46 protein-coding genes and 5 pseudogenes are annotated in these 57,671 nt (G+C 44.7%); 49 read left to right on the forward strand and 2 right to left on the reverse strand.

The features are described from left to right. Positions 1-115 precede the first annotated feature (115 nt). From DXA20_RS10825 to recR, 18 genes and pseudogenes are all read left to right on the forward strand, one after another. Positions 116-574 (forward strand): MarR family winged helix-turn-helix transcriptional regulator, encoded by a 459-nt coding sequence (locus DXA20_RS10825; protein ID WP_022305256.1) that lies wholly within the window; start codon positions 116-118, stop codon positions 572-574. Between the two features lie 2 nt (positions 575-576). After that, a pseudogene (locus DXA20_RS18700) lies at positions 577-1,314 on the forward strand (efflux RND transporter permease subunit); the annotation flags it as partial. A gap of 879 nt (positions 1,315-2,193) precedes the next feature. Continuing rightward, a pseudogene (locus DXA20_RS18705) lies at positions 2,194-4,649 on the forward strand (efflux RND transporter permease subunit). A gap of 23 nt (positions 4,650-4,672) precedes the next feature. After that, the gene (locus tag DXA20_RS10840) at positions 4,673-6,112 is read left to right on the forward strand and encodes a CCA tRNA nucleotidyltransferase (RefSeq protein ID WP_118560750.1); all 1,440 of its coding nucleotides are present in this window, start codon (positions 4,673-4,675) and stop codon (positions 6,110-6,112) included. Between the two features lie 158 nt (positions 6,113-6,270). Then, complete coding sequence (locus DXA20_RS10845; protein WP_243100622.1) at positions 6,271-8,406, forward strand: glycoside hydrolase family 13 protein; 2,136 nt, start codon at positions 6,271-6,273, stop codon at positions 8,404-8,406. Between the two features lie 71 nt (positions 8,407-8,477). Then, positions 8,478-8,870 carry a hypothetical protein gene (locus DXA20_RS10850; protein ID WP_147403744.1) on the forward strand — a complete coding sequence of 131 codons (393 nt, stop codon included), beginning with the start codon at positions 8,478-8,480 and terminating at the stop codon, positions 8,868-8,870. Between the two features lie 330 nt (positions 8,871-9,200). Then, complete coding sequence (nifS, locus tag DXA20_RS10855) at positions 9,201-10,385, forward strand: cysteine desulfurase NifS (RefSeq protein WP_118560754.1); 1,185 nt, start codon at positions 9,201-9,203, stop codon at positions 10,383-10,385. Positions 10,386-10,431: 46 nt separating this feature from the next. Beyond that, positions 10,432-10,860 (forward strand): Fe-S cluster assembly scaffold protein NifU, encoded by a 429-nt coding sequence (nifU, locus tag DXA20_RS10860; protein WP_022305262.1) that lies wholly within the window; start codon positions 10,432-10,434, stop codon positions 10,858-10,860. A 330-nt stretch (positions 10,861-11,190) separates the two neighbouring features. Continuing rightward, a complete protein-coding gene (gene mnmA / locus DXA20_RS10865) occupies positions 11,191-12,240 on the forward strand; it encodes a tRNA 2-thiouridine(34) synthase MnmA (protein ID WP_243100629.1) in 1,050 nt (349 codons plus the stop codon). Positions 12,241-12,262: 22 nt separating this feature from the next. Continuing rightward, positions 12,263-13,465 carry a hypothetical protein gene (locus tag DXA20_RS10870; protein WP_118560756.1) on the forward strand — a complete coding sequence of 401 codons (1,203 nt, stop codon included), beginning with the start codon at positions 12,263-12,265 and terminating at the stop codon, positions 13,463-13,465. Positions 13,466-13,590: 125 nt separating this feature from the next. Then, positions 13,591-14,301: a zinc metallopeptidase gene (locus DXA20_RS10875; RefSeq protein WP_022305265.1), complete on the forward strand. Its 711-nt coding sequence runs from the start codon at positions 13,591-13,593 to the stop codon at positions 14,299-14,301. A 149-nt stretch (positions 14,302-14,450) separates the two neighbouring features. Next, positions 14,451-16,243: pseudogene (locus DXA20_RS10880) on the forward strand (L-fucose isomerase). A gap of 270 nt (positions 16,244-16,513) precedes the next feature. Further along, positions 16,514-18,754: a glycogen/starch/alpha-glucan phosphorylase gene (locus tag DXA20_RS10885; RefSeq protein WP_118560758.1), complete on the forward strand. Its 2,241-nt coding sequence runs from the start codon at positions 16,514-16,516 to the stop codon at positions 18,752-18,754. 9 nt (positions 18,755-18,763) lie between these two features. Continuing rightward, positions 18,764-18,970 carry a hypothetical protein gene (locus DXA20_RS10890; protein WP_118560760.1) on the forward strand — a complete coding sequence of 69 codons (207 nt, stop codon included), beginning with the start codon at positions 18,764-18,766 and terminating at the stop codon, positions 18,968-18,970. Positions 18,971-19,017: 47 nt separating this feature from the next. Next, a complete protein-coding gene (locus tag DXA20_RS10895) occupies positions 19,018-20,091 on the forward strand; it encodes a 6-phosphofructokinase (RefSeq protein WP_022305269.1) in 1,074 nt (357 codons plus the stop codon). A 64-nt stretch (positions 20,092-20,155) separates the two neighbouring features. After that, a complete protein-coding gene (gene dnaX, locus DXA20_RS10900; RefSeq protein ID WP_118560826.1) occupies positions 20,156-21,727 on the forward strand; it encodes a DNA polymerase III subunit gamma/tau in 1,572 nt (523 codons plus the stop codon). Between the two features lie 18 nt (positions 21,728-21,745). Then, a pseudogene (locus tag DXA20_RS10905) lies at positions 21,746-22,095 on the forward strand (YbaB/EbfC family nucleoid-associated protein). Positions 22,096-22,171: 76 nt separating this feature from the next. Then, positions 22,172-22,768, forward strand: a complete 597-nt coding sequence (recR, locus tag DXA20_RS10910) for a recombination mediator RecR (protein ID WP_022305272.1) — start codon at positions 22,172-22,174, stop codon at positions 22,766-22,768. Here the strand turns inward: recR and yyaC are convergent. Continuing rightward, positions 22,671-23,324, reverse strand: coding sequence for a spore protease YyaC (yyaC, locus tag DXA20_RS10915; protein ID WP_118560764.1), 654 nt, complete (start codon positions 23,322-23,324; stop codon positions 22,671-22,673). The two genes, recR and yyaC, sit on opposite strands and share 98 nt — an antisense overlap. A 231-nt stretch (positions 23,325-23,555) precedes the next feature. Here yyaC and DXA20_RS10920 point away from each other — a divergent pair, with 231 nt between their 5' ends. From DXA20_RS10920 to tuf, 6 genes are all read left to right on the forward strand, one after another. Next, positions 23,556-24,857 carry a LysM peptidoglycan-binding domain-containing protein gene (locus tag DXA20_RS10920; protein ID WP_158577212.1) on the forward strand — a complete coding sequence of 434 codons (1,302 nt, stop codon included), beginning with the start codon at positions 23,556-23,558 and terminating at the stop codon, positions 24,855-24,857. A gap of 112 nt (positions 24,858-24,969) precedes the next feature. Further along, a complete protein-coding gene (locus DXA20_RS10925; protein WP_118560768.1) occupies positions 24,970-26,133 on the forward strand; it encodes a DUF5711 family protein in 1,164 nt (387 codons plus the stop codon). Between the two features lie 182 nt (positions 26,134-26,315). Beyond that, a complete protein-coding gene (gene rpsL / locus DXA20_RS10930; protein ID WP_022305277.1) occupies positions 26,316-26,729 on the forward strand; it encodes a 30S ribosomal protein S12 in 414 nt (137 codons plus the stop codon). A 155-nt stretch (positions 26,730-26,884) separates the two neighbouring features. Next, positions 26,885-27,355, forward strand: a complete 471-nt coding sequence (gene rpsG, locus DXA20_RS10935) for a 30S ribosomal protein S7 (RefSeq protein ID WP_199877072.1) — start codon at positions 26,885-26,887, stop codon at positions 27,353-27,355. A gap of 23 nt (positions 27,356-27,378) precedes the next feature. Continuing rightward, positions 27,379-29,496, forward strand: a complete 2,118-nt coding sequence (gene fusA / locus DXA20_RS10940; RefSeq protein WP_118560772.1) for an elongation factor G — start codon at positions 27,379-27,381, stop codon at positions 29,494-29,496. Positions 29,497-29,645: 149 nt separating this feature from the next. Beyond that, positions 29,646-30,833 (forward strand): elongation factor Tu, encoded by a 1,188-nt coding sequence (tuf, locus tag DXA20_RS10945; RefSeq protein WP_022305280.1) that lies wholly within the window; start codon positions 29,646-29,648, stop codon positions 30,831-30,833. 266 nt (positions 30,834-31,099) lie between these two features. On the opposite strand, the gene DXA20_RS10950 is transcribed toward tuf, so the two are convergent. Then, a complete protein-coding gene (locus DXA20_RS10950; protein ID WP_118560774.1) occupies positions 31,100-31,633 on the reverse strand; it encodes a helix-turn-helix domain-containing protein in 534 nt (177 codons plus the stop codon). 210 nt (positions 31,634-31,843) lie between these two features. Between DXA20_RS10950 and DXA20_RS10955 the strand changes: the two genes are divergently transcribed. The 25 genes and pseudogenes from DXA20_RS10955 to DXA20_RS11075 all read left to right on the forward strand — a co-directional run bounded on the left by DXA20_RS10955 (position 31,844) and on the right by DXA20_RS11075 (position 57,589). After that, the gene (locus DXA20_RS10955) at positions 31,844-32,035 is read left to right on the forward strand and encodes a helix-turn-helix domain-containing protein (RefSeq protein ID WP_009243123.1); all 192 of its coding nucleotides are present in this window, start codon (positions 31,844-31,846) and stop codon (positions 32,033-32,035) included. A 12-nt stretch (positions 32,036-32,047) separates the two neighbouring features. Beyond that, on the forward strand, positions 32,048-33,100 hold the full coding sequence (locus DXA20_RS10960) for a site-specific integrase (RefSeq protein WP_118560776.1): 1,053 nt from the start codon (positions 32,048-32,050) through the stop codon (positions 33,098-33,100). 17 nt (positions 33,101-33,117) lie between these two features. Continuing rightward, positions 33,118-33,288: a hypothetical protein gene (locus tag DXA20_RS16420; protein WP_009243121.1), complete on the forward strand. Its 171-nt coding sequence runs from the start codon at positions 33,118-33,120 to the stop codon at positions 33,286-33,288. A 187-nt stretch (positions 33,289-33,475) separates the two neighbouring features. Continuing rightward, on the forward strand, positions 33,476-33,655 hold the full coding sequence (locus DXA20_RS16815) for a hypothetical protein (RefSeq protein ID WP_243100624.1): 180 nt from the start codon (positions 33,476-33,478) through the stop codon (positions 33,653-33,655). Then, positions 33,637-34,149, forward strand: a complete 513-nt coding sequence (locus tag DXA20_RS10965; RefSeq protein ID WP_243100625.1) for a DNA primase — start codon at positions 33,637-33,639, stop codon at positions 34,147-34,149. The genes DXA20_RS16815 and DXA20_RS10965 overlap by 19 nt, the downstream gene beginning before the upstream one ends. After that, entirely contained in the window at positions 34,094-35,431 is a 1,338-nt protein-coding gene (locus tag DXA20_RS10970; protein ID WP_118560778.1) for a virulence-associated E family protein, read from the forward strand. The genes DXA20_RS10965 and DXA20_RS10970 overlap by 56 nt, the downstream gene beginning before the upstream one ends. A 117-nt stretch (positions 35,432-35,548) precedes the next feature. Then, positions 35,549-35,776 carry a DUF5348 domain-containing protein gene (locus DXA20_RS10975; RefSeq protein ID WP_118560828.1) on the forward strand — a complete coding sequence of 76 codons (228 nt, stop codon included), beginning with the start codon at positions 35,549-35,551 and terminating at the stop codon, positions 35,774-35,776. A gap of 297 nt (positions 35,777-36,073) precedes the next feature. Then, complete coding sequence (locus DXA20_RS10980; RefSeq protein ID WP_279222372.1) at positions 36,074-37,489, forward strand: plasmid recombination protein; 1,416 nt, start codon at positions 36,074-36,076, stop codon at positions 37,487-37,489. Positions 37,490-37,493: 4 nt separating this feature from the next. Continuing rightward, positions 37,494-37,868: a TnpV protein gene (locus DXA20_RS10985; RefSeq protein ID WP_117606415.1), complete on the forward strand. Its 375-nt coding sequence runs from the start codon at positions 37,494-37,496 to the stop codon at positions 37,866-37,868. Positions 37,869-37,956: 88 nt separating this feature from the next. Then, positions 37,957-38,406: a MarR family winged helix-turn-helix transcriptional regulator gene (locus DXA20_RS10990; protein ID WP_117606416.1), complete on the forward strand. Its 450-nt coding sequence runs from the start codon at positions 37,957-37,959 to the stop codon at positions 38,404-38,406. Beyond that, on the forward strand, positions 38,399-39,754 hold the full coding sequence (locus DXA20_RS10995; RefSeq protein WP_330412902.1) for an MATE family efflux transporter: 1,356 nt from the start codon (positions 38,399-38,401) through the stop codon (positions 39,752-39,754). Before DXA20_RS10990 ends, DXA20_RS10995 begins: the two co-directional genes overlap by 8 nt. 128 nt (positions 39,755-39,882) lie before the next feature. Then, positions 39,883-40,011 (forward strand): cysteine-rich KTR domain-containing protein, encoded by a 129-nt coding sequence (locus DXA20_RS11000; RefSeq protein ID WP_080786855.1) that lies wholly within the window; start codon positions 39,883-39,885, stop codon positions 40,009-40,011. Between the two features lie 245 nt (positions 40,012-40,256). Then, positions 40,257-40,565 carry a hypothetical protein gene (locus DXA20_RS11010; RefSeq protein WP_118560830.1) on the forward strand — a complete coding sequence of 103 codons (309 nt, stop codon included), beginning with the start codon at positions 40,257-40,259 and terminating at the stop codon, positions 40,563-40,565. A gap of 454 nt (positions 40,566-41,019) precedes the next feature. Continuing rightward, a complete protein-coding gene (locus tag DXA20_RS11015; RefSeq protein WP_118560782.1) occupies positions 41,020-42,213 on the forward strand; it encodes an AAA family ATPase in 1,194 nt (397 codons plus the stop codon). Continuing rightward, the gene (locus DXA20_RS11020; protein WP_118560784.1) at positions 42,214-42,894 is read left to right on the forward strand and encodes an RloB family protein; all 681 of its coding nucleotides are present in this window, start codon (positions 42,214-42,216) and stop codon (positions 42,892-42,894) included. It begins immediately after the preceding gene. A 434-nt stretch (positions 42,895-43,328) separates the two neighbouring features. Beyond that, positions 43,329-43,724, forward strand: a pseudogene (locus tag DXA20_RS11030) (AAA family ATPase); the annotation flags it as partial. A 116-nt stretch (positions 43,725-43,840) separates the two neighbouring features. Then, complete coding sequence (locus DXA20_RS18440; protein WP_118560786.1) at positions 43,841-44,074, forward strand: complexin-2; 234 nt, start codon at positions 43,841-43,843, stop codon at positions 44,072-44,074. A 353-nt stretch (positions 44,075-44,427) separates the two neighbouring features. Further along, positions 44,428-45,912: a MobA/MobL family protein gene (locus tag DXA20_RS11040; RefSeq protein WP_442969693.1), complete on the forward strand. Its 1,485-nt coding sequence runs from the start codon at positions 44,428-44,430 to the stop codon at positions 45,910-45,912. Between the two features lie 151 nt (positions 45,913-46,063). Next, a complete protein-coding gene (locus DXA20_RS11045; protein ID WP_118560790.1) occupies positions 46,064-46,828 on the forward strand; it encodes a nucleoside phosphorylase in 765 nt (254 codons plus the stop codon). 2 nt (positions 46,829-46,830) lie between these two features. Beyond that, positions 46,831-47,703 carry an aminoglycoside 6-adenylyltransferase gene (locus DXA20_RS11050; protein WP_118560792.1) on the forward strand — a complete coding sequence of 291 codons (873 nt, stop codon included), beginning with the start codon at positions 46,831-46,833 and terminating at the stop codon, positions 47,701-47,703. Between the two features lie 225 nt (positions 47,704-47,928). Then, entirely contained in the window at positions 47,929-48,735 is an 807-nt protein-coding gene (locus DXA20_RS11055) for a hypothetical protein (RefSeq protein ID WP_118560794.1), read from the forward strand. A 333-nt stretch (positions 48,736-49,068) separates the two neighbouring features. Next, the gene (locus tag DXA20_RS11060; protein ID WP_022305281.1) at positions 49,069-50,214 is read left to right on the forward strand and encodes a metallophosphoesterase family protein; all 1,146 of its coding nucleotides are present in this window, start codon (positions 49,069-49,071) and stop codon (positions 50,212-50,214) included. 23 nt (positions 50,215-50,237) lie between these two features. Continuing rightward, positions 50,238-52,808, forward strand: a complete 2,571-nt coding sequence (locus tag DXA20_RS11065) for an AAA family ATPase (protein ID WP_158577213.1) — start codon at positions 50,238-50,240, stop codon at positions 52,806-52,808. 105 nt (positions 52,809-52,913) lie between these two features. Continuing rightward, a complete protein-coding gene (locus DXA20_RS11070; RefSeq protein ID WP_118560798.1) occupies positions 52,914-56,255 on the forward strand; it encodes a leucine-rich repeat domain-containing protein in 3,342 nt (1,113 codons plus the stop codon). Positions 56,256-56,413: 158 nt separating this feature from the next. Next, entirely contained in the window at positions 56,414-57,589 is a 1,176-nt protein-coding gene (locus DXA20_RS11075) for an Ig-like domain-containing protein (protein ID WP_279222374.1), read from the forward strand. Positions 57,590-57,671: the final 82 nt, after the last annotated feature.

Below are 57,671 nucleotides of genomic sequence, written 5' to 3' on the forward strand. Positions count from 1 at the left end.
AATTATTTAATTTGAAGTATATTTTTATGTGTAGGAAAATGTTCGTAACGTAGTGTGATGCCGATGAGAATTGCAGAGTAATTCTTGGAGGCGGAGAAAGGAATGTAGGAATGATATGAAAGACTATCTAAGCAAAGCGGAGGATTTTCAGAGATATCTCGAAAAAGCCAGCGAGGGAGTATGCAAAAAATATGACATTACAATTACAGGACTGCATATCCTCGGCTTTTTAGGAAAATATCCCGACCGGAATACGGCGAAGGATATTTGCAGTTTTCGGTTTATCAAGAACAGCATTGCATCCATGACGATCGATAAGCTGGTCACCAAAGGATATATTGTCCGGGAATGCGATGCGAAGGACAGGCGGGTGCAGCGGTTAAAGCTGACGAAAATGGCGGAACCGGTCATTGCGGACAGCTGTGAGATGCACCGGCAGTTTCAGGAGCTGATCTTTGAAGATTTCAGCGAGGAAGAGATTGAACTGTTTTTGTCGATGTTAGACCGCATTTGCGAATCGGTGCGAAGAAGAGTGGAACGCGATAACGAGCAAAGAGAAGAAAAGGGAGTATAATCATGCCAAAATTTAGTGTAAAAAGACCGTACGTGATCCTGGTGGCAGTTGTGATGGTGCTGGTACTTGGCGGTGTCAGTTTCAGTAAGATGACAACCGATCTGCTGCCGAACATGAATATGCCGTATATGGTAGTGATCACGACATATCCGGGAGCATCCCCGGAGAAGGTGGAATCCGAACTGACGGATGTGATCGAAAGCGGCGTTGGTACGGTCAATGGTGTCAAGGAAGTGACGAGCACCTCAAGCGAGAACTACAGTATGGTAATGCTGCAGTTTGAGGATGATACCAATATGGACAGCGCAATGGTCAAGGTGACCTCGGCGGTCAACCAGCTTGATCTGCCGGAGAACGTGAACAATCCGATGGTCATGGAGATTTCCATGGACATGATGGCAACCAAGATGGTCAGCGTTGATTACAAGGGCAAGGAAGGCTATGAACTGACTCAGTATGTGCAGGATAATATCATTCCTGAGTTAGAACGTCAGGACGGCGTGGCAAGCGTTCAGGCATCCGGACTTGTGGAGAAGTCTGTGGAGGTGAAGCTTAATCAGGATAAGATCGATGATGTTAACGGAAAGATCCTGGAAAAGACAGACAGTACATTAAAGGATGCCAAGGCAAAGATTGATGACGCCCAGAAGAAGTTAGACGATGGCAAGAAAAAGCTGGAGGAGCAGAAGGAAAACTTAAATATCCAGCAGACCGATAAGAGCAACGAGTTAGCCAAATACAGCAAGCTGATGGATCAGGCGATGGCAAATAAGGAAGCGTACACCTCACAGGTGACCAGCCTGAAAGCGAGTCAGACAGCATTGAATACAGAGCTTGCCGCTTACCGCAAAAATAAACTGGAGTCCTCCTACAATCAGATCAACAGTTCCTTTGCGGAGGCAAGAAAATCCCTGGAATCCGGAGACGGTTACAAGGCGATTTACGATCAGGTTTATCAGCAGGTACTGATCGCCGCCGTGCAGAATGCGATGGAGCAGAGCGGCAGTAAGACAACCGTAACGGCAGATAATGTAAATCATCTGCTCAGTCAGATGGGAAGCGCGGCGGATGAGATCAAAAAGGCAGCGACCCAGACGGCAGAGACCACAACAAAGCAGCAGGTTGACAAGCAGCTTGAATCGATTCCGACCGATGTGAAAGATGCGCTGGATCATCCGGATAAGCTCAAAGCAATGCAGGACATGATGAAGCAGCAGGGACAGACCGATGCAGCAAAGAATCTGACCAAAAAGAACCTGCAGACCATGTATGAAATTGTTAATACAAGAATCCCGCAGATCAATACAGAACTTGCCAATTTAAAGATCAAGATCAAAACAGCAGAGGCTGTGCTTGCACAGGTAGAGAAGTCGATCAAAAAGGCAGAGGGGAAATATGAGCAGGTCGAAGCCGGAAAGATCACGGCAGCGGCAGCCTTTGGCGCGGCGAATGCGCAGATCGCATCGGCAGAAACGACCTTAGATAACAGCAGCAAGGAGCTTGACAAGGCAAGAAAGTCCTACGAGAAATCCAGAAAAGAAGCCCTTAAAAAGGCAAATCTGGACCAGCTTCTGACACAGGACCAGCTTGCCAACATCCTTAAGGCAGAGAACTTCTCCATGCCGGCCGGCTACATCAGTGAGGATGGAACGCAGTATCTGATCAAGGTCGGCGATGAGTATAATAACATTAAGGAATTGAAAAATACGTTATTAACCAATATCAAAGACATTGGAAATATCCGTCTGAGCGATGTGGCAGATATCACGGTCATTGATAATGCAGAGGATAATTATGCAAAGGTCAACGGCAATGATGCGATTATTCTGAGTGTTTCCAAGTCAAGTACCGCAGGAACATCCTCCGTATCCAAACGGTGTGACCAGAAGATCAGGGAGCTTACGAAGGAGGATAAAAATCTTCGTATCGTCAGCCTGATGGATCAGGGTGATTACATCAAGATCATCATTAATTCTGTTTTATCCAATCTGATCTTTGGTGCACTTCTGGCAGTGTTGGTACTGATGCTTTTCCTGAAGGATGTGCGTCCAACGGTTGTTGTGGCATTCAGTATTCCGCTCAGTGTGCTGTTTGCGATCGTGCTGATGTACTTTACAAATATTACGATGAATATTATTTCACTGTCAGGACTTGCGCTCGGTGTCGGCATGCTTGTGGATAACTCGATCGTTGTCATAGAGAATATTTACCGTCTGCGCAACAAGGGCGTTCCGGCTGCGAGAGCGGCGGTGATGGGAGCCAATCAGGTAGCGGGAGCGATCTTTTCTTCTACACTGACAACAATCTGTGTTTTCCTTCCGATCATCTTTACGGATGGACTGACCCGTTCCATCATGCAGGATATGTGTCTGACGATCGCATATAGCTTATCTGCCAGCCTGATCGTGGCTCTGACGGTAGTGCCAACTATGAGTGCAACTGTTCTTAAGAAGGAAAATACAAAGAAGCACCGTTTCTTTGATGCAGTGATCAATGCTTACGAGAAGGCAGCGCGCTTCTCACTGGCGCACAAGGCAGTTGTACTGGTTGGAGCACTTGTACTTCTGGTATTCTGTGTGCTTCAGGTATTCCGTATGGGAATCGTTATGATGCCGGATATGGCGAGTCAGCAGATGTCGATCTCCGCGACAATGCCGAAGGAAAACTCCACAAAGGAGGATCATGAGACAGCGGATCAGATTCTTGAGATCGTCAGCGGTATTGAGGGCGTGGATACAGTCGGTGGTGTTATGACCTCCGGTGCATCCGTGATGTCTACCGATGACAAGTCCTATACCTTTGAGATTCTTTTGAAGGAGAAATATGCAAAGAAGAACAAGGAGATCGCGGATACGATCGAGAAGAAGCTCAAAAAGCTTTCTCTGAAGGACTATACCGTTTCTGCTTCCAATATGGATATGTCAAGCATGCTTGGCTCCGGATTAAACATTGAGATTTCCGGAAAAGATAACGACAAGCTGCTTGAGATCAGCGAGGATATCATGAACTCGTTGAGAAGCAGAAGGGCTTTAAGGATGTTACGAATGAGCAGGAGGACGGTGATACCGAGTACGTTGTCACGGTCGATAAGGATAAGGCAATGAAATGCGGTCTTACCGTGGCACAGGTATATCAGGAGCTTGCCTCTGCGCTGACGACAGAGAAGGATTCCACGAAGATCACCGTTGAGGATCAGCAGTATAATGTAAAGATTGTCGATGAGCGTGACGAGCTGGATACCACAAATCTTTCCGACTATGAATTTGAGACAACCTCTATGAACGATCAGGGCAAGGAGGTTACAAAGACCTATAAGTTGAGCAGATTTGCCAAGATTACAAAGGGCAAGAGTGTTGAAAGTCTTAAGAGAAGAAATCTGGTCAATTATGTATCCGTCACGGCGGATGTGGAGGATGGATATAATGTCACATTGTTGAGCCGTAAGCTGCAGAAAGAGATTGACAAATATGATCTTCCGGCAGGCTATACCATCGATATGGGTGGTGAAACGGAAACGACGAAAGAGATGGTCAAGAACATGCTTCTCATGATCACACTGGCGATCGTATTTATCTATCTGATCATGGTAGCGCAGTTCCAGAGTCTTCTGTCGCCGTTTATCGTTATCTTTACGATCCCGCTTGCGTTTACCGGCGGACTTCTGGCACTGCTGATCTCCGGCCAGGAACTGTCCATGATGTCGCTGATGGGATTTCTGGTGCTGTCCGGTGTCGTTGTAAACAACGGTATTGTGTTTGTTGATTATGTCAATCAGCTTCGTCTGGACGGTGTGGATAAGAGAGAGGCACTGATCGAGACCGGAATCACGCGTATGCGTCCGATCCTCATGACGGCATTGACGACCATTCTCGCAATGAGTACAATGGTATTTAGTCACGATACCGGCTCTGACATGAGCCGTGGTATGGCGATCGTTACGATTGGTGGTCTGGCATATGCGACGCTGATGACATTATTTGTTGTACCGGCATTATATGATATTTTCTACCGCAAGAAAGAAATGAAGAGAGTCGATCTTGGAGATGAGGCAACCTTGAGTAACAGTGACGAATAAACTGGAATGAAATGGGGGAGACGATGTCAGAATATAAAATGACAATGCCTCAGGAGGTTGTCAGGATCATAAATACGCTGGAGGAGCATGGATACGAAGCGTACGCAGTCGGTGGCTGCGTGCGGGACGCCATGCTTGGAAGAACGCCGGAGGACTGGGATATCACCACTTCGGCAAAGCCATTGGAGGTCAAAGCGCTGTTTCGCAAAACGATTGATACCGGTCTGCAGCATGGTACGATCACGGTCATGATGAACGGTGAGGGCTATGAGGTCACGACCTACCGGATCGATGGTGAGTACGAGGACGGCAGGCATCCGAAGGAGGTGGCATTTACAACGAACCTGAAGATGGATCTGGAGCGTCGTGATTTTACGATCAATGCGATGGCGTACAATGACCAATCCGGTCTGGTGGATGAGTTTGACGGTGTCGGAGACCTTAAGAAGGGCATCATACGCTGTGTGGGCGATGCCGGACAGAGGTTTGATGAGGATGCCCTCCGGATGCTGCGGGCAGTCCGTTTTTCCGGACAGCTCGGTTTTGTGATCGAACCTGATACACTGCGTGCCATGGAGGCTCGTATTCAGAACCTTGAAAAGATCAGTGCGGAGAGGATCCGTGTTGAAATGACGAAACTTTTAATTTCTCCGAATCCGGGGACGATCCGGGTGGCATACACCGCCGGTATGACGAAGGTATTTCTGCCGGAACTTGACCGCATGATGACCTGCGAACAGCAAAACCACCATCACTGTTATACGGTGGGCGAGCATTCGATCCATGGAATTGAGCGGATACAGAGTCTTATGGCAGGGGAGAAGCAGAATGAGCTTTCCGGCTATGCCAGTGAGAAGCTCCGAAAGCTCTGTGCGAGTCTTGATAAGAAGCAGTACACAATGCTTGTGCTGACTATGCTTTTGCATGATGTGGCAAAGCCTGCGGTGATGACACTTGATGACAACGGTGAGGGGCATTTCTACGGACACCCGGAGAAGAGTGCGGCGATGGCGCGCTCAATCTTAAAGCGGCTGACCTATGACAATGACACCATCGACACCGTAGTTCGTCTGATCCGTTACCATGATTACCGGATGGAGAACACAATGCGTGCGGTGCGACGGGCGGCATCAAAGATCGGCAGGGACATTATGTGGATGGAATTTGCTGTTCAGTATGTCGATGTGCTGGCGCAGAGTCCGGATACCATTTCAGCAAAGACGGCAAAGCTCGATTCGTGCATGAAAAAGTACGAGGAGATCGAAGAGAAAAACCAGCCGCTCTGTGTCAAGGATCTTGCAGTCAATGGCAGGGATCTGATGCAGGAGGGGATCAAACCGGGACCGCAGCTCGGGAAGCTCCTGCAGGGGCTTTTGGAAACAGTGCTGGAGGAACCGGAGAGAAATACGAAAGAGGAGCTTCTTGTGCTTGTAAAGGAGCTTGAAGACAGCCCGAATGACTGAGAACACGGAAGAATAAAGAGATCCCTGAATATGCAGAACTCAGCGGTCATTGAATAAAACTTGTGAAATGTGCGAAAATGATGTAGAATGGCTCTGTAGGCTCAAAATGAGAAAATGAGAAAATATGACAGATAGATTTTAGTTGATGGAGGCGGGTCATGGATTTAAATGTGCAGTTTTACAGGATGTCAAAGCAGATGAAGACACAGCTTTATCTGGATAATCTGACGACAATTTTCAATCCACAGGCACTGTTTGCCGATGGCACCGAGTTTTATCGCTGCCCGGCTGAACCGGATCCTTATGACAGAGTGAGACTGCGTTTGAGATGTGCCAGAGAGAATCTGGACAGTGTAATTCTTGTATTTAATGATGAGCGGATCGAGATGGAGAAGCTCTATAATGACCGGCTTTTTGATTATTATGAGACATTTGTGCAGCTTGGCACGGAGCAGGTGTTCTACTATTTTGAGATTCATTGCGGTCAGATGACATGCTATTACAATAACGTTGGTCTGTGCAATTCGGTGGAGGAGTATTACAATTTTACGATGACACCGGGATTTCATACACCGGACTGGGCGAAGGGTGCCGTTTTTTATCAGATCTATGTGGATCGTTTTTACAACGGCGACCGCAGCAATGATGTGGAGGACGATGAGTATTTCTACATCGGAGAGGGCACCAGCAAGGTGACAGACTGGAATAAGTACCCGGCTGCGATGGGCGTGCGTGAGTTTTACGGCGGAGATATTGCCGGCGTGATGCAGAAGTTAGACTATCTGCAGGAGCTTGGCGTGGAGGTTCTTTACCTGAATCCGATCTTTGTATCGCCGTCCAACCACAAGTATGATATTCAGGATTATGATTATGTAGATCCTCATTTTGGAAGGATCGTGAAGGATGAGGGAGAGGTGCTGCAGAGAGATGAGAATGGCAATCTCAAGGCGGACCCGACCTACCCGAATAAATCAGCCTCCCGTTATATCTGCCGTGTGACAGATAAGGAAAATCTGGAGGCGAGTAATCAGCTTTTCGCTGAGTTTGTGGAGGAAGTACACCGCAGAGGCATGAAGGTCATTCTGGATGGTGTATTTAACCACTGCGGTTCCTTCAATAAGTGGCTGGACCGCGAATGTATTTACGAGAATGCGCCGGGCTATGAGAAGGGTGCTTATGTGGCGGAGGATAGTCCGTACAACACTTTCTTTAAGTTCCGGGAGAGGCAGTGGCCGTACAATCCGCATTATGACGGCTGGTGGGGGCATGATACCCTGCCAAAGCTCAATTACGAGGAGTCACCGTCACTGTTTGACTATATTATGCATGTAGGACGCAAATGGGTGTCGCCGCCGTATAATGTAGACGGCTGGAGGCTTGACGTGGCAGCCGATCTCGGACAGTCCGGCGAGTACAATCATTACTTCTGGAAGGAGTTTCGCCGCAACGTCAAGGAGGCGAACCCGGATGCGCTGGTCCTTGCAGAGCATTACGGAGATCCGACCGAGTGGCTCAAGGGAGACGAGTGGGATACCGTGATGAACTACGATGCATTTATGGAGCCACTCACCTGGTTTCTTACCGGTGTGGAGAAGCACAGTGATGAGTATCGTCAGGATCAGCTTGGCAATCCGGATTCTTTCTTTGGCTCCATGCGTCATTTTATGACAAGATTCCATACGCAGTCGCTTCTGGTAGCGATGAATGAGCTTTCTAACCACGATCATTCCCGTTTCCTGACGAGAACGAACAGGAAGGTTGGACGAACCGCGTATCTCGGACCGGAGGCTGCCGGGGAGGGGATCGATAAGTCGATCATGCGTCTGGCGGTTATGATTCAGATGACATGGCCGGGAGCACCGACGATCTATTACGGAGATGAAGCGGGACTTTGCGGATGGACAGATCCGGATAACCGCCGTGCATATCCATGGGGCAGCGAGGATCAGGAGCTGATCGATTTCCATAAGGAGATTATCCGGATCCATAAGGATTATCAGGCACTGAAGACCGGATCGATCCTGTTTCTGCATGGTCAGTACAGCTTTATCAGCTACGGACGTTTCGATGAGCAGGATAAGTTTGTGATTGCGATCAACAGTGGAGAGCAGCCGGTATCGATCGATCTGCCGGTATGGCGTCTTGGCATGACCGAAGGAAACCGCATGGCGCGCCTGATCAATACAAGCCAGGATGGATTTTCATTGGAGACTGCAATGTACAATATTGAAAACGGCATTCTTCATTTAAATTGTCCGCCGAAATACGGTGTTGTCATTAAGAACTTAGTGTAGACCCGGAACAGACGGTTTCGGATACAGTATTGATATAGAATGGAAGGACGAAAGATGGGCAGAATACGCAATTGGATGCATGGCAAGGGCAGAGGTATTGTCATTGTGGTCATGATCCTGCTGGCATTGTGGATCATTGTGGACTTTTACCGGACAAACCACGAGCAGCCGGAACAGTCGGACAAACCGGTACAGCAGATGGCACCGGTGAAGGATGCTCCTCGGAGGATACACAGGATGCGGATACACGGGAGGATACCGATTCCACTGCGAAACCGGACGATGCAGACAGCACCCCGGATCAGCAGGATGGACAGACGGAGAGCGAGGAGGATGTCGGAAGAAACACGCAGGATCAGGACTCTTCGGATACCGAGACGACCCGGGAGGATACGAAGGATTCCGGGATGACGACCACAGAGGAGGATGTCGGAGCAGGCAGTGAGGCTTGCCGCACTGAGTAGAGCGGCGGACAGGCTGGAAGATTATGGAATAAAACATACCGGCAATGGGGAGAATAGCAGTGGGAACTGCACCGGTGAATAAGGCTTCTTACATTGCAGAAATTGATATAAATGAGAAAATTTGTCAAAAGCGGCATCCGGCTTTTTTGTAAATGCAAAGATTGATGCAAAAGGATCTGCCAGACGGGCGGATCAGCGGAACGCACGGGAAGTTAGCAGTTGACAATAGTAGCGAAATGAGTATAATTACAGACAGCCCATAGAGTTAGTAGGAAATGTCTTCCTGCAGATACTTTAAATATATGACGATAGAGAATGGAGTGTGTTATTATGAGTAAACTTATTTATTTGGATAATGCAGCGACAACATCGGTCAGACCGGAAGTGTTTGAGGCGATGAAACCATATTATCTGGAGAATTACAGTAATCCTTCCAGTGTATACAGCTTTGCCGGAGAGGCAAAAAAGGCAATGGAAGATGCCAGAAAGGTGATTGCGGATTCTCTTGGTGCAGCAGCAACAGAGATTTATTTTACCGGTGGCGGAAGTGAGTCTGATAACTGGGTGCTCAAAGGTGTGGCAGAGGCATACAGCTCCAAGGGAAAGCACATCATCACCTCCAAGATCGAGCATCATGCGATCCTGCATACCTGTGAGTACCTCGAGAAGCATGGCTATGAGGTGACTTATCTTGATGTGGATGAGGAAGGTCTTGTGTCACCGGAAGAGGTCGAGAAGGCGATCCGTCCGGATACGATCCTGATCAGTATTATGTTTGCCAATAATGAGATCGGAACGATCGAGCCGATCAAGGAGATCGGAGAGATTGCACATAAGCATGATATTCTGTTCCATACAGATGCGGTACAGGCATATGCACATGTACCGATCAATGTGCAGGAGATGAACATTGACATGTTAAGTGCCAGTGGTCATAAGTTTCACGGGCCAAAGGGAATCGGCTTCCTTTATATGAGTAATAAGGTCAAGATCGGACCGCTGATCCATGGTGGTTCTCAGGAGAGATCCCGCCGTGCAGGTACCCACAACGTGCCGGGTATCGTAGGTATGGCAAAGGCAGCAGAGCTTGCATTTGCTTCCATGGATGAGACCATGGCAAAGGAGAAGGCACTCAGAGATCATCTGATCGAGAGACTGGAGAAGGAGATTCCTTATTCCCGTCTGAACGGTGACCGTGTAAAGCGTCTGCCAAATAACGTAAACTTCTGTTTCCGTTTTATCGAGGGTGAGTCCCTGCTGATCCTTTTGGATCAGAATGGTATATGTGCATCCAGTGGATCTGCATGTACCTCAGGCTCTCTGGATCCGTCTCATGTGCTTCTGGCAATCGGACTGCCTCATGAGATCGCACATGGTTCGCTGCGCCTGACTCTTTCTGAGGATAACACGATGGAAGAGATGGATTTTGTGGCAGATCAGGCGAAGAAGATCGTAGAGAGACTGCGCAGCATGTCTCCGCTGTACGATGATTTCGTAAAGAAGCAGAATCAGTAATTGTTTTACAACCCTGTAGATCAGACAAAAGAAAGGGAGATTATCAATGAATTATAGCGAAAAAGTAATGGATCACTTTAATAATCCGAGAAACGTAGGCGAGATTGAGAACGCCAGCGGTGTCGGCACGGTCGGTAACGCAAAGTGCGGTGACATCATGCGTATTTATCTGGATATTGATGAAGATACAAAGATCGTAAAGGACTGCAAGTTTAAGACTTTCGGCTGTGGTGCTGCAGTGGCAACCAGCAGTATGGCAACGGAGCTTGTCAAGGGCAAGACGATCTATGAGGCACTCGAGGTAACCAATAAGGCGGTTATGGAGGCTCTTGACGGACTTCCTCCTGTAAAGGTACATTGTTCCCTGCTCGCAGAGGAGGCAATTCATGCCGCTCTCTGGGATTATGCAGAGAAGAATCATATCACGATCGAGGGACTGAAGAAGCCAAAGACAGATATCTCTGACGAGGAGTAATCGACGAGGTGGTTCCGGGGCTGCGGCAATTGCGGCACGGGAGACTGAGACTTCATGCGTGAATGTGATCATATTGTAGAATGACAGACCGGACGGCTGTGTGAGCAGACGTCCGGTTTTGTGTACGTCATTTTCAATCACATAAACGCTATTTGGAACTGGATATACAGGCACAAATTACTGCTTGCCTGACCCCTCGATAGGCATTATACTATAGCTAACAGACCGGTCACCGAGGTGCGTGCGGTGGCTGATCCTGACAGAGATGATTTTGCAGATGAAATGAGGAATAAAGTGGCAGAGAATAACAAAAAGACAGTGGTAGTGGGAATGTCCGGAGGTGTTGATTCCTCTGTGGCAGCTTATTTATTAAAGGAACAGGGATATCATGTGATCGGTGCGACCATGCAGATCTGGCAGCAGGAGGATCGCTGCAGCATCGAAAAGGAAGGCGGGTGTTGCGGCTGGAGCGCTGTGGAGGATGCAGGACGCGTGGCGCATATGCTGGATATTCCGTATTATGTCATGAACTTTCGGGACGAGTTTCAGGAGAAGGTGATTGATTATTTTGTGGAGGAGTACCGCAGGGGCAGAACGCCGAATCCATGTATTGCCTGTAACCGCTATGTGAAGTGGGAATCCCTGCTTCACCGCAGCATGGAGATCGGAGCGGATTATATTGCAACCGGTCATTATGCAAGGATTGTGCAGTGTGCGAATGGACGGTATGCCATCGCACCGTCTGTGACCGCCAGAAAGGATCAAAGCTATGCACTTTACAATCTGACGCAGGAGCAGCTCGCGCACACGCTGATGCCGGTCGGGGATTACACGAAGCCGCAGGTGCGGGAGATCGCTGCGAAGATCGGACTGGAGGTGGCCAACAAACCGGACAGCCAGGAGATCTGCTTTGTGCCGGATCAGGACTATGCAGGCTTTATCGAGCGTGAGACCGGGCAGAAGGAACTTCCGGGCAATTTCGTGACAGAGGATGGCAGGATTTTGGGACAGCATAAGGGAATCTCACATTATACCGTGGGACAGCGCAAGGGCTTAAATCTTGCAATGGGGCATCCGGTCTTTGTAACACAGATCCGTCCGGATACCAGGGAGGTTGTGATCGGGGAGGCACAGGATGTCTTTACGGACCGGCTGACGGCGGACAGGATCAATTATATGGCGGCAGATCATTTTGAGAAGGGACAGATCGTTACAGCCAAGATCCGCTATTCCCATGCTGGGGCAAGGTGTGAGATCGAGGAGTGTACAGGGGATCGTATTACGGTTCATTTTCCGGAACCGGTTCGCGCGGTGACACCGGGGCAGGCGGTTGTCTTTTATGAAGACGGCGTAGTGCTGGGCGGCGCTACGATCTGCTAGAAGCAAACAAAGGGGGCTTACAATGAAAAAGAATCTATGGAATGGAAAAGCAGCCGGTGTGTTGCTGGGAGTGCTTGTGGCAGCACTGGCGTTTGGAATGCCGGGGGCAGACAAAGCGTTTGCCAAAACACAGACACCGCAGGAGGCGGCGGAGAAAGTTACACAGGCATGGCAGACTGCCGGCAGTCAGAAGAAGACGAAGACGGTTCAGGTGACGCTGGCATCTTCAAAGCAAAATCTCTGGAAAACATCATCAGCATTTACAACGGCAGTGAACGCTGCCATATACGACAACGCATATCTGTCCGAAGAATGGGACAGTATGACAACCGAATGGATGAACCTGCGTGTGCGCAAATTAAAGAAAAGCACGAAGGGCTATACCGATGAGGTGACTGGTGTGAAGGTCCGTATGAAGCACAGCAGCGGGAAACTGACATACCGTTTTGTGATCAACGGCAGGAATAAAGACACGAAAGAGATGTACCGGGATATCGAAGCCAACAAATACTGTGCGGCTCAGATTCAGAATGCGACGAAGGATATGGATCAGTATAACAGGGCATGGTATGTTAATGAGTGGGTGCAGGCGCATTCCCATTTCGAGGATGGCTACACACCGGGCTGGGCTGCGTTAAAGAACAGAAAAGCACATGGCGTATGTTATGATCTTGCTTATTTTTATGAGCTGGCAGCCTGCTATGCCGGGGTGGAGCATTTTGGACGCGTCTCCAACAGCGGTCACACCTGGAACGTCGTTAAGATTGACGGGACGCGGTATTATATTGATGTATCCCATTCTGTGGCAGTGGTGCAGAATTATTATGAACTGATGGCAGGTCTCGTCGATTTCCTGAACAATGACACGGCGATGAGCGAGAGAGTATCATTAAGCAAAAATGTAAAGTATGGTGGTCTTCATGGACCGACGGTCAGAGTAAGGGACGGCTATTCCAATGAGCTTTGGAACAAGGTGCAGGTGTGGAAAGCGTCTATGCCGGAAGTAGAATGGAAAGCAAAGATCGATTCGTATTATAATTCTGATTTCTGTGTTCTGAAGGGATATGGTCTCACAAGGGAGCAGATATTCTCTGAACCATGGGAAGTGGGAATTGCCCGGTTCGGCATGCAGACGCTAAAGCAGGCAACAGACCTTACAATGCCGTATTCTTACGGAGAAGCGGATAAACCAAAGACCTGGCTGTACGCATGGGTCCGCAAGTGATCCGCGGTTTATATATTTTTAAGAAAGAATCATAAATAGTTTCTTGTTTTTAAGAGGAAAATATGATAGTCTGTTTGCTAACCTGATCAGGCAGGACACAAGCAAAAGTAAAGGAGGAGTCACATATGCCAATGGGAATGGGTTATGGATATTATTGGGATCCGACATATGTTCTCGTGATCATCGGAGCAGTGATCTGTATGATCGCATCGGCAAATGTCAGTGGCACATACAAGAAATATAACCGGGTACGAAACAGCAGAAATATGACAGGTGCGCAGGTGGCAGCGCAGATTCTGCAGGAGGCGGGACTGAGTCATATCCGGATCGAGCATATCAGCGGAGATCTGACCGATCACTACGATCCGTCTGCAAAGGTACTGCGTCTGTCGGACAGCGTTTATGGTTCGACCTCGATCGCTGCCGCCGGTGTGGCAGCGCATGAGTGCGGTCATGCAATCCAGGATAAGGTCAATTATGTACCGATCCGGCTTCGTAATGCGATCGTTCCGGTCGTCAATCTGGGGTCAAAGCTTTCCTGGCCGGTGATCATCCTTGGTCTGATCCTGGGAAGAGCCGGACTGCTTCAGATCGGTATCTTATTATTTGGACTTACCCTTTTGTTCCAGGTTGTTACACTTCCGGTGGAATTTAACGCCTCCGGTCGTGCACTCAAGATTCTCGATCAGAGAGGTATCCTCGGACATGAGGAGATGCGCGGTGCAAGGAAAGTGCTTGGTGCAGCAGCCATGACATATGTCACGGCAACTATCTCTACGCTTCTTCAATTACTGCGTCTGGTACTCCTTTTCGGAAACCGTTCTAACAGAGACTGATAACGAAGCAGTCATAAATAGTAAAAAAATGCGCAAACTTAAAAAGTTTGTGCATTTTTTTGCGATTTGCGGTACAATAAATCTAGCAGGTTTTATGAGCCGGCAATGAATTTAAGGTAAATATAATGTTTGGAAAGGATGGAGATGGAATGGCAGAAAACAGATTGATTGGGGATTATCCGGTAATTGGTATTCGTCCGACGATTGATGGACGAAGAGGACCGCTCAAGGTTCGTGAGTCACTGGAGGCTCAGACAATGGGAATGGCAAAGAACGCAGCAAAGCTTTTTGAGGAGAATCTGCGTTATTCCAACGGTGAGCCGGTAAAGGTTGTCATCGCGGATACAACGATCGGACGTGTTGCAGAGGCAGCAGCCTGTGCAGATAAATTCCGCAGGGAGGGTGTTGATATTACACTTACCGTAACTCCTTGCTGGTGCTACGGATCAGAAACCATGGATATGGATAAGAACACCATCAAAGCAGTATGGGGCTTTAATGGTACAGAGAGACCCGGTGCGGTTTACCTTGCGGCAGTTCTTGCGGCACATGCACAGAAGGGACTTCCTGCATTCGGTATTTACGGAAGAGACGTTCAGGAGGCAGACGCTGAGGAGATTCCTGAAGATGTAAAGGAGAAGCTGCTTCGTTTTGGACGTGCAGCAATCGCCGCAGCAACCATGAGAGGAAAGTCTTATCTGCAGATCGGTGCGGTGACAATGGGTATTGCAGGATCTATCGTCAACTGCGAGTTTATCGAGGAATATCTTGGCATGCGTGTTGAGTCTGTCGATGAGGTAGAGATCATCCGCCGTATGTCAGAGGGTATTTACGATCATGAAGAGTTTGAGAGAGCCTTGTCGTGGACTGAGTCCCACTGCAAGGAGGGCTGGGATAAGAATCCTGATTTTGTAAAGAGAAACGATGAGCAGAAGCAGCGTGACTGGGAGTTCGTTGTAAAGATGATGTGTATCATCAAGGATCTGATGAATGGTAATAAGAATCTTCCGGAGGGCAGAGAGGAAGAGGCTGTCGGACATAATGCCATCGCAGCAGGCTTCCAGGGTCAGAGACAGTGGACAGACTTCTATCCGAACGGAGATTTCGCGGAGGCACTCTGTAACTCCTCCTTCGACTGGAACGGAGCAAGAGAGCCATACATTCTGGCAACAGAGAACGATACCCTGAACGGACTTGGAATGCTGTTTATGAAGCTGTTGACCGGACGTGCACAGATCTTTGCGGATGTTCGTACATATTGGAGCCCGGATGCCGTTAAGAAAGCAACCGGATATGAATTAGAGGGTATTGCCAAGGAGGCAGGCGGATTCCTTCATCTGATCAACTCCGGAGCAGCTTGTCTGGATGCCTGCGGAGAGGTTAAGGACGAGAACGGCAACGGTGTGATCAAGCCGTTCTGGGAGATGACCGAGGCAGATCAGAAGGCATGTCTGGAGGCAACCGAGTGGTGTGCAGCCGATAACGGATATTTCCGTGGAGGTGGCTTCTCTTCCAGATATCTGACAAGAGCAGAGATGCCTGCAACCATGATCCGTCTGAATCTGGTGAAAGGACTCGGACCGGTTCTGCAGATCTGTGAGGGTTATACGATCAATCTGCCGGATGAGATTTCCGACAAGATCTGGAAGCGTACCGACTACACATGGCCATGTACCTGGTTCGCTCCACGTGTTACCGGAGAGGGTGCATTTAAGACGGCTTACGATGTTATGAATAACTGGGGTGCTAACATGGTGCGATCAGCTATGGTCACATCGGTGCTGATCTGATCACACTGGCATCTATCTTAAGAATCCCGGTATGCATGCACAATGTACCGGAGGAGGATATCTTCCGTCCGTCTGCATGGAACGCATTTGGCATGGACAAAGAGGGTCAGGACTATCGTGCCTGCGCAGCATATGGTCCTCTCTACAAATAGTACATGTGCGGTGCCGGAAGGAATACATTGGAATGTATTCGCCGAAAGCAGTGCATTATGTAAAAACTTTGCGTAAAGAATGAAAAGAAGCTGTGAAGCCTCCGAAATCATTGTGTTTACAGGGGCGCAGCCGACATAGAATGCGGTTGTTTCTTTTTGACCGTGACATGAAAGTATGGTATACTTATCTGTATGTGGGACAATATGAGAGGTACAGGTGAGTATACCATATTGTTTTTAGTTAATAGGAAACTTGTGAGGAGGTTCATTATGTTTGAACAGGAGATTGAGAGTATTGCAGCAGGCGGAAGTAATGAAGAGATTTATTACAATCTGCTGAATTTGACCAAGAAGGCGATTGACCGGAAGGGACGGATTGAAGGAAAGAAAAAGGTATATTACATATCTGCAGAGTTTCTGATCGGAAAGCTTTTGTCCAACAATCTGATCAATCTGGGACTGTATGACACAGTCAATGAAGCACTGAAAAAGCATGGAAAGACAATGGCAGATATTGAGGAGATCGAGCCGGAGCCATCCCTTGGTAACGGAGGTTTGGGACGTCTGGCAGCGTGCTTCCTGGATTCCATTGCAACACTGGGACTGCCGGGAGACGGTGTTGGTCTCAATTACCACCTTGGCTTATTTAAGCAGGTGTTTGAGAAGAACATGCAGAAGGAGACAGCGAATCCATGGATTCAGGATCAGAGCTGGCTTCGCAGAACGAATGTCGGTTATCCGGTTATTTTTAATAACAAGACGGTACAGTCTGAGATGTATGAAATTGACGTAACCGGCTATGATAATAAGGTCAATACTCTGAAGCTGTTTGATCTGGACAGCGTGGATGATTCCATTGTGCAGGATGACAGCATCTGGTTCAACAAAGAGGAGATTGCAAAGAATCTGACGCTGTTTTTGTATCCGGATGACAGCGATGTGCAGGGACAAATGCTTCGTATTTATCAGCAGTATTTCATGGTCAGCAATGCGGCACAGCTGATTCTGGATGAGGCAGTGGCAAAGGGAAGCAACCTGTATGATCTGCCGGATTATGCGGTTGTTCAGATCAATGATACCCATCCGACAATGGTGATCCCTGAGCTGATCCGTCTTCTGGTCAACCGTGGTATCGAGATGAACGATGCAATCGGTATTGTAACCAGAATGTGCGCATATACCAATCACACGATTCTTGCAGAGGCACTCGAGAAGTGGCCGATGTGGTATCTTGAGAAGGTTGTTCCTCAGCTTGTACCGATCATTAAGATGCTTGATGTAAAGGTAAAGGAGAAGTATTCTGATCCGGGAGTTGCGATCATCGACGAGAATAATACCGTGCATATGGCGCATATCGACATTCATTACAGCAGCAGTGTCAACGGTGTGGCATATCTGCATACAGAGATCTTGAAGAACTCTGAGTTAAAGCCGTTCTATGATCTGTATCCGGAGAAGTTCAACAACAAGACGAACGGTATCACATTCCGCCGCTGGCTGCTTCACTGCAACCACCAGCTGACGGATTACATTAGCGGCAAGATCGGTTCGGACTTCAAGAAGGACGCATCCAAGCTGGAGGATCTGTTAAAGTATAAGGACGATCAGAAGGTATTGGATGATATTTATGAGATCAAGACAGAGAAGAAGAAGGAGCTTGCTGCATACCTGAAGGAGAAGGAGAACGTCGAGATTGACGTAAACTCTGTATTCGATGTACAGGTAAAGCGTCTTCATGAATACAAGCGTCAGCAGATGAACGCATTATACGTGATCCACAAGTATATGGATATCAAGGCAGGCAATAAGCCAAAGACACCGGTTACCGTGATCTTTGGAGCCAAGGCAGCACCGGCATACACGATCGCAAAGGATATTATCCATCTGATCCTGTGCCTGTCCGAACTGATCAACAATGATCCGGAGGTAAGCCCGTATCTTAAGGTTGTTATGTTAGAAAACTACAATGTATCTTATGCCGAGAAGGTGATTCCGGCAGCAGATATTTCCGAGCAGATCTCTTTAGCTTCCAAGGAGGCGAGCGGAACCGGTAATATGAAGTTCATGCTCAACGGAGCGGTTACTCTTGGTACAGAGGATGGAGCGAATGTGGAGATCCATCAGTTTGTTGGCGATGACAACATTTATATTTTTGGTAAGTCCAGCGAAGAGGTGATCGAACATTATGCCAAGGCTGACTACAGTGCGGAAGCGATTTATGATGCTGATCCTGAGATTGCAAAGCTTGTGGACTTCATTATCAGCAAGGAGATGTTCGCCGTCGGCAATAAGAAGAGTCTGATCCGTCTGTATATGGAGCTTTTGACCAAGGACTGGTTTATGACGCTGCTTGATGTAAAGGAATATATTCAGGTGAAAGAGAAGATGCTTCAGGACTATGCAGACAAGAAGGCATGGGAGAAGAAGATGCTTGTCAATATTGCAAAGGCAGGATTTTTCTCATCAGATCGTACGATCGCACAGTATAATGAGGACATCTGGCATCTGTAGAGGTGAATTATGAATACGGTGCTTACGGCAATCGTATCTCCGGCAGTGGCAGGTGTTATGCTGGTTGTTATACTGGCAGGCGGTTCACTGATGTATCACATCATCCAGAAGAAATATGGATATACACCGGAGAGACAGAAAGAGCTTGACGAGGTGCAGGAAGGAAAAGCCTCGGAAGATACATCGCACCATTCGTGTGAGAAGAAACGTTACTGAGATAAGAGTATTTGGGGCGCTTTGGGGGCGCAGAATTGGAGGGCAACGTGAAAAGAATCGGTTTTTTGACAAGTGGTGGTGACTGCCAGAGCTTAAATGCAACCATGCGTGGCGTGGCAAAGACATTATATCAGGCGGATCCGGAGGTGGAGATCTATGGTATCCTGGAGGGATACAAGGGACTGATCTACGGCAATCGCCGTAAGCTGGAGCCAAAGGATTTTTCCGGCATTCTGACAGAGGGTGGTACGATCATCGGAACCTCCCGCCAGCCGTTCAAGAAGATGGGCGAGCCGGATGAGAACGGGCTTGATAAAGTAAAAGCTATGTTAGACAATTACAAGAAATGGAAACTGGATTGTCTGGTTATCCTCGGTGGTAACGGTACCCATAAGACAGCGAATCTCCTCAGTGAGAAAGGCTGTAACGTGGTAACGCTTCCAAAGACCATCGACAACGATATCTGGGGAACCGATATCACCTTCGGCTTCCAGAGCGCTGTGAATATCGCCACCAATGCAATCGACTGCATCCATACGACAGCCGCTTCCCACGGACGTGTATTTATCGTTGAGGTTATGGGTCATAAGGTTGGCTGGCTGACTCTTCATGCCGGTATTGCCGGTGGAGCGGATATTATTCTTCTGCCGGAGATTCCATATGACATTGATTCTGTGGTCAGGGCTCTGGAGAAAAGAAGTGCGCAGGGTAAGCGTTTCTCGATCCTTGCGGTAGCTGAGGGCGCGATCTCCAAGGAGGATGCAGCCTTAAGCAAGAAGGAATTAAAGGCAAAACGAAAGAAGATGGCATATCCGTCTATCTCTTATGAGATCGGTGCCAAGATCCAGGAGAAGACCGGTCAGGAGGTGCGTATTACCGTTCCGGGACATATGCAGCGAGGCGGCGAGCCTTGTCCGTATGACCGCGTGCTTTCCACAAGACTGGGCGCGGCGGCAGCACAGCTTATCATCAAGAAGCAGTATGGTTATATGGTTGGTATTGTCAACGGAGAGACTGTGCCGGTTCCACTTTCTGAAGTGGCAGGTAAACTGAAAATGGTTGATCCGAAGTCATCCATTATTCAGGAGATCAAGGATATGGGCATCTGCTTCGGCGATTAACAGCAGGGGGATTTTATACCTTATCTGAAGAGAATTACAAGACTTAATGAAACAGGAGGCGAATATGTCATACACGGCATTATATCGCAAATTTCGACCATCCGGCTTTGATGAGGTTAAAGGACAGGATCAGATCGTGACAACACTCCGCAACCAGATCAAGACAGACCGGATCGGTCATGCCTATCTGTTTTGCGGTACAAGAGGTACCGGTAAGACCTCGGTTGCAAAGATCATGGCAAAGGCAGTCAACTGTGAGTCGCCGGTAGATGGAAGTCCATGCAACCAGTGTGCAATGTGTCAGAAGATCAACAGCCAGACTTCGATGAATGTGATCGAGATTGATGCGGCATCCAACAATGGTGTCGGCAATATCAGGGATATCATTGATGAGGTACAGTATTCGCCGACAGAAGGGCGTTATAAGGTTTATATCATTGACGAGGTGCATATGCTTTCTACAGGAGCATTTAATGCACTCTTAAAGACGCTGGAGGAGCCGCCGGAGTATGTGATCTTTATTCTGGCGACGACAGAGGCACATAAGATTCCGATCACGATCCTTTCCAGGTGCCAGCGGTACAATTTTAAGAGGATCACGATCGATACGATCCAGGCACGTCTGCGGGAGCTGGTCGACAAGGAGCAGCTTGAGGTTGAGGACAAAGCACTGCGCTACATTGCGAAGACAGCGGACGGTTCGCTGCGTGATGCACTCAGTCTGCTGGATCAGTGTATTGCCTTTTATCTGGGGCAGGCACTGACCTATGATAAAGCACTTGAGGTGCTTGGTGCGGTTGATACCGCCGTGTACAGCAGAATGTTCCGGTATGTGGCACAGTACAATGCTGTCGGTTGTCTGGAGCTTGTTGAGGAGATGATGGTCAGCGGACGTGATCTGACGCAGTTTATCAATGAATTTATCTGGTATCTGCGTAATCTGCTGTTGATCGCGAGCTCCGAGCAGGGCAGTGAACTTGTGGATGTATCAAGCGAGCAGCTTGTAAGTCTGAAGGAGGAGAGCCTGATGCTTCCGCAGGAGACGCTGATCCGTTATATCCGGATCTTATCGGAATTATCCAATCAGATCCGGTATGCCGTGCAGAAGCGTATTTTGATCGAGGTCGCACTGATCAAGCTCTGTAAGCCGCAGATGGATGAAAAGCAGGATATGACAACGATACTGCAGCGGCTGGATGCCATGGAAAAGCAGCTGGAAAACGGCGTCGTTCATACACCGGCACAGCAGGCAGCAGCTCCGGTGAAGGCAGAGCCGAAGGAGGATGTTCCTAAGATTTACCCGAAGGCAGTGCCGGAGGATATCAAAGAGTTGTTAAAGCAGTGGCCGCAGGTGATCGCACAGTGTGGTCCCGTAGAGCGGATCGCTCTTGAGAATGCCAAGAGAACCGTTGGAGAGAACGGAGCACTTGTGCTGCAGTTTGCCGATGCGACGGATGGCGGAATTTTCCAGCAGGATGATGGCAAGCGTCTGGAGGAGCTGAACGTGATCGTTCAGGGAATCCTCGGCAAGGAAGTCGAGATCCAGACCCGCATTGTCTCCGAGAAGGTGCAGGAGCAGTATGAGGACATTGGTAATATTATCCATTTTGATGGAATAGAAATCGTAGACGAATAGAAAGGCAGGATTTTAATTATGGCAAAAAGAGGTGGATTTCAGGCGGAATGCCGGGAAATATGAATAATCTGATGAAGCAGGCACAGAGAATGCAGCGTCAGATGGAAGAGAGAACAAAGGAGATGGAAGAGAAGGAGTTCGAGGCATCTGCCGGCGGTGGAGTTGTTACCGTTAAGGTATCCGGCAAAAAGGAAGTGATTTCCGTAAAGCTTTCTGAGGAGGTTGTAGATCCGGACGATATCGAGACACTCGAGGATCTGATCGTGGCAGCAACCAACGAGGCACTTCGTAAGATGGATGAGGAGAATACTCAGATGATGCAGCAGCTCACAGGTGGTCTTGGCGGACTCGGCGGCGGATTGTTTTAATTTGGATTTCAGGACATGTGAATAACATAGGCAGAAGTACATGAAAGCATAGAAAACCGAAGGGAAAGTGACCAAAATGGATGTATACAGCAGTCAGATTACGACTCTTGTAGAACAATTATCGAGACTGCCGGGAATCGGTGCCAAGTCAGCACAACGTCTGGCATTTCATATACTCAATATGCCGGAGGATCAAGTGGCAAGTCTTTCTCAGGCGATGACAAATGCCAAGAAGAATGTACACTACTGTAAGGAGTGCTGTACATATACCGATCAGGAGCTGTGTCCGATCTGTGCCAGCGATCAGCGGAATCATCGTGTGATCATGGTAGTAGAGAATCCCAGAGATCTGGCAGCCTATGAGAAAACCGGCAAGTTTGACGGTGTTTATCATGTGTTGCATGGGGCAATCTCGCCGATGCTTGGAATCGGACCTGCCGATATCCGGCTGCGCGAGCTGATGGTGCGTCTGCAGAAGGACGTCGATGAGGTGATTGTTGCCACCAACAAGAATCTGGAAGGCGATGCCACGGCGACTTACATTAGTAAGCTGGTGAAACCGACCGGGATCAAGGTCAGCCGAATTGCAAGTGGCGTTCCGGTGGGCGGCGATTTAGAGTATATCGATGAGGTGACGCTTCTGCGGGCTCTGGAGGGAAGGACGGACATGTAATGCGTTCAGGATCCCCTGGTGTGATGAAGCCGGCAAGCTCGGCGACCGTCAGAAGCTTTGTTGTCTGCAGCGTCAGATGATTATTGCTTCCTGAGTGATTGACAATACCGGTGATGTGGATGTCGCCGGCGGCGGGAAGACTGCGGCTGACACCGATGCCGGGACGGAGACTGCCGGTACCGAGAGTGACGAAACCGATGTGCTCCGAAACACCAAGCGACGCATCGATCGCAATAATAAAAGGATCTGAATAGCGGTTATATATGGAAGAGAGAGTATCTGACAGATTACCGGCATGCACGGTATGACGCAGACTTCCGTATACAGCCGCTTTTTGTTTTTGGCTGCCGTTTCTGCGGTTTCCTGCTGACAGAACGGAGGAAAGCTGCTCGCCGATGATCGGTCCGAGACAATCTCCGGTCGCACGGTCTGAGCCGATACATAGAAAGACGATCGGGCGGTCATGAACCTGAGCGATCATTTGAGAAAGAGCACTGCAGAATTTGTTCTGGCTCTTTGCGGCAGCAGGTGTAAAATAAAGTGTTGTATTTGTCATAGTAATTGTTTCTCCATATATTTGATTTGCGTTGATTGTTATAAGTATGCCCGGCAGAGGAAAAACTAAACCTCCATTTTTCGAATGGCATGTCGAAATGTTTCCTGTGATATCCGAAAACGGCACATTGCTTCGACAGAAAACATCACCGGCAAAGTGCTATAGTTACAACTGAAAATTCCGTAATCAGAACGGATGAAAATCAGGGAAAACGTAGTGAGGTGTAAGGTGATGGAGGAGACAACAAACGGTGCAAAAGAAGAAAAAAATATTTACGAATACAATAAATACCCGAAAAATGTCCGCCAGATAGGTGTCCCACTTCCGGGACAGAAGATATATCTGGAGGACTATGTGATCACTTATCTGAAGCAATGCTTTGTCCATGCGCAGGAGCCGGTGGTTGTTCTTCTGCTAGGAAAGTATGGGGAACAGGAAGCAAAGGAAGCAGTCTTTCTGTATGGAGCGATGGCTCTTGAAGAGGAGAAAATTCTGGAAAAGGGCGGTATCGAACAAGAAACCTGGGATCAGGTGCACCAGAGCATTGCTGAAAATTTTCCGGAGGCGCAGGTGCTCGGATGGGCGTGCGGAGTTCCGATGTGGAGCAGTAATGTGGACAGTCAGGTGCGCCGTCTCCAGAAAAAGGAATTTGCCAGAGAGAACAGGACTTTATTCTTGTGGGATTTAAGCGAGAAGGAAGAAAAAATCTTTCTGTGGCAGAGGAGCATGCTAAAGGAAATGTCCGGCTATTATGTGTATTTCGAAAAAAATCCGCAGATGCAGAATTTTATGCTTGACAGCACAGAACCGGAGAGTATCGACGGAGACTATAAGGATACCGTAACGGTATCGATGCGTCATGTGATAGAGGAAAAGGAGGAGCACAAGAAGAACATGCAGCTTCTGGCATACTGCGGAGCGGTGGCGGCCGGAATCGCCCTGCTGTTCGGTGTACATACGATGTTGGACAGCACGGCACGGATCCGGAAAATGGAACAGACAGTAGATACGCTGACCGAATACGTCGGAAAGCAGCAGGAGGATGTGGCCGCCATGTCGAGACAGGCGCAGAATACCGAGGACACTGTGAAGGAGATTCCGAGACAGAGTGCTGAATCGGTACAGACGACGGACGCATCATCGCGGAGAAAAACAACGGAGCAGGCTGGTGAAGCTGTACAACAGGGAGACGAGAATGCAGGGACAGCGCAAAGCGGTGCGGACAAGCAGGATAAGGAAGAAATTGATACAAAGACGAGTCCTGAAAATGGGACAGATCAAAAGCCGACCGGAGCAGGAAAAAGTGCGGCAGGGACAGAAAGCAAGCAGTCAGCCGGCAGCCGTGCAAAGAAAACAAGCATCGGAAGCGGGACGCAGAGCTACATTGTGCGAAAGGGCGATACGCTATCGCAGATCGTCTGGCGGCAGTACCATGATCTTTCCTATGAGAAAAAGATCAAAAAGGCAAACGGTCTGAAGGATGCCGATGCAATTTATGAGGGGCAGTGCATCGTTCTTCCGGATTATAAATAAAATGTCCGGGGAGAGTGCAGAAAATAAAACGGGTGTTGTATATTCGACGAAAGTTATGTAAAATAAGTGGTAGTCCAAGTGGCTATCACTTATTTTAGATTGGAGCAAAACTATGTCTGATGAAATGAATCCGGCAGAGGCAAAGGTTTCCCTGTGGCATAACAGAATGTTCATTGTGATCTGTCTTGCCAGCGTTGTTGTGGCAGTGGGAATCTTTATTCTTCTGATCAACGGATATATCAATAAGCAATATACAGAATATGAAGTCCTGAAGGAGACGCAGAGACAGGACGCGGGGACGGAGCGCTATATCAATAATGATGACTCGCTGATCAAGTACAGCAAGGACGGAATCTCAGGTGTGGATATGGAAGGGAAAACACTCTGGACCGGAAGTTACGAAATGAGTAACCCATCAGTTGTGATCAGAGGCGAATATATCCTTGTGGCAGATATTGGTGGCAAGGATGCGGTGATCTACAATGGCAAGCATGAAGCAACAGAGCTGTCGGTAGATTATGAGATCAAGCAGGCGGATGTATCGAAGCAGGGACTCGCAGCACTTTTGTTGGAGGACAGTTCCTCGGATATGATCAATATTTACAATCCCTACGATGTCTCCTCAAAGCTGCTTGTGAAGATTCCGACCAATGTGGATGACGGTTATCCGGTCTGCATGGCGATCTCGCCGGACGGTACGAGCGTGGTTGCTTCCTATATCTGTGTCGTGAACGGGACGGCAGAGAGCCGCGTTGTATTTTATAACTTCTCGGATGTCGGAAAAAATTCCGACTGCATTGTCGGAGCGAAGAATTATCAGAAATCGCTTGTGACGGATGTACATTTTCTGTCGGACGATCAGGTGGTTCTTTTTGCGGACAGCGGCTTTTATATCTGGAAAGGAATGAAGCAGCCCAAGCAGATCGTCCGGAAAAAGGTGCGAAAGAATATCAAGAGTGTTTTCTATAATAAGAGCGCGATCGGGCTGGTGTTGGATACGGGCAGTAAGAAAACTCCGTATCATATGGACATTTACAATACCAAAGGAAATAAGACTTCATCGTTTGATTTCGCAAACGATTATAATGATATTCAGCTTGATGGGAATGAGATCCTGTTTTATTCCGCAAAGGAATGCGGGGTGTTCCGGCTGAATGGTGTGCTGAGATTTCATGCATCGGTGGAAGAAGGCGTTGATTATTTCTTCCGCGGCAATGGCAGGAATCATTATTACCTGTTTAATGACAGCACGATTCAGGAGATCAAGTTGAAATAAATGATCTGATGATACATGCAACAGACTTCTCCGATTTCTATGTTTGTGACTTCTCTCAGAAATTACAAAAATAGCCGGAAAAGTGCTTGACAAACCCTTCCGGTGGGCATATACTGAACAAGTGCGTGTTTTTCGCGTACTTTTTTGCGTATTTTTATTATGATCACAGGAGGTGAAAATTAATGCCAACATTTAACCAGTTAGTAAGAAAGGGAAGAAAGGTTTCTTCAAAGAAGTCTAATTCTCCTGCACTTCAGTACACCTACAACTCTCTGAACAAGAAGACGGTAGCTCAGAGTTCTCCACAGAAGAGAGGTGTTTGTACTGCAGTTCGTACTGCTACACCTAAGAAGCCTAACTCAGCTCTTAGAAAGACCGCCAGAGTTCGTCTCTCAAACGGTATCGAGGTTACAACTTATATTCCGGGTGAGGGTCATAACCTTCAGGAGCATAGTGTCGTACTCATCCGTGGCGGAAGAGTAAAGGATTTGCCAGGTACCAGATATCATATTATCCGTGGTACACTCGATACAGCCGGTGTTGCAAACAGAAAGCAGGGCCGTTCTAAGTATGGAGCAAAGAGACCTAAGAAGTAATCATTCACTAATTTGGGGATGTGCCGGATTAATTTTTACTGATTAACCTGGTGCGGACACAGAAATTCGTGAGTACCGATGAATTAATGATGGCAATACGCTGATGCAGTGTCGGCTGTGTAGTATTGTCAAATAATATTAAGGAGGGAAGTAACGTGCCACGTAAAGGACATATACAGAAAAGAGATGTATTAGCAGATCCTGTCTACAAGAGCAAGGTAGTTACAAAGCTGATCAACAATATCATGTTAGATGGTAAGAAAGGTGTTGCTCAGAAGATCGTTTATGGTGCATTTGAGCAGATCGCTGAGAAGTCCGGTAAGGACGCACTCGAAGTATTCGAGGAGGCAATGAACAATATCATGCCACAGCTTGAGGTTAAGGCAAGACGTATTGGTGGTGCTACTTATCAGGTACCTATCGAGGTTAGACCTGACAGAAGACAGGCACTCGCTCTTCGTTGGCTTACAATGTTCTCACGTAAGAGAGGCGAGAAGACAATGAAAGAGAGACTTGCTAACGAGATTCTTGATGCATCAAACAATACTGGCGCTGCCGTTAAGAGAAAAGAAGATATGCACAAAATGGCAGAGGCAAACAAGGCATTTGCACATTATCGCTGGTAAGATCATAGAGGAGGTAAACGACCTTGGCTGGAAGAGAATATCCACTTGACAGAACAAGAAATATCGGTATCATGGCTCATATCGATGCGGGTAAGACCACTTTGACAGAGCGTATTCTTTATTATACCGGTGTAAATTATAAGATTGGTGAGACTCATGATGGTGCGTCTACGATGGACTGGATGGAGCAGGAGAAAGAGAGAGGTATTACAATTACCTCCGCTGCTACAACATGTCACTGGACACTTGAGGATCATCATAAACCAAAGGCTGGTGCATTAGAGCATCGTATCAATATCATCGATACTCCGGGTCACGTAGACTTTACTGTAGAGGTAGAGCGTTCACTGCGTGTACTGGATGGTGCTGTCGGTGTGTTTGATGCTAAGGCAGGTGTTGAGCCACAGTCAGAGAACGTATGGCGTCAGGCAGACACATATAATGTACCACGTATGGCATTCATCAATAAGATGGACAAGATGGGTGCTGATTTCTTCATGTCTGTTCAGACAATCATTGATCGTCTGGGCAAGAATGCTATCCCAGTACAGATTCCAATCGGCAAGGAAGATGACTTTATCGGTCTGATCGATCTTTTCGAGATGGATGCGTACTATTATAAGAATGATGAGGGTACTGACATTGAGATTACAGAGGTTCCTGACGATCTGAAGGATCTTGCACAGGAATGGCATGACAACCTTATCGAGAAGGTTTGCGAGTTAGACGATGATCTCCTTGAGAAGTATCTTGAGGGTGAGGAGCCATCTATCGATGAGCTCAAGAAAGCACTCCGTAAGGGAACAATTGCTTGTGAGGCAGTTCCGGTATACTGCGGTTCCGCATACAAGAACAAGGGTGTTCAGAAGCTGCTCGATGGCGTTATCGAGTTCATGCCTGCACCAACAGATATCCCTGATATCACAGGTGTTGATGAGGAAGGAAACGACGTTGTTCGTAAGTCATCTGATGACGAGCCTTTCGCAGCACTTGCATTCAAGATCATGACTGATCCGTTCGTAGGAAAGCTCGCATTCTTCCGTGTTTATTCCGGTACACTGAACTCAGGTTCTTACGTACTGAATGCGACAAAGGATAAGAAAGAGCGTGTCGGACGTATCGTACAGATGCACGCAAACAGCCGTAGCGAGATTGACAAGGTTTATTCCGGTGATATCGCTGCAGCAGTAGGTTTCAAGATTACCACAACAGGTGATACCATCTGTGATGAGCAGCATCCGGTAATCCTTGAGTCTATGGAATTCCCTGAGCCGGTTATTGAGCTTGCTATCGAGCCTAAGACAAAGAACGATCAGGGTAAGATGGGTGAGGCTCTTGCAAAGCTTGCAGAAGAGGATCCTACATTCCGTGCTCACACAGATTCAGAGACCGGTCAGACAATCATCGCCGGAATGGGCGAGCTTCATCTGGAAGTTATCGTAGACCGTCTCCTTCGTGAGTTTAAAGTAGAAGCAAATGTTGGTGCTCCACAGGTAGCATACAAGGAGACAATCACTAAGGCTGTTGATATCGACAGTAAGTATGCTAAGCAGTCCGGTGGACGTGGTCAGTACGGACATTGTAAAGTTAAATTTGAGCCAATGGATCCGAACGGTGAGGAGACATTCAAGTTCGAGTCTACCGTTGTCGGTGGTGCAATTCCTAAGGAGTATATCCCAGCAGTTGGCGAGGGTATCGAGGAAGCAGCTCAGGCAGGTATCCTTGGTGGTTATCCGGTGCTTGGTGTATATGCTAACGTTTGGGATGGTTCTTACCATGAGGTCGATTCATCCGAGATGGCATTCCACATTGCCGGTTCTATGGCATTCAAGGACGCTATGAAGCAGGGTAATCCTGTTCTTCTTGAGCCAATCATGAAGGTCGAGGTAACAATGCCTGAGGAGTACATGGGCGATGTTATCGGAAGTCTGAACGCTAAGCGTGGTCAGATCGAGGGTATGGACGATATCGGTGGTGGAAAGATTGTACGTGCATTCGTACCGCTTGCTGAGATGTTCGGATACTCAACAGAGCTTCGTTCCAGCACACAGGGACGTGGTAACTACTCAATGTTCTTTGAGAAGTATCAGCAGTGTCCTAAGAATGTTCAGGACAAAGTGCTTGCTTCTAAAGACAAATAATAATTAGAAAATGTTATTAAAAATGTGTCTCATAGTATAAAAAGCACTTGAAAATTCCTTGAAAGTGCAATATAATAATGCCCATAGCGTGAAATTTGTCCGTGATGGGCAGACTATGAGTCGTATGAATTTAAGGAGGATAATTAAAAATGGCTAAAGAAAAGTTTGAAAGAACCAAACCCCATTGTAACATTGGTACCATCGGTCACGTAGATCATGGTAAAACAACACTTACTGCTGCTATCACAAAGGTACTTGCTGCAAGAGTTCCAGGTAACGCAGCTGAGAACTTTGAAGATATCGATAAGGCTCCAGAGGAGAGAGAGCGTGGTATCACAATCTCTACTGCTCACGTTGAGTATCAGACAGAGAAGAGACATTACGCACACGTTGACTGCCCAGGTCATGCTGATTATGTAAAGAACATGATCACCGGTGCTGCCCAGATGGATGGTGCTATCCTCGTAGTAGCTGCTACTGATGGTGTTATGGCTCAGACAAAGGAGCATATCCTTCTGTCCCGTCAGGTAAACGTACCTTATATCGTAGTATTCCTTAACAAGTGTGATATGGTTGACGATGAGGAGCTGATCGAGCTCGTAGAGATGGAAGTAACTGAGGCACTTGAGGAGTATGGTTTCGAAGGCTGCCCAATCATCAAGGGTTCTGCTCTTAAGGCTCTTGAGGATCCAAACGGTGAGTGGGGCGACAAGATCATGGAGCTCATGGATGCAGTTGATGAGTTCATTCCAGATCCAGAGCGTGCTACAGATAAGCCATTCCTGATGCCTATCGAGGATATCTTCACAATTACCGGTCGTGGTACTGTTGCAACCGGTAGAGTAGAGCGTGGTGTTCTCCACCTCAACGAGGAAGTTGAGATCGTCGGTGTTAAGGAAGAGGTTCAGAAGACTACTGTAACTGGTATCGAGATGTTCCGTAAGCTTCTTGATGAGGCTCAGGCTGGTGATAACATTGGTGCTCTTCTTCGTGGTATCAAGAGAGAGGACATCGAGAGAGGTCAGGTACTTGTAGCTCCTGGTACAACTACTTGCCACAAGAAGTTCACAGCTCAGGTTTACGTACTGAAGAAAGAGGAGGGTGGTCGTCATACTCCTTTCATCAATAACTATCGTCCACAGTTCTACTTCAGAACAACTGACGTAACAGGTGTATGTAACCTTCCTGATGGTGTTGAGATGTGTATGCCAGGCGATAACGTAGAGCTTACTGTAGAGCTCATTCACCCAATCGCTATGGAGCAGGGTCTTAACTTCGCTATCCGTGAAGGTGGACGTACAGTAGGATCTGGAAAGGTTGCTACAATCATCGAGTAATACAATCTGAATATAGATTTGTTATCGTAAGATAACGTTGTGTCCAAACGTAAGATACCCGTAGAACTTCGGTTCTACGGGTTTTTCAGTTGCCTGGAAATATATAAAAGGGCGGAAAAGAATAACGAACAGCGTAGAAAAACGGTTGCCGGGAGAGTATCCTGACAACCGTTTGTGATAATAGAATGATAACAAAATATGAAATTTTCACCAATTTGATAACAGATACAGTGGATTTGTTCATATATCACAGATATGGGTGTGGATTAAGTCAGATCATATGTCTTAATGTCATTACCATCTGTGCCCTTCTTAACAATAGTGTGACACCCTATCGTTGTTCCCATAGCACGCAATTTCCATTCTTCCTGGGTAGCGTTTAGCTTATCCAGTTCTTTCTGTCTTTTATCTTCATCTTCGATAGCTAATATCTCAGCTTTTTCCTTTTCATAGACATTTTTAAATTGACACCATTTCCTGAAAAAGTCCTGCATTGTAGGATTTTCGAATGTCAGTGCAACCTTCTGCTCAGGTGTTTCAGCAAGTGAGAGGTTCACCGAATCATCAATAGAAAACAACAGAGAGAGTACATCTCCGACTGTTTCAATATTAAAATCCAGAAAAACACTTACATTTAATCCCAGTGCAGTTGCAATCTTTTCTAACTGATCCGGTTTCGGATTCCGGATTCCCAGTTCATATTTTCTGATTGTTCCTACGTTAATGCCGGACAGCTCGGCTAACTGTATCTGACTGTATCCTCTAAATTCCCGGAATGCCCGGATTTTTTTGCCAACCATAATGCTGCCTCCTTAATAATATTTGTGCTTCTATTCTAGCACAAAAGTGAATGATACAAAAGAGTGAGATTTAACAAATTGCCGATACGCAAGCAATAGGTATGGAATGGAAAAAATAAATTCGCAAATGTTTATTGACAAATTCACAAAAGTGAATTATTATAAGAGAACAACGAAAGAGTCACAAAAGTGACTGGAAAGGAGGACGCTATGAGAACTAATTATATGATGACTGTTGATGATGTCATGGAAGAATTAGGCGTGAAACGCAGTAAAGCATATTCCATTCTGAAGCAGCTTAATGATGAACTGGCAAAGGAAGGATATGTGGCAGTTCGTGGAAAGATTCCACGTCCCTACTGGGAAACAAAATTTTATGGATGCTCTCAGAGAGCAGTGTGAAGGAGGTTTTAGATGTCAGCTTACAAGGACAAAACACAGGGAACCTGGTATGTGAGCTTCCGCTATATTGACTGGACAGGTAAGAAAACGCAGAAGCTGAAAAGAGGGTTCAAGACAAAGAAAGAAGCATTGAATTATGAAAAGGAATTCATAAGAAAGACTGCAGCGGATATGAAAATGGAGATGAACAGTTTTATTCAAGTCTATTTTGAAGATAAAAAGAATGAACTGAAAGAAAATTCAATCCGTAACAAGCAGCACATGATGAACAAGCACATTGTTCCGTATTTTGGAACAAGAAAAATGAATGAGATCACACCGGCAGAGATTATCCAGTGGCAGAACACCATTCAGGAAAAAGGTTACAGCAAGACTTATGAGCGTATGATTCAGAATCAGTTAAATGCACTGTTTAATCATGCACAGAAAATTTACAATCTGAAGGAAAATCCATGTAAGAAAGTAAAAAAGATGGGGAAATCGGATGCTAATAAGCTGGAATTTTGGACGAAAGCAGAATATGACAGCTTTATCGCCGGGATTGAGCCGGGGAGTGAAGATTATCTGATATTTGAAATTCTGTTCTGGACAGGAATCAGGGAAGGAGAGCTTCTGGCATTGAGTCTTTCGGACTTTGATATGAGCGGAAATCTCCTGCATATCAATAAAACTTATAACCGGATCAGGAAGAGAGATGCGATTGATACACCAAAAACAGAGAATTCGGTCCGTACTATTGATATTCCCAATTTTCTTAAGGAAGAGGTACAGGAGTATGCAAAGAAGTATTATGGATTTCCGGAAACTCAGCGGTTGTTCCCAATTGTGGCGAGAACACTGCAGAAACGTCTTAAGAAATATGAAGCACTGACCGGTGTAAAACCAATCAGAGTGCACGATATCCGGCATAGCCATGTGGCATATTTGATTTATCAGGGCGTAGAGCCATTGATTATCAAGGAGAGACTGGGACACAAAGATATTCAGATGACATTGAACACTTATGGGCATCTGTACCCATCACAGCAGAAAAAAGTAGCAGAGATGCTGGACAACAAACGTTAATACGGAGGAAGAAGCAAATGAAAACAAAGAAAGTAGTCGGAAAAATATTTGATGCAATTAACTACAGTAAGAAGTTGAAGATAAGTTCCATTTTACCAGATCGAGATTCAGATTATGTGATTCTTCTTGAATTAGAGGACGGAAGTAAATTTGAAATCATTATTATTCCTACAAGGAGATTTGTGTAAGGAGCAAAAGCTATGACTACTGACAGACAAAAAGAAAAAGCCCAGACAAAATATCTGAGCAAGTTCTCTGATAATCAGATTCACTGATATACCATCTTGGCAGATTAAGTATATCACGAATTGAAAGATACAACAATTCCCGAATATCTGTTCATCAGAGACTTGCCCGGAGGGGCAGGAGGTAGAAGTGACATTATTTGAACAGGTAAAAGAATGTGTGACAGCGAGACAGGCTGCGGAGCATTACGGGATTAAAGTAAAAAGAAATGGAATGGCGTGTTGTCCGTTTCATAAAGACCGACACCCAAGTATGAAGGCGGATAAAATGTATCATGCTTTGCATGTGGAATGGGTGGTGATGCAATAGATTTTACAGCAAGGTTATTTGGATTATCACAGTATGAAGCCGCAAAAAAGCTGGTAGAAGATTTTGGACTGGATATTAAGGTCGGAAACAGAAGCAAATACGAAAGGACGCCCCGAAACAGGGCGCCCTTAAAGCGAAAGCAATCTAAAGTAGTGATGATCAGAGAAAAATTAGAGCAGTGGTTGAGACATGCAACAGACGTGCTGATCAGATATCTGAAATGGATTCAGTTCTGGAAAGAGTTTTACAGACCAGAACCGGATGAAGAGTGGCACGAATTATTTACGGAGGCATTGGCAAATGAAAGAAAGATAAATGACTATCTGGACGTGCTGATGTTTGGAACAGGAGAAGAAATTGTAGAGTTTTTCAAGATGAAGAGAAGGGAGGTTGAAAAAATTGAAGAAAGAATTAACGAATATCAGCGAAAAGTCCTTGATGGAATTAGAAGATATTGTGAACGAGGAGATGCTTACAACAGAAGATGTCAATAATATGCTGGAGCACACCGATAAAGGAAGAACAAAGCAGACAATCAGAAATTGTGTAACCGTATTACAAAAAGATCCAGTGTTGAAAAAAGCGATTAAACGAAATGAGCTTTCTGGAAGAATGGACATTGTGAAAGAGGTGCCCTGGGAACGGAGAAATAACAGTCCTACGGTTACAGATACTGATGAAAATAATCTGAAAATGTATCTGGAAGAAAATTATGAACTGACAAGTGAGCGTGTGATCAAAGCAGGAGTAGATATTGTTTCCAATGAAAATAAATATCACCCAATCAGAGATTATCTGGAAAGTCTGGTCTGGGACGGGGTTCCAAGAATAGAAAATATGCTTCCGCATTTTCTGGGAGCAGAAAAGAGCATATACACAATCGGAGTAATGAAAATGCACATGCTGGCAGCGATTTCAAGAATTTATGAACCGGGGATAAAATATGACATTATGTTGTGCCTGGTTGGAAGTCAGGGAGCCGGAAAGTCCACATTTTTCAAATATCTGGCGATAAAAGAAGAATGGTTCAGTGACAATCTGGATCATCTGGACGATGAAAATATTTATAGAAAACTGCAGAACCACTGGATTATCGAAATGGGAGAAATGAAGGCAACTATCACAGCAAAGAATATTGAACAGATAAAATCGTTTCTGAGCAGACAGAAAGAAACTTATAAAGTGCCTTATGAAGTTCACCCGGAAGACAGACCGAGACAGTGTGTATTTTGCGGAACATCAAATGATCTGAATTTCCTTCCTCTGGACAGAACCGGAAACAGACGATTTGCTCCGGTGATGACAGATATGTCGAAAGCAGAAGTTCATATTCTGGACAATGAGGCAGAGAGCAAAGCCTATATCGAACAGGCCTGGGCGGAGGCAATGGTACTGTATCGACAAGGGAATGTGTTCTTAGGATTTACAAAGGAAATTGAGGAAGAGGCAAAGCGTCTGCAGAAAGAATTTATGCCGGAGGATACCAATGCCGGAATCATACAGGCATTTCTTGATGACTACGATGACGATTATGTATGTACAAGAATTCTGTTTGATGAAGCACTGCACCGAACCGGAGAAATGAAGCAGTGGGAGGGTAAAGAGATTGCAAATATTATGAACAATGCGATTGAAGGCTGGAAACCACATGGCACACATCGGTTTGGAAAGGAATATGGAATACAGCGTTCATGGAAAAGAATGGAAGATTCTGTGAAGAAAGATAAAGACGGATTTATGGAAGTGCCAGAACAGTTGGAAATACCGTTTGAGTAAAGATTACTGTAAACGATGTAGACGGAACTTTAAGGAAAAACTTAAAAAGTTAACTTTTAAAATCTTTTAAGCTCCGTTTACAAATTCCGTTTACAGACAGGAAAGGAGCAGAAAATGATGAAACAGGGAAGATTAGGATATAACAGCAGCAATGGAAGATATGGATTATTATCATCAGACTTATGGATCGATACAGGCTTTCACTGTGGAGAAAATCTGGAAGTGCTGGTAGATGATGAATGGGTACAGACTAGAATGGAGATGAATCTGGCAAGAGAATGGTATCTGGTGGGGACACCGTACTGTGGAAATCTGGAATATGTACAGGCGAGGATACCAGAATAAACAGATCTATGATCCACTTCGGTCGGTGCAGAACAGACGTCCATAAGGACGTTATGCCCCCGGCAGGGCGCAAGGGGACTTTTGATGGACGGTACGGCTGTCGAAAGTGCTTTTGCGTTACTTTTGACAAAAGTAACAAAAGAGGGGCTTGTCCCCGATACTTCTCGAACTACTAATGTTCGAGAAGGTTCCTAAATATCGTATCCGGCGAAAATTTCTTAAATATCGCCATAACTGGCGTAAATAAAAATTATGTGCCATGTCTGGCACTCAAACAGAGAAGAGGTGAGAAAACATATGATAAAACGAACAATCAGTGGCATGATCGGAGCCGGCTCACTGGCTCATAACAGACGAGATTTTGTAGCAGAAAATGTAAATCCAGACAGAGTACAACTGAACATTTGTTATAAGAATGAGAATCTGAAAGAAGTTTATAAGGAACTGTTTAACGATGCTGTGGAGAGATACAATGTCGGGAAAAGAAAGGACCGGCAGATTGCAAATTATTATGAAAAAATCCGACAGGGTAAACAGGAGAAGTTGTTCCATGAAGTGATATTCCAGATAGGAAATCGTGAGGATATGGCGGTGGGAACGTCAGAAGGAAATCTAGCTGTAAAGGTACTGGACGAATATGTGAAAGACTTCCAGAAGCGGAATCCGACACTTCGGGTATTTAGCTGCTATCTGCATCAGGACGAAGCTACTCCGCATCTGCATATTGACTTTGTTCCTTATGTGACCAACTGGAAGGGAAAAGGAATGGATACTAGAGTTTCACTGAAGCAGGCATTAAAAAGTCTTGGATTTCAAGGCGGAAATAAGCACGACACAGAACTGAATCAGTGGATAAACCATGAAAAAGAAGTGTTAGCAGAAATTGCAAAGCAACATGGAATTGAATGGGAACAGAAAGGAACACATGAAGAGCATCTGGATGTTTACAATTTCAAGAAAAAAGAACGCAAAAAAGAAGTGCAGGAACTGGAACAGAAAAAAGAATATCTGACAGCGGAGAATGAAGGTCTGGTTTTTCAGGTTGCAGAAGCGAGAGCAGACATTAAGCTGCTGGAAGAAGAAAAAAATCAGTTACAGAAAGATAAAGAAACAGCAGAAAAACGTGCGGAGAAAGCAGAAATGGAATTGAAAAAACTGGAGGACAGAAGAGAATTCCTACAACCTGTGATGGATAATGTCAGTAAGGAAATAAAAGAATATGGAATGATCATAACATTTCTGCCGGAAGCTACAGCATTGGAACGTGCGGTAACTTACCGGGATAAGAAAATAAAACCATTATTCATTGAAATGAAAAACAAAATTGGTGCGATGGCTGCACAGGTGAAAGAACTCACAAGAGAAAGAGATAGTTGGAAAAGTAAGTTTCAGAAGAAAAAGCAAGAGCATGAAAAAACAAAAAAGGAACTGGCAGAAGTTCAGAAAGATTATCAGAAATTGTCTGGTGAGAAAGAAATACTACAGGGGCTTGCGGACAGATATAATCGACTTTTACGCATGCTAGGGAAAGATATGGTAGAAAGGCTGGTACAGGACGATATCCGGATACAGGAGGAACTTGAAGCGAAAAAGAGGAAAGAGCAAATGCCGAAAAAAATAGGTGACCGCATACAATGGGCAAGAGAACGAAGTGAAGAACACAATGCACAGATAAAGAAGAACAAAACAAAATACAGAGGAATGGAGTTGTAAGAATATGAAGAAACAGATTTATGATGAAAAGAACGGACTGAGCTATACATTGCATGGAGATTATTATCTGCCAGACCTGGGAATCAATGAGGAAGAATCCACATATGGGAAATATGGAATAATGCGAAAGCAGTTTCTGAAGGAGCATCGAAGTGCCAGGTATCAGTATCTGGTATTGACTGGGAAACTGACGGAGCATCTGAATCAGGTTGATAAAGAAGTAAGAGAAAAAGTCGAGATACTGGTGGAGCAGATGGCTGAACAGTGGGGCGTGACAAAAGAACTGAAGATGCAGGATCAGATGGAATGGGTTAGGAAAATGAATAATATTCGTAGCAGAGCAGTAGAGATTATAGATGTAGAATTGATTTGTGTTTAGGAGGACAAAGTGGCAGATATAATGTTAAAAGTAATTGCGTGCGCACGCATATTGTATTATAATACTGGTGGTTAGGAGGAATATATCTATGAAACTATTAAAATGGCTTTCAGTAACAGACCGATTTTACAAAATCTATTTAGATAAACAGCTTGCCCCCTTTGGAATCAACAACAGCCAATATATGTTTTTGATTAAAATCTGTCGTTCGCCTGGCATTTTACAGGATTCTTTAATGGATATGTTTTATGTTCATCCGAGCAATATTGTACGGACAGTTGCGGCATTAGAAAAGCAGGGAATGATTATGCGTTCCCCAAATGATAAGGATAAGCGGACGTGTAAGCTGTATCCTACGGAACGTGCGCTGTCTGTAATTGATGAGGTACAGACGGTATGTGAAAAGACAGAAGCTCTTTTATTGCAAGGCTTCAGGGAATCTGATAAAAACCTCTTTATTGATTTGCTGATTCAGGCAGGTGAAAATATTACAGCGGAACTCCGTATAGAAAGAAAGGGGGATGAATTTAATGACTGAGAATCCCCTAGGCTATGAAAAAATTTCAAAGCTGTTGAAAAATTTTGCTGTTCCCAGTATTGTGGCGTCTCTTATCGGCTCAATCTACAATATTGTGGATCAGATTTTTATTGGTCAAGGGGTCGGTTATTTGGGAAATGCAGCAACCAATGTTGCCTACCCGTTTTCTACCATCTGCCTTGCCATTGCACTACTGGTCGGAATTGGCAGTGCTTCCAGTGTCTCCCTCTGTCTTGGACGCAAAGAGCCGAAAGCTGCCGCCAAAGCAGCGGGAAATGGTATTGTTCTGATGGGAATTTTCGGAATTATTTATTTGCTGGTTGGAGAAACTTTTCTGTCTTTGCTCCTAAAGGCATTTGGGGCAACGACAGATGTATTTCCATATGCAAAGCAGTATGCCAGCATAACATTGATTGGAATGCCGTTTCTTATTGTAACGAATGGTATGAGCAATTTGATTCGAGCAGATGGAAAACCAAAGTATTCAATGGTTTGCATGGTTATGGGAGCTATTATCAATACCATTCTTGACCCTATTTTTATTTTTGCTTGCGATTGGGGGATTGCCGGCGCAGCTTGGGCAACAGTTATTGGGCAAATTTTTTCCTTCATACTCGCACTCCGTTATCTATGGCGTTTCCAAACAATCCATTTTGAAAAAGAGTCGTTTTTATTGGACATCAAAGAAAGCATGAAAATTTGCAGCATGGGAATCAGCAGCAGCTCAAACCAGATTGCAGTTACCGTGATTCAAATCATTCAGTACAATTCGTTGACTTATTACGGCGCATTAACAAAATATGGAACAGATATTCCATTAGCTGCTTGCGGAATCGTTATGAAAACAAATGCCATAATCCTTGCGATTGTTGTAGGAATCTCGCAGGGAACACAGCCGATTATCGGCTTCAACTATGGGGCAAGGCAATACCATCGTGTACGGGAGGCTTACCTGCTTGCGGTAAAATGGAACCTTGTTGTTTCCACAATTGCTTTCATCGCATTTCAATTTTTCCCGCAATCTATCATTTCGCTATTCGGAGATGGGGACGAGCTGTATTTTGAATTTGCTGTTTTGTTCATGCGTACCTATCTTTTCATGGTGTTGGTAAATGGTGTGCAGTTGCTTTCTTCCAGTTTTTTTACCGCAATAGGAAAATCGTTAAAAGGTGCTCTGTTGGCATTAACAAGGCAGACCTTTGTGTTGATTCCGCTTACCCTGCTGCTCCCGCTTCGTTTCGGAATTATGGGAGTATTGCTTGCGGGACCTGTTGCTGATTTTTCAGCGTTTATGCTATCTGTTGTGCTGGTGGGTATAGAATTAAAAAAACAAAAAAATAACATGTAAACAACAGCCCTATGTGAAAACATTCTTTTTCCGCCGTTAAGTAATCAAGAAGCAAAAACTTAAAAACCGTTGCGATAAATTTTATAAATTTAGTAGGATAATATTTAGAAGTAAGGATTGAGAAAAATATGGAAACTATAAAATGGGTTCTATGTCCTATCTGTGGAAATAAAACCCGAACGATAATGCAAGAAGATACCGAATTAAAGAACTTTCCACTCTACTGTCCGAAGTGTAAACAGCAAACACTTAACTGATCTTGCAAAACGGAGAAAAACAGTAATTATAGCAACACATAATGCTAATATTGCAGTTGGCACACTTCCGTATATTAGTATACTAAGAACTCATGAGAATGGAGTATATAAAACGTATATTGGTAATCCTTTTTATGATGAACTTAGAAATATAAATGATGAAACAGACACTAAAAACTGGACTCAAGAAAGTAGGCATACTTTTGAGGGCGGTAAAAATGCATTTTATGATAGGAAGGATATTTATGAATCAGGAAAGCAAAGTGATTAATGTACATTTGGAGAAAAGAGAAAATAAAGATTATTTAGTATTTGGCTTTGAAGAAGTTGCAGAAGTATGTCTTAATGATGATGAGAGTCAAAATAATTTGAAAAGTATATTTGTAAAGTTACTTACGGAGATTACAAAGTATCCAATTGAATTACAGTTTTTGGAAAAACCAGAATATAAAACAGGATTATATATAGATGTGTGTAAAGAATATATAAAAGATTTAAATAAAGAGATTACGAATGTAAGAAAAAATATGCCAGAAAAACTAAAAATACATTGATAACACCATGATAACAAAAATTCCGGAAAACCACACGGACACAACGGAAAATCCGGATTTTTCCCCACAAATCACACGAAAAATCACCATTCGCACACAGCAATATAGCGGTCTGATATCGTGAGGGTGGACGTACAGTAGGATCTGGAAAGGTTGCTACAATCATCGAGTAATTAATAGAATTACAGTAAATTCAAGGCTTCCAAGGTTTTCCTTGGGAGCCTTTTTACATGCAGAAATAATGAAAATGAGTGTGAGCGGTGCCAAAACGGTGCCGAAAAGTGGAAAATCATATGAAGATTTATGTTTTGCTATGTTTGCTTGATGTCAAATATAATAGTCCTTTTGCATAAAAAACGAATATTACATGCATAAAAATGTGAAAAAAACACAAAAATATTGACATAGAATTCAAAAAAAGCTATATTATATATTATCTAGGAGGTGTTGTAATATGTTTGTACAGTTTATGTTAAAAAATGTTCTGTCGTTTAAAGAAGAGACAGTTTTAGACATGACAGCAATTAATGCGTATAAGGAACATCAATGTAATTTAATTGACTATGGGACAAAAGAGAAATATCTTAGAGTTGCAGCAATTTACGGTGCAAATGCAAGTGGTAAATCAAATATTTATATGGCTATGACATATTTTCAAAGAATTATTGCGGAGTCTTTAAATAATGTTGAAGATGGAGAGGCAACAGCTATTCAAACATATTATCAGCCATTTTCATTTGATAGTGAAAAAGAAAACTCAGAATTTCAGATTGTGCAGATTTTAGGAAATTTTGAATATAAGTATGGTTTTGAATATAATTCAAATTGCATTGTTACGGAATGGTTATATAGAAAAAATTTGCAAACTAAAAGGAGTTCAACAGTTTTTGAGCGTACAACAGAAAAAGTTGAATTTGGTTCATGTGTAAGAAAAGAATGTGAAGTATATAAAGAACAAATTCCAGTTGAAACTTTGGTTTTAACATTTTTCAATAAGTTAAAACTAAAATCTAATATTTTTAAGATTGTTTATTCTGGAGTAATGGATACATTAGTTGTTCCGACAGATTTTTGTGAGGATACTCGGCTTCTAGAAGCACTTTTGCCACGATTAATTGATGAAGAAAAAAGTGCATTGGTAGAGTTCTTGTCTGCTATTGATACAGGTATTAAAGATATTGATTATGATGATAGCGAGAAAGAAGTTAAATTTACAACTTATCATAAGGGGAAAGACGGCGAATTACATCCACTCGATTTATTTTTTGAATCAGAAGGAACGATTAAAAGTATTATGTTATTCATTTATGTACGTACAGCTATTCTTTATAATAAATCTATTTTTGTAGATGAATTGAATATCAAATTACATCCACTTTTATTGAAATTTATTATTGATTTGTTTTATGAAAATGAATCGCAAGCCCAATTAATTTATACAACACATGATACTACTTTATTGGATAAAAAGTTCTTTAGAAGGGATCAGATTTGGTTTGTACAAAAGGATGAATTTGGATATTCAGAATTGTCCGCTTTGTCAGATTTTAAAGTAAGATCAGATGCTTCGTTTGAAAGAGATTATTTAGCTGGGGTATATGGAGGTATTCCGTGGTTGAAAGAATTCAGTATGAAAGAGGGTAAGTAAATGGGTTCAGATGATTTATTTAAAAAGAGGCGAGAAGCTAGAACTCAAAGGAAGCATGAATACAAGCCCCCCAAGGCAAATTCTTATTTAATTGTTACAGAGGGAGAGCGTACAGAACCATTATATTTTAAGGGTATGCAGAAACTTATACAAGAGAAGGTAGGTGGAGTAGTAGATATTATAGAACAGCCGCTTATTGACGTACATGGTGAAGGTTGTTCTACGACTAGACTTGTTGAAGTAGCAGACCAAATTATAAAAGATGCAAAAATCATCTATCAAAATGTATGGATTGTGTTTGATAAGGATGATTTTGATGACTTTGACCAAGCAATACAAGAAGCTATAAATAGAGGATATAATGTTGCTTGGAGTAATCAGTCTTTTGAATATTGGTTATATCTGCATTTTTATTATAGTGATTCTGCGTTACACAGACACCAATGGAATGCGAAGCTAGATGAAATTTTTAAGAAAAATAATTTGGGTGATGGGACATATCAAAAAAATTATGATGATATATATAGCTTGGTAGATATATATGGTGGTGTAACTGTCGCAATAAAGCATGCAAAACGTAGGATGGCTGAATTTGAGAGAGGTGGATACAAACCATCAGAATATGATCCGGGAACAATGGTATATAAATTAGTAGAATCTTTGAAAGTGTACTTAGAGTAAGAAAAACATTGTAATGGATAAGATACAAGGTAAGTGCAAGTGAATGGGGTAGATTCACTTGCACTATTTTTTTACCATCCTTTAATCTGTTTTATCTGTTCTGCCGTTCGGGATCTCTGTGATACTGTAGCTTGAATTGTATCGTTTCAACCACTTCTTTTCTGGCTTCATCATCCAACTGGTAAAAGGAAGTCAGCAAATTATCCACATCCGGCATACTGTTTTTCCCGAAAAGATACATAAGCGGATACATGGAATTTTTTAAATACGTTTTTACCCGATTTCCGTCAAGAGCTCCGTTCAATCCATTGGGTAATGTAGGATATATTTCTTCTTCTGTGATTGCACCGGAAAAGGGACTGGCAGAGCATATCTCATTCACATCAATTTCTAATTCATTTGCCAGTCTAAGTGCAAAGTCAAATCGGATATTAGTAGCAAGGAGCGTGTTGCTAGTCGGCAGAGTGGAAGGAGAACCTAATATCAGAGCACTTGTTCAGATAAAAAATAATTTGGCACAGTTCGGACATCCCAAGGCATTTGAACTGATGGAACGTGGTTTTAAGTGGATGGGAGATTATGAGATTACAGCGGATGAAGTGCTTGGTGGTATTGCCCCAAAAGCAAATAAATTAGAGCAGGCAAAGCGGATGCTTCGGGAACTGGCAGAGACTTCTAATGCGGTACAGAGTAATGAGATTTTTGATATGGCTGAGGAACAGGGAATTTCTAAAAGAACATTGGAAAATGCCAAAAAGGAGCTGGGCATCAGGGCAAGAAAAATCAATAACTCATGGTATTGGGAACTGGATAAGATAAAGCAGATTTAAGGGAAGAACGCAACAATGCAGACTATATATAATTTGCGGTGATGAACTTTGCAAGGTTGCAAAATGTATAGACATTGCGTTGTTGCGGTCTTGATGGAAAGGATGGATTGATAGGATTGAAAAATGTGCAGATTTCAGAGGAATTATTTATTGCACTCCTTAAATATCACTTGGTGGAAAGGGATGATGTTTTATTGGAGATAAAGAAAGGTTTGGAAGAAAAATTGGAAGCTATGGTAAGGCGGGATTTATATACAAAATATAAGACTGCACCAACCGAGGAAGAAAGAGAAAAGGCACGACAGGAGTATCTGGAAAAGGTGGGAATGCACCGGAGCTTCCGATGGTAAATTTTTTTCCTTCAGTGTGTAGGACGGGAGCGTGCCACGCTCCTGTATATGGTAGTTAAGGAGAAAGTCGGATTAGGGTGTAATGACAAAATCGGACTACACTCACAAGCCCTCGGCGTTTGAGAGCGAAATACACCCATCGCACAAATCGGAGATTTGTACTCTGTGTATTTCGCTTGCAGGGGGCAAAGGACAGCGTGGCTGTCCTTACAAATGCTAACGCATTTGTGGTTATGCCGGATACGGCAATGAGTTCGTAAACGGATGCCTAAGCATCCACTCACGATAACAAAAGTCGCTATCATTTTTCAAAGAAAGTGGCAATGCCTATTGTAAGAAATTCATTTATACAGATGTCAAAGCTGCCTAATGTGAAAGGCAGAATTAGTTATATATCGAGCAAAGCAAGGCAGGAAAATCTGTATGCAGTTTATGAAACAACAGACCGCAAATTTTGGAGGGAGCTTGCTATGTGTAACCAAGAGGAATTTAGGGAAAGCGGAACGAAAGGAATCTGTATTGAAGCCAGGGAGCTTATCATTGCGTTACCGGAAAGTTTCGTGGATTATGAGCCGGACAAGTTGCTGAAGCTTTTTACGGAGCATTTTAAACAAAATTATGGTGTGGAATGTATTTCAGCTTTGCACCATAATAAACGCAAGACCAATTATCATATCCATCTTATCTTTTCAGAGCGAAAACTGCTTGATGAGCCTGTGGAGAAGATTGCAACAAGAAATATGTTTTATGACGAAAACGGAAAGCATGTACGCACTAAAAAAGAGATACTGGATGAAGCCGGACAGCTTCGGAGTGGCTGTAAAATTATCCCTAAGGGCGAGGTATATGAGCGGAACATTTTTACCATAAAGGACAGCCGATTTAAGAGCGACAGCTTCCTTGATGAAGTGAAACGCTCTTACACTGACCTCATCAATATTTATGTAAAAGATGACAAGCAAAAGCTCAAGGTTTTTGACAGAAACGGTGTGTATCTGCCTACAAAAAAGATTGGCAAGAACAACCCAAAAGCGGAGCAGATACGCACAGATAATCAGTACCGTACTATATGGAATCAGACTGTGGATAGAGCGTTGATTAGCGGTGTGCCGGAGAGGCAGATTTTGGAAGTGAAGCAGAGCGAAATCGGACAAAAAGTAAAGGCTTCCATTCAGAAGTCAGGGAGAAATCCGGCACTGCTAAGAAATTTGATTATGACTGCTATTTATGCTTTGGAGCTTCTCATTGGCAAGGTGTTCAAGATGGCTTCACAAAAGACAGATAAGGACATAGAAGCGGTTGTAAAGGCAGAGCCGGAGCAGACACCTGTTAAGGCGGTAAATTCGTTTGTAGAAGCCAAGAGTGAGCCTGTACCGGAGATGCCTAAGAAGTCCGAATTAGCTTCCAAGTATCCAAGACTTACGGATATTTACCATAAGTTGGAGAGGCAGAATACAGCCATTTATGAGAGGGAGCTACAGATTGCGAATGTGGAGAAGAAGATTGCCGGAGCAAAGGGCATCTTCAAGGCAAAACAGCGTAAGGAGTTGCAGGAGCAGGCAGAAGAGTTAAAGACACAGATAGCCAATATGAAGCAGTATTTATCGAGTGTTGTGCAGGGGTATGGGCACAAGAATGTAAAAGAGTTCCTTGCAGAGTATAAGGCTTCGAAGGTTGAATATGGCGATTATAGAAAGGCTGTTGCGGAGTGGGAGAAGCTGACGGGAGAAAAGGTGGACGATAGCTTGAAGGCGAAACTACAACAGAAGCAACAGCAGGTTAAGGAACAGTATAGGCATACCGAGTATCATAAAAAGAATGATAGAGGGGCAAGGTAGTATCAGAAGTGGAGTGGGAAACTGCTCCGCTTTTATATTGTAGGGAGCATAAAAAATCTGTGGAGAAATTGTATATATCATGATATAATTGTGTTCAATGAGGGCGAAAATTGAAGTTATATGAGTAATAATCAAAAAGGAAATAGATGGAATGAGCCTAATAAAAAATGATGTGCCAATTTTAGAATATGACACAAACAGTATGGCTGTTATTATGCCAGGACACAGTACAAATTTTCATTTTCCGGAGAGAGCGGTAATGTTGTTTATGGAAAAAGAAATTAACGATTATGCTATGACAAATGAATGCGAGATTATCGGGCAGTTTATTAGTATCACAAAAGTATTTCCTGTGTATAAAACGGTACATAATGGTGTTGAGTTGGCAATTTGTCAAGCGCCTTTAGGTGGAGCTGCTTCTACACAAATTATGGAACAGCTGATTGCGGGTGGCGTTAAGAAGGTTATAGCCACAGGTTGTTGTGGTGCTTTAGTTGCAGATAATGAAGGAGATTTTTATATCCCTACCTCAGCACTACGGCAAGAAGGTACATCTTATCATTATTTGCCACCTTCACGAGAAGTCAAGCTTAACCAATCAGCCATAAATGTGATTGAGAAAATCTTAATTAATCACAAATACAACTATCAAAAATGTAAAACATGGACGACAGACGGGTTTTATCGTGAAACAAAAGAAATGGTGGAATATCGTAAAGAGGAAGGTTGTTCTGTTGTAGAAATGGAGTGTGCCTCTCTGGCTGCTTGCGCAGAATTCCGAAATATAGTTTTCGGTCAGTTATTGTTTACAGCTGATTCGCTTGCAAATATAGAATCACACGATACAAGAAATTGGGGTAATAATACATTTGCGTTAGCTATGGATTTGGCAATGGACGCTGTGACGGAGGTGTAGTAATGCGAACAGAAAAAGAAATGTATGATTTAATATTAAGTATTGCGCAGAATGACAAAAAGATTAGGGCGGTATATCTTAATGGCTCCAGAACAAATCCAAATGTACCGAAAGACATTTTTCAAGACTATGATGTGGTTTATATAGTAACTGAAACGCTCCCCTTTATTGAGGATAAGAATTGGATTAAGTGTTTCGGAGAAATTTTATATATGCAATATCCGGATGAACATCCTGATTATCCGAGTGATAAAGAGAATTTCTACGGTTGGTTAATGCAGTTTACAGATGGAAATCGTATTGATTTGCATGTTGAAACAATTGGTCACGCACAAGAGAATATTATGAACGATAGACTGTGTAAAGTTCTCTTGGACAAAGACAATTGTTTGCCGGAGATTTTACCTTCATCGGATAAAAATTATTGGATACATAAACCTACTTTTGAACAGTATCAGTGTACTTGTAGTGAGTTTTGGTGGTGCTTAAATAGTGTAGCAAAAGGTCTGTGGCGTGAAGAAATACCTTATGTACAAGATATGCTGAATTTTGTGGTGAGAAAACAGTTGGAGAAGATGCTTTCTTGGAAAGTGGGTATAATGACGGATTTCTCAGTCAGCGTTGGTAAATCGGCAAAATATATGTATAAATGGGTTTCGGCACAGGAATGGGAAAAATATTTACAGACTTATTGCGGAGCAGATGTTGAAGCTATTTGGCAGTCGGTGGAGATTATGTGCTCTCTATTTGTAGAGACCGCTACATGGGTAGCGGCAGAACTAAACTATGAGTATAACAATACAGAAGCAAACAATGGCATGTATTTTTTACAATCAGTAAAAGATTTACCCAAGGATGCAAATGAGGTGCTGTAGGGAATTGATGAAGTTATGGTACAATCAAATATAGTTATGTATAAGCTAAAATTGGTGGTGTAAATGAACATAGCAATTAAAAATGCTGATATAAACCATATGTGTTATTGAATTTATAAGATATGCTCTTAAAGCTATTGGATATGATTTGTGGTGGTTATACAAAGGATAATATTCGTTCATATCGAGTTATGCAGAAGTTTTAATATACGAAAGAGAGGTAAAATGTTAGAAAGTTTAATGACAAATCCTTATGCATGGGCCTTTTTGGGAGCGTGTACAATTTTCTCAGTTGTATTTGGAATATGGCAATGGTATAAATCAAAAAGAAAAAAGGAATTATCTTGTTATAAAAATTCTTATACAATAGTAAAAGGTGGAAAAAGCCTTTTGCCAGATTTGGAACTTAAGTATAAAAATGAACCAATACAAGAATTAGTAATAACAAAATATGCGATATGGAATAGCGGGAATGAGGTTTTACAGAGGGAAGATATCGTAGAGATTAAACCGCTTCAAGTTTCTTGCAATGGAGAAAATACTAGAATTTTGGATGTAAAAATTTTACAGGAAAGTGATGAGACAAATCAATTTGTAGTTGTAGATATGGATAAGCAACATGCTAGAATTAATTTTGATTATGTGGCTCCAAAGGATGGAATTGTGATTCAAATGATGCACACTGGAGAGTCACAAGATGTTATGGTTGAGTGTAAGATAAAAGGTGGAAAGAGTGTTAAACCTTTAAATAAAGATAAAAAGTATAAATATAATAAGTTTGTGGAGAAAGCTATGGTAATCGGCTTGGGCATTTTGATTTTTGTTATGTTATTTTTTATGTTACTGGCTATTTTAGTGAGTGTTATGAACATGGGACAAAAATTCTGGGAAAACTTGATTTCAACTATCGGTATGGGGGCTTGTGTTTTGGTTGTGGGTGGAACATATTACAAATTGTTAAAAGATGTGTATTACATAAATATACCAAGTGGATTGAGAAAAACTATAGGAAATGATGAGTTTTATAAATAGCATATTGTCCCGGTGCCAAAACGGTGCCAAGAAATTATGCAAATAAAAATAGAGCATATAAAAACAACGAAAATATGCAGATTTCAGCCATAAAAAGAATAGAAAATATAACGAAAAACGCTATTGATATAGCGTGAGGGTGGACGTACAGTAGGATCTGGTAAGGTTGCTACAATCATCGAGTAATCTTTGATCCGGCTTGTATCAAACTAGATTTTAAAGAGCTTTCCGAACAATCGGAAAGCTCTTTTTGTACCACGTTTGTACTTGCACAAACGGGTGTTTTTTTATACTATATACATAGACAGATCATGCAGGGGACAGGAGGAAGCTATGATTAAAATTTTTGTAACCGGCGACAACCACTTTGGCAAAAAGTACGACAGATATCCGGAGATCCGCGACAGGCTTGTGGATAACCGTTTTGTATGCTTTGAGAAGATGGTTGAGAAGGCGGAGCAGGAGGGCTGCGATATCTTTGCAGTGACCGGAGATCTTTTCGACAATTGCAGCAGTATCCGTAAGTCGGATGTAGAAAGGGTCGTGCGTATTCTGGCGGGATTTGCAGGCAGAGTGCTGGTGCTTCCGGGCAATCACGATTATTATACCGGAGAGGAAAAGGTCTGGAAGGATTTTGATGATGCTCTGCGAACATGTGACAATAACATTATCCGACTGGATCGGTTTGAGCCATACCCGATTGAAATTGCGGAGGAGACCGTCGTTATTTATCCGGCGTTTTGCCGGTCGAAGCATTCCCGAGAGAATAATCTGGGGTGGATCAAGAAAATGAGTGTCCCAAAAAGCGGACAGATCAACGTTGGAATGGCGCATGGTGCAATTGAGGGGGTTACACCCGATATGCAGAAAGAGTATTTTTTGATGACAGAGCCGGAGCTGCAGGCAATCCCAATGGATGTATGGTTGGTCGGACACACACATATACCGTATCCGGGTGGACTTTCAGAGGACGAAGAGATTGGCGGATACCGTATATTTAATGCGGGAACGCATGCGCAGACGGATCTGCATAATAATACCCGTGGATATGGTTTTATTATTTCTGTTGACAAGCAGGGAGACAAAGCGCAGGTGTCTGCGAAGAAATATCAGAGTGGAACGATTTTCTTTTATGATATTGCAGTGCGGGTTTCATCGGCAGAGGGGGATTCTCTGGAAGCACTTCTGCAGGAAAAGCTGGATCCGTTAGAAGCGGAGTCTGTTGTGCGTCTAACAGTCACCGGAAGCGCGGTTAGCGAGGAATACAGCAGACGGCGGGAACTGTATAAAAAATATTGCGACAGATTTTTATCCTGGGAGCTTCAGGACGATGAACTGCACGAAGAGATTACATTAGACCGGGTGCGGGAAGAATTTGCGGAGAGCAGCTTTGCGGCTAAGCTTATGGAGGCACTTCAGGGGGATCAGACGGAACTGCAGATGGCATATGAACTGCTGCAGGAATGCAGCCGGGAATAACCGGCGCGGCAGTAAGGAGGATTATGAAACTAAAGGAAGTACAATGTGATCAGTTTGCCGGGCTGAACAGGAACGATCCGGCTTCCACGATCAAATTTGGTGATGGTCTGAATCTGATCGTGGGTGACAATGAGCAGGGCAAAAGCACGATGGTCGATCTGATCTATTATCTTTTGTTCAAGGATGTGAAACTGGATACCAGAAGTGACAAGGAATTTATTGCCAGATATTTTCCGCAGAAAACAACGGGACGTGCGGGAGATGTGATTGATGGTGCTCTGGTCTTTGAGGACGAAGAGGGCGAATGCTGCATCCGGAAGGAATGGGAGAAAAAGGGAGGAATCTGCCGTCTGACTTTGCCGGATGGAACGCTCATCAGGGATCCGGATGCGTTAAAACAATATCTTCGGGATACGCTTCCCTATCAGGAAGGAATTTACGGGGAAATTGTTTTCGCTTCCCAGAAGAGACAGTTAAATTGCGTGAAGAGCATTATGGAAGGCTTAAACCGCGACAAGGCGACAAAGGATAAGCTGCAGCAGACGAGGGAAACGTTGCTTTCGGTATTAAACCGTGCTGCCTTGGAGACCGGTGGCGTTGCATTGGATGAACTGGAAAAGCAGATTGAACAGAGACTTACACAATATAATGCCCATTGGAATGACCGGATGGAGCTGCCGGAGGGTGGCGTGAAAAGAGGTATCCATAACAAATGGAAGAAAGAAGTCGGACTCATCCTGCAGGCGTATTATGAGATGGAGGAGGTTCGCGGAAAGCTGCGGAAGGCAGAGGCGGACGAGGAAACCTGCGAGGAGATCACCGACCGGATCCGTAGCCTGGAGAAGGAAAAGGAGCTGCGGACAGCGGAGAAGGAGGAATTTTCCGGTGTTCGCACAGCACTTAAGACGCGCCGTATTTTATTAGAGAAGCTGACGGATCAGACGGAGCGTATCCGGGAAATGGAGAAGGTTTTACAGGAATGGCCCAAGCTTTCCAGACAGATCGCACAGGCACAAGCCTTGAAGGAACAGAGAAATCAGGTTACACTCCTGCGGCAGTATGAGCAGGCGGACCGGATCCGTATCAACCGGGAGGCTGCAGCAGACAGGCTGCAGCAGATGATGCCGGTAACGCAGGAAGACATTGATACATACCGGAAGGCACAACGTCGAAAAGCCGGTCTGGAAGGGGAAATGTCCGGTCTTAGTCTTGTTGCAAGGATTCAGATGGAGAAAGATATGCCGGTGCATGTTTCGCAGCTTGCTTCCGGAGAGGAACTGGCGGCGGATGGTAATGAATTTCAGATCAATGCTGCCGTGGAGATTGATATCCCGGATGTCATGAAAATGCAGCTCCTTCCACAGGATGTGGATGTCGATGTCCTTCGGGAAGAGATCAAAGCGTGTGATGTGGTTATGAATCACATCATGGATCAGTATAAGACGGATTCCTGCGATAAGCTGGAGGAGATGAAAACATCATATCAGCAGTGTCAGTTCGAAATGGAACGATTGGATGCACAGTGGAATCAGATCCTTGACGGTGCCGACTGGGAAAACCTGAAAGCAGCCGGAGAAGCAGCACGGCAAAAGTACAGCTTGGAAACGACCGGAGAAATGCGGCAGAGTGAGCACAGCTTGGAGACAGCCGGCGAGGAGACGGCACATGAATACAGTCCGGAGACAGCGGCGTATACAGTCAGCCCGGAAACAGAGGAACAACTTCCGAACCGCTCTCTTGATCCGGACGAGATTGACGACAGGATTCGCGCTCTGTGCGGCGCAGGCGTTTCGCCGGAGGAATATCTTGGCGGAAGAAAGGCAAAGCAAAGTGCCTGTGAAGACAAATATCATTCTATTGAGGAATTAAAGAAACAAAAAGAAACGCTGGAACAGGAGCTCGGACAGACACAGAAAGAAGCAGACGAAGCGAATCAGATTCCGGATAAATATAAGAGGATCCCTGATCCGGATCGCTACCTGACAGAGCTGAATGAAGAGGTGAAAGAACTCGAGGAGGATATCCGCCGGAGTAATGCCCGGAAGAACGAACTCAGCCGGAGTATGGATGAGGTGGCAGCGGAGGAATACGCGGAGTTGTTAGAAGAGAAGGTACAGAACTATGAAAAGACAAGAAAAGCATACCGGCACTGGAAGCACATTTCTGAGGTTTTTCAGGAACTGAAGGAGCAGAGCAGTGACAATCCGGTGCAGGATATTGAGGATCACTTCCGTAAGTATCTGGCAGAAATATCACAGGATGCCCTGGATGCCTCCATGGACGAGAGGATGGAGGTTGATCTGGCAAGCGGAACACGCCGTCTGACATATGATACACTTTCAGATGGAACAAAGGATACGATCGCGCTGGCATTCCGGCTGGCGATGTTAGAGCATCTGTTCCCGGAGGGCAACGGTCTGGCGGTGTTTGACGATCCGTTTACGGACATGGATCCGGGGCGTGTACGACAGGCGTGCAGGCTGGTGCAGAAGTTTGCCGAAAGGAATCAGGTCATCTTCACAACCTGTGATAATAAATACGAAGAAATCTTTGGAAACGGCCCAGTGAATGTGGTTCATATCGGTGCGGACTAAATCATTTAAGAATCCCCAAAACAGGGGATTCTTTTGCTTTAATAAATGTAAAAGCTTGATTGACGCGATTATATAAATTTGTTATCATAAAGATGGTAATTCAGGATGGATCGTCCGAACGGACAGAAGGGAGATTACATGAAAAAGAATTTTGGGAAACAAATGAAAAGACGCTGTCTGAGCCTTGCTCTGGTATCAGCACTTGTCATCTGTACACCGGCGGCAGATACGCTTGGTTCCAGTGGAATTCTTCCACAGATCGTACAGAAAGCAAAGGCTGCATCCGGTCAGATCAATGACAATCAGAAGTTAAACAGTGACATTATTGCAGATGCAGCATTGTTAGCATATCTGAGAGACAAGACAGGCAAGGGTGACGCAGCAACTGTAAAGGATCTGCGAAGCGCAAATCTAAGGAACATCACAGTCCCGGCGGAGGTACATGACCTGACAGGACTCGGATATGCTCTGAGTATGACGACACTGGACCTGAGCCTGTGTAAAGCAGTTGAGATCAACGAGGATGAGTTTAACGGATGTACGGCATTGACACAGGTAAAGCTTCCGGCGTCAGTGACAAGGATTGACAAGAACGCCTTCAACGGTTGTACATCCCTTGAGACAATTGATCTGTCTCAGGTCGATTATTTTGGAGATTCCGCATTCGGTGGCTGCTCCAAGCTTACCAACGAGTCTGTTGGAAGCATGAAGTCTACCGTAAAGGAAATGGGAACAGCAGTGTTCAGTGGATGTAAGGTGATCACAGAGGCGAAGGTTCCGATTATCACCGGCGAGAATGCACATATGGTGCCGGCACAGATGTTCAATAACTGTGAGATGTTAGAGAATGTTATTTTCTGTGACGACAAGATCACAGGTATTCTCGATCAGGCATTTGCGGCGACAGGAGCATTGACCTTCGGCACGGACAAGAGTAATAAGCTTCCGTCAACCATCGAGTCGGTTGGCCAGGGTGCGTTTTCAGCCAGCAAGATCACATCGATCGACCTGAAGCAGACGAAGATGACCTGGATCAGCAAGAATACATTTATGAACAGCCAGCTGGCGGAGGTAACGCTTCCGGATAAGCTGACAGATATCCGTGAGGAGGCATTTGAGAGCTCCCGTATCGAGGAGATCGTTATGCCGAACACGGTGGAGAAGATCGGAGAGGCTTCCTTCCGTTATGCAGGTAATCTGCTTCGTGTAAAGCTTTCTGTAAATATTACAGAGATTCCGCGCTATGCATTCCAGATGGCAGGCTCCCAGCAGTTTACCGGAGACATCGATAACATCACCAACTGGGATGACCTGATCGACGGCATTGAAGGCATGAAAGTAACCTACAATGGCAATGCATCCGACAGCAAACTGGAGAAGATCGGTGTCAGTGCCTTTAATGCCAGCACGATCTGCAACGAGGACTTTTTAAAGGATCTGACAAAACTTGATTCGATTGGAGAATTTGCGTTCTCTTATACGGATTTCAAGAAGCTGACGATCCCGGCAAGCGTTACAACGCTTGGAGAATCCTCTTTTGCGGGAATGTATGAGATGAAGTCGGTTGTCTTTGCGAAGGGAAGTAAAGTTACGGAGTTCCCGAAGGAGCTGTTCGGAAGCAGCAAGACAGCAACCGACAAGAAGACATACGCGGATCTGGTACTGGAATCCGTACAGCTTCCGGATGGTCTTGAAAGTATTGGTGAAGACTGCTTCGGTAATTGCTGGTCTTTGGAGACGATCGGTTATTCCGGTAAAATGATCGAAGGTGAGCTTCATTTCCCGGAGACGCTCAAAACCATCGAAAAGAAAGCATTTGAGAACTCCGGATTTTATGAAATTACGAAATACGATGAGGACGGCGTTGGGTACGCAGCAAAATATTGTGTCCCTGTTTACCCGGGCGGTTATCGTGCCGTATATATTCCGGATTCCGTCACAACGATCGGTGATGGTGCATTCCAGAACTGTCGTATGATGGAAGAGATCTATTTCGGCGACGGTCTGACAGAGCTGCCGGCAGATGTATGTGCCGGCGCAGGCTCTTATCCATATAAGGAGAATACGACCAGCAAGGTAAGTGAAAAAGATTGCCTTGTGACACCGACACCGGTTCCATCCGGAGAGAACGGAGAACTCGGAAAGACAACATACAACCCGATCACCTTCGTCGGTCTTAAAACCGTAAAGCTTCCGAAGAATGTCAAGACAATTGGCAACAATGCATTTAAAGAGTGTTATGCATTAGAGGGCTTCTATGATCCCGATGCCAATGCAGTGACCGGCGACTTTACCGGTGCACTGGAAGAGATCGGTAACAACGCATTTTTGTCCTGCAAGAGTCTGGAAGATGTTATTTTACCATCCTCTCTTGTAAAGATCGGTGATTACGCATTCGCACAGACCTCACAGGATGTCAGCAGCAGTGTTACTTCGTTAAGTACAAGAAGAAGCGTATCGTTCTACACGCAGTATACGGGACTTGGCAATGTCGATTTCCGGTTTGCGGAGAATCTGGAATCCATCGGAAGGGGAGCATTCCAGCGTTCCAATATTTCACAGATTGATTTCCGTTCTGAGAAGCTTGAGGAGATTCCGGCAAGCGTCTGCGAGGACTGTTACAATCTGGAGCGCATTTCCATTCCGGATACGGTTAAGAAGATCAGTCAGAATGCATTCCGCAATACATATAAGTTAGACAGCGTGACCGTGCCGCTCTCTTCTGAGTGGTCTGATCAGCTCTTCTCCGGTGTGGCAGGTTATGCGAAGCAGAAGGTAACTGTGATTGCCAATCCGGTTACCAAGGAGAAGAATATTTACCATCAGCAGGAGAACGCCGTTGATTTTAACTGCGTTAAGAATTTCCGTGACATGTCGATCACGGTAACCGATGAGCTGAAGGACAAAAACGATGAGACAGGTGACCTGTTAAATAACGATTCCAACGAGTTTGTTACCGTAAGAAAGGAAGACGACAGCTCCGGAAGATATCAGGCGATCAGCATGTACGGAAAGAAGCAGGGTGACGCGAAAGTGCGTGTCTCCGGTACAATTCGCCTCGAGGGAGATATCCACAGCGAGAACAACACCACAGCGCTCAATGATGCACGTCTGGTGCTGCAGGTTTCACAGCTTTACAATATCCATGTGGCACAGAATCCGATCAGTGTGCTGACACTCTCCGCAGAGCGTCTTGCACAGGAAGCTAAGGAGAATGTGATCTATCTGGAGTACGGTTCTAAGAATGCGGTTGACTTAAAGGCATCCTACATGGGTGAGGACAGCAGCGAGGAGACAACGGACAGCGTAACCTGGATCGTTGACAATGCATCTGTTGCTACGATTGACGGAACACCGATTCCGGCGCAGACAACCACACCTGAGGGGGAGAAGATGGGAATGTCTACCATTAAGCTTCTTCACAGGCACTTGGCGATACAAAGGTAGTTGCAAAGAGCAGCTCCGAGAAGTCGGCAGAGTGTAAGATCCGTGTCCGGCTTGCTCTGGATCGTATCTCTTTATCCAGAAGAAATGTCGGCATTGATGTCAACAAAGAATTTACACTTTCTGTTGATGAGAATAATTACAGCAAAGATAATGCAAAGCTGCTCGAACAAAATCCGGGCTGTCAGGATGTATATCGTTTCTCCTCAAGCAATGAGGATGTTGTAACAATTGATCCGATCACAGGTAAAGCAAAATCTGTGGCAGAAGGAGAAGCAACGATCAAGGCAGTCAGTCTTGTCAGCGGCAGAAGCGACAGCTGTACCGTGAAGGTGCAGGGGGGATATGTCTCACCGGCAGAGTCCGTGAAGCTTTCAGAAAAGGAACTGACTATTAATGTCGGAGAACAGGCAAGCCTGACCGCAACCGTATTGCCGGAGGATGCCGTTCAGAGCGTGGAGTGGTCAAGCAGCGATGACAAGATCGCAACCGTAGCCGGCGGAGTTGTAACCGGTAAACAGGACGGTACAGTGACAATCAAGGCAAAGGCAGAAAATGGTGTTTCTGCAACCTGTAAAGTTAAGGTAAAGGTTCCTGTTGCATCCGTGACACTGAATAAGACAGAGCTTTTCCTTGAGGTTGGAGGTTCTGAGTCCTTAAAGGCTGAGGTGCTTCCGAAGGAAGCAACCGACAAGAAGATCACCTGGACGACCAGCGATGAAAATATTGCAACGGTAAGCAGCTCCGGTAACGTCAAAGGTGTTAAAGTGGGAAGTGCAACGATTACAGCAACGGCGGACGGTAAGAGTGTGACATGCACTGTTAAGGTTGGTGCGGTCGCTGAATCGGTTGTGATTTCTGCACCACAGAAAAAGGTTGCCGTAGGTGGAACGGTGACACTGACAGCGAGCGTGACTCCGTCCGATGCAAATCAGGCGATCGAATGGAAGTCCAGTGATGAGAAGATTGCTACCGTTGTTAATGGCGTTGTAACCGGTGTAAAGATCGGTGTCTGCAACATTACGGCAAAGGCATCCGGAAGCTCCAAAGAAGCAGTCTGCAAGGTTATCGTAACGGCACCGAAGGTGAAGCTTACGAAGGTAAAGAACGTCAAGAAGAAATCCATCCAGATCAAGTGGAAGAAGATTGCTGATGTGGCAGGCTATCAGGTTTCCTATGGCAAAAAGAAAAAGCTGACCACCGCCAACAGCATCAAGATTAAGAAACTAAAGAAAAAGAAGAAGTATGCGGTAAAAGTAAGAGCTTACACCGTTGTCGATGGAAAGAATGTATACGGCAAATGGAGTAAGGTAAAGAAGGTAAAAATTAAAAAATAATGGGAAATAAATTGAAATTTCTACCAATTTAGGGTTGCAATTTGTCTCAGTTTGGGTATACTAATAATTAGTAATGCGACCT

It is taken from the genome of Roseburia sp. AM59-24XD (assembly GCF_003478445.1).
GTDB lineage: Bacteria > Bacillota > Clostridia > Lachnospirales > Lachnospiraceae > Jutongia.

What these genes read in the sequence shown, in the direction of transcription:
- DXA20_RS10825 (WP_022305256.1), top strand. Translation starts at nt 116, where the DNA reads ATGAAAGACTATCTAAGCAAAGCGGAGGATTTTCAGAGATATCTCGAA.
- DXA20_RS10840 (WP_118560750.1), top strand. Translation starts at nt 4,673, where the DNA reads ATGTCAGAATATAAAATGACAATGCCTCAGGAGGTTGTCAGGATCATA.
- DXA20_RS10845 (WP_243100622.1), top strand. Translation starts at nt 6,271, where the DNA reads ATGGATTTAAATGTGCAGTTTTACAGGATGTCAAAGCAGATGAAGACA.
- nifS (WP_118560754.1), top strand. Translation starts at nt 9,201, where the DNA reads ATGAGTAAACTTATTTATTTGGATAATGCAGCGACAACATCGGTCAGA.
- nifU (WP_022305262.1), top strand. Translation starts at nt 10,432, where the DNA reads ATGAATTATAGCGAAAAAGTAATGGATCACTTTAATAATCCGAGAAAC.
- mnmA (WP_243100629.1), top strand. Translation starts at nt 11,191, where the DNA reads ATGTCCGGAGGTGTTGATTCCTCTGTGGCAGCTTATTTATTAAAGGAA.
- DXA20_RS10870 (WP_118560756.1), top strand. Translation starts at nt 12,263, where the DNA reads ATGAAAAAGAATCTATGGAATGGAAAAGCAGCCGGTGTGTTGCTGGGA.
- DXA20_RS10875 (WP_022305265.1), top strand. Translation starts at nt 13,591, where the DNA reads ATGCCAATGGGAATGGGTTATGGATATTATTGGGATCCGACATATGTT.
- DXA20_RS10885 (WP_118560758.1), top strand. Translation starts at nt 16,514, where the DNA reads ATGTTTGAACAGGAGATTGAGAGTATTGCAGCAGGCGGAAGTAATGAA.
- DXA20_RS10890 (WP_118560760.1), top strand. Translation starts at nt 18,764, where the DNA reads ATGAATACGGTGCTTACGGCAATCGTATCTCCGGCAGTGGCAGGTGTT.
- dnaX (WP_118560826.1), top strand. Translation starts at nt 20,156, where the DNA reads ATGTCATACACGGCATTATATCGCAAATTTCGACCATCCGGCTTTGAT.
- recR (WP_022305272.1), top strand. Translation starts at nt 22,172, where the DNA reads ATGGATGTATACAGCAGTCAGATTACGACTCTTGTAGAACAATTATCG.
- yyaC (WP_118560764.1), bottom strand. Translation starts at nt 23,324, where the DNA reads ATGACAAATACAACACTTTATTTTACACCTGCTGCCGCAAAGAGCCAG.
- DXA20_RS10920 (WP_158577212.1), top strand. Translation starts at nt 23,556, where the DNA reads ATGGAGGAGACAACAAACGGTGCAAAAGAAGAAAAAAATATTTACGAA.
- DXA20_RS10925 (WP_118560768.1), top strand. Translation starts at nt 24,970, where the DNA reads ATGTCTGATGAAATGAATCCGGCAGAGGCAAAGGTTTCCCTGTGGCAT.
- rpsL (WP_022305277.1), top strand. Translation starts at nt 26,316, where the DNA reads ATGCCAACATTTAACCAGTTAGTAAGAAAGGGAAGAAAGGTTTCTTCA.
- tuf (WP_022305280.1), top strand. Translation starts at nt 29,646, where the DNA reads ATGGCTAAAGAAAAGTTTGAAAGAACCAAACCCCATTGTAACATTGGT.
- DXA20_RS10950 (WP_118560774.1), bottom strand. Translation starts at nt 31,633, where the DNA reads ATGGTTGGCAAAAAAATCCGGGCATTCCGGGAATTTAGAGGATACAGT.
- DXA20_RS10955 (WP_009243123.1), top strand. Translation starts at nt 31,844, where the DNA reads ATGAGAACTAATTATATGATGACTGTTGATGATGTCATGGAAGAATTA.
- DXA20_RS10960 (WP_118560776.1), top strand. Translation starts at nt 32,048, where the DNA reads ATGTCAGCTTACAAGGACAAAACACAGGGAACCTGGTATGTGAGCTTC.
- DXA20_RS16420 (WP_009243121.1), top strand. Translation starts at nt 33,118, where the DNA reads ATGAAAACAAAGAAAGTAGTCGGAAAAATATTTGATGCAATTAACTAC.
- DXA20_RS10965 (WP_243100625.1), top strand. Translation starts at nt 33,637, where the DNA reads ATGGGTGGTGATGCAATAGATTTTACAGCAAGGTTATTTGGATTATCA.
- DXA20_RS10970 (WP_118560778.1), top strand. Translation starts at nt 34,094, where the DNA reads ATGGAATTAGAAGATATTGTGAACGAGGAGATGCTTACAACAGAAGAT.
- DXA20_RS10975 (WP_118560828.1), top strand. Translation starts at nt 35,549, where the DNA reads ATGAAACAGGGAAGATTAGGATATAACAGCAGCAATGGAAGATATGGA.
- DXA20_RS10980 (WP_279222372.1), top strand. Translation starts at nt 36,074, where the DNA reads ATGATAAAACGAACAATCAGTGGCATGATCGGAGCCGGCTCACTGGCT.
- DXA20_RS10985 (WP_117606415.1), top strand. Translation starts at nt 37,494, where the DNA reads ATGAAGAAACAGATTTATGATGAAAAGAACGGACTGAGCTATACATTG.
- DXA20_RS10990 (WP_117606416.1), top strand. Translation starts at nt 37,957, where the DNA reads ATGAAACTATTAAAATGGCTTTCAGTAACAGACCGATTTTACAAAATC.
- DXA20_RS10995 (WP_330412902.1), top strand. Translation starts at nt 38,399, where the DNA reads ATGACTGAGAATCCCCTAGGCTATGAAAAAATTTCAAAGCTGTTGAAA.
- DXA20_RS11000 (WP_080786855.1), top strand. Translation starts at nt 39,883, where the DNA reads ATGGAAACTATAAAATGGGTTCTATGTCCTATCTGTGGAAATAAAACC.
- DXA20_RS11010 (WP_118560830.1), top strand. Translation starts at nt 40,257, where the DNA reads ATGAATCAGGAAAGCAAAGTGATTAATGTACATTTGGAGAAAAGAGAA.
- DXA20_RS11015 (WP_118560782.1), top strand. Translation starts at nt 41,020, where the DNA reads ATGTTTGTACAGTTTATGTTAAAAAATGTTCTGTCGTTTAAAGAAGAG.
- DXA20_RS11020 (WP_118560784.1), top strand. Translation starts at nt 42,214, where the DNA reads ATGGGTTCAGATGATTTATTTAAAAAGAGGCGAGAAGCTAGAACTCAA.
- DXA20_RS11040 (WP_442969693.1), top strand. Translation starts at nt 44,428, where the DNA reads ATGTCAAAGCTGCCTAATGTGAAAGGCAGAATTAGTTATATATCGAGC.
- DXA20_RS11045 (WP_118560790.1), top strand. Translation starts at nt 46,064, where the DNA reads ATGAGCCTAATAAAAAATGATGTGCCAATTTTAGAATATGACACAAAC.
- DXA20_RS11050 (WP_118560792.1), top strand. Translation starts at nt 46,831, where the DNA reads ATGCGAACAGAAAAAGAAATGTATGATTTAATATTAAGTATTGCGCAG.
- DXA20_RS11055 (WP_118560794.1), top strand. Translation starts at nt 47,929, where the DNA reads ATGTTAGAAAGTTTAATGACAAATCCTTATGCATGGGCCTTTTTGGGA.
- DXA20_RS11060 (WP_022305281.1), top strand. Translation starts at nt 49,069, where the DNA reads ATGATTAAAATTTTTGTAACCGGCGACAACCACTTTGGCAAAAAGTAC.
- DXA20_RS11065 (WP_158577213.1), top strand. Translation starts at nt 50,238, where the DNA reads ATGAAACTAAAGGAAGTACAATGTGATCAGTTTGCCGGGCTGAACAGG.
- DXA20_RS11070 (WP_118560798.1), top strand. Translation starts at nt 52,914, where the DNA reads ATGGATCGTCCGAACGGACAGAAGGGAGATTACATGAAAAAGAATTTT.